Annotated in this window: 39 protein-coding genes (1 of these 39 only partly in view); 12 read left to right on the forward strand and 27 right to left on the reverse strand. The window is 68.0% G+C overall.

Annotated elements, in window-relative coordinates:
* Together rarD and MH112_RS04585 are read right to left on the reverse strand one after the other, a co-directional pair.
* A protein-coding gene (rarD, locus tag MH112_RS04580; protein WP_296564495.1) for an EamA family transporter RarD crosses the window boundary here: on the reverse strand, positions 1–443 show its 5' portion. 493 nt of this gene lie to the left of the window's left edge; 443 of the gene's 936 nt are visible here — the first part of the coding sequence; its start codon is at positions 441–443; its stop codon lies off the left edge, out of view.
* An 88-nt stretch (positions 444–531) separates the two neighbouring features.
* On the reverse strand, positions 532–1,563 hold the full coding sequence (locus MH112_RS04585; protein ID WP_296564498.1) for an aspartate-semialdehyde dehydrogenase: 1,032 nt from the start codon (positions 1,561–1,563) through the stop codon (positions 532–534).
* A 182-nt stretch (positions 1,564–1,745) separates the two neighbouring features.
* Here MH112_RS04585 and MH112_RS04590 point away from each other — a divergent pair, with 182 nt between their 5' ends.
* The 4 genes from MH112_RS04590 to MH112_RS04605 all read left to right on the forward strand — a co-directional run bounded on the left by MH112_RS04590 (position 1,746) and on the right by MH112_RS04605 (position 7,373).
* Entirely contained in the window at positions 1,746–2,153 is a 408-nt protein-coding gene (locus MH112_RS04590; protein ID WP_296564502.1) for a PaaI family thioesterase, read from the forward strand.
* Between the two features lie 191 nt (positions 2,154–2,344).
* Complete coding sequence (locus tag MH112_RS04595; RefSeq protein WP_296564504.1) at positions 2,345–2,626, forward strand: hypothetical protein; 282 nt, start codon at positions 2,345–2,347, stop codon at positions 2,624–2,626.
* A gap of 206 nt (positions 2,627–2,832) precedes the next feature.
* Positions 2,833–5,625 (forward strand): M16 family metallopeptidase, encoded by a 2,793-nt coding sequence (locus MH112_RS04600; protein ID WP_296564507.1) that lies wholly within the window; start codon positions 2,833–2,835, stop codon positions 5,623–5,625.
* Positions 5,622–7,373: a tetratricopeptide repeat protein gene (locus tag MH112_RS04605; RefSeq protein WP_296564510.1), complete on the forward strand. Its 1,752-nt coding sequence runs from the start codon at positions 5,622–5,624 to the stop codon at positions 7,371–7,373. Before MH112_RS04600 ends, MH112_RS04605 begins: the two co-directional genes overlap by 4 nt.
* Before the next feature lie 33 nt (positions 7,374–7,406).
* Here the strand turns inward: MH112_RS04605 and leuB are convergent, their stop codons facing one another.
* The 5 genes from leuB to leuC are packed head-to-tail and all read right to left on the reverse strand — an operon-like array spanning position 7,407 to position 11,709.
* Positions 7,407–8,462, reverse strand: coding sequence for a 3-isopropylmalate dehydrogenase (leuB, locus tag MH112_RS04610; RefSeq protein ID WP_296564513.1), 1,056 nt, complete (start codon positions 8,460–8,462; stop codon positions 7,407–7,409).
* 37 nt (positions 8,463–8,499) lie between these two features.
* On the reverse strand, positions 8,500–8,802 hold the full coding sequence (locus MH112_RS04615) for a putative quinol monooxygenase (RefSeq protein WP_296564515.1): 303 nt from the start codon (positions 8,800–8,802) through the stop codon (positions 8,500–8,502).
* Complete coding sequence (gene leuD, locus MH112_RS04620; RefSeq protein WP_296564518.1) at positions 8,799–9,410, reverse strand: 3-isopropylmalate dehydratase small subunit; 612 nt, start codon at positions 9,408–9,410, stop codon at positions 8,799–8,801. The genes MH112_RS04615 and leuD overlap by 4 nt, the downstream gene beginning before the upstream one ends.
* The gene (locus MH112_RS04625) at positions 9,410–10,285 is read right to left on the reverse strand and encodes a VOC family protein (protein WP_296564521.1); all 876 of its coding nucleotides are present in this window, start codon (positions 10,283–10,285) and stop codon (positions 9,410–9,412) included. The genes leuD and MH112_RS04625 overlap by 1 nt, the downstream gene beginning before the upstream one ends.
* Entirely contained in the window at positions 10,285–11,709 is a 1,425-nt protein-coding gene (leuC, locus tag MH112_RS04630; protein WP_296564524.1) for a 3-isopropylmalate dehydratase large subunit, read from the reverse strand. The genes MH112_RS04625 and leuC overlap by 1 nt, the downstream gene beginning before the upstream one ends.
* A 303-nt stretch (positions 11,710–12,012) precedes the next feature.
* Here leuC and MH112_RS04635 point away from each other — a divergent pair, with 303 nt between their 5' ends.
* Positions 12,013–12,915, forward strand: coding sequence for a LysR family transcriptional regulator (locus MH112_RS04635; RefSeq protein WP_296564527.1), 903 nt, complete (start codon positions 12,013–12,015; stop codon positions 12,913–12,915).
* 75 nt (positions 12,916–12,990) lie between these two features.
* On the opposite strand, the gene rplS is transcribed toward MH112_RS04635, so the two are convergent.
* Together rplS and trmD are read right to left on the reverse strand one after the other, a co-directional pair.
* Positions 12,991–13,446, reverse strand: coding sequence for a 50S ribosomal protein L19 (gene rplS / locus MH112_RS04640; protein WP_296564529.1), 456 nt, complete (start codon positions 13,444–13,446; stop codon positions 12,991–12,993).
* A gap of 26 nt (positions 13,447–13,472) precedes the next feature.
* Complete coding sequence (trmD, locus tag MH112_RS04645; RefSeq protein WP_296564532.1) at positions 13,473–14,183, reverse strand: tRNA (guanosine(37)-N1)-methyltransferase TrmD; 711 nt, start codon at positions 14,181–14,183, stop codon at positions 13,473–13,475.
* A 119-nt stretch (positions 14,184–14,302) separates the two neighbouring features.
* On the opposite strand from trmD, the gene MH112_RS04650 reads away from it, so the two are divergent.
* On the forward strand, positions 14,303–15,166 hold the full coding sequence (locus tag MH112_RS04650) for an acyl-CoA thioesterase II (protein WP_296564535.1): 864 nt from the start codon (positions 14,303–14,305) through the stop codon (positions 15,164–15,166).
* A 28-nt stretch (positions 15,167–15,194) separates the two neighbouring features.
* On the opposite strand, the gene rimM is transcribed toward MH112_RS04650, so the two are convergent.
* From rimM to pgl, 7 genes are all read right to left on the reverse strand, one after another.
* Positions 15,195–15,698: a ribosome maturation factor RimM gene (rimM, locus tag MH112_RS04655; protein ID WP_296564537.1), complete on the reverse strand. Its 504-nt coding sequence runs from the start codon at positions 15,696–15,698 to the stop codon at positions 15,195–15,197.
* Between the two features lie 101 nt (positions 15,699–15,799).
* Positions 15,800–16,294: a 30S ribosomal protein S16 gene (gene rpsP / locus MH112_RS04660; protein WP_296564538.1), complete on the reverse strand. Its 495-nt coding sequence runs from the start codon at positions 16,292–16,294 to the stop codon at positions 15,800–15,802.
* A gap of 18 nt (positions 16,295–16,312) precedes the next feature.
* Positions 16,313–17,857: a signal recognition particle protein gene (gene ffh / locus MH112_RS04665; protein WP_296564540.1), complete on the reverse strand. Its 1,545-nt coding sequence runs from the start codon at positions 17,855–17,857 to the stop codon at positions 16,313–16,315.
* Positions 17,858–18,079: 222 nt separating this feature from the next.
* Positions 18,080–18,721, reverse strand: a complete 642-nt coding sequence (gene eda, locus MH112_RS04670; protein ID WP_296564542.1) for a bifunctional 4-hydroxy-2-oxoglutarate aldolase/2-dehydro-3-deoxy-phosphogluconate aldolase — start codon at positions 18,719–18,721, stop codon at positions 18,080–18,082.
* On the reverse strand, positions 18,718–19,692 hold the full coding sequence (gene glk, locus MH112_RS04675; protein ID WP_296564544.1) for a glucokinase: 975 nt from the start codon (positions 19,690–19,692) through the stop codon (positions 18,718–18,720). The genes eda and glk overlap by 4 nt, the downstream gene beginning before the upstream one ends.
* Positions 19,692–21,506 carry a phosphogluconate dehydratase gene (edd, locus tag MH112_RS04680; RefSeq protein WP_365786205.1) on the reverse strand — a complete coding sequence of 605 codons (1,815 nt, stop codon included), beginning with the start codon at positions 21,504–21,506 and terminating at the stop codon, positions 19,692–19,694. The genes glk and edd overlap by 1 nt, the downstream gene beginning before the upstream one ends.
* 16 nt (positions 21,507–21,522) lie before the next feature.
* Positions 21,523–22,206 (reverse strand): 6-phosphogluconolactonase, encoded by a 684-nt coding sequence (gene pgl / locus MH112_RS04685; RefSeq protein ID WP_296564549.1) that lies wholly within the window; start codon positions 22,204–22,206, stop codon positions 21,523–21,525.
* Between the two features lie 161 nt (positions 22,207–22,367).
* On the opposite strand from pgl, the gene MH112_RS04690 reads away from it, so the two are divergent.
* Together MH112_RS04690 and MH112_RS04695 are read left to right on the forward strand one after the other, a co-directional pair.
* Positions 22,368–23,432 carry a glycosyltransferase family 4 protein gene (locus MH112_RS04690; RefSeq protein ID WP_296564552.1) on the forward strand — a complete coding sequence of 355 codons (1,065 nt, stop codon included), beginning with the start codon at positions 22,368–22,370 and terminating at the stop codon, positions 23,430–23,432.
* A 7-nt stretch (positions 23,433–23,439) separates the two neighbouring features.
* Positions 23,440–25,584, forward strand: coding sequence for an amylo-alpha-1,6-glucosidase (locus MH112_RS04695; protein ID WP_296564554.1), 2,145 nt, complete (start codon positions 23,440–23,442; stop codon positions 25,582–25,584).
* A 29-nt stretch (positions 25,585–25,613) separates the two neighbouring features.
* Here MH112_RS04695 and pyk read toward each other — a convergent pair whose 3' ends face one another.
* Positions 25,614–27,032, reverse strand: coding sequence for a pyruvate kinase (gene pyk, locus MH112_RS04700; RefSeq protein ID WP_296564556.1), 1,419 nt, complete (start codon positions 27,030–27,032; stop codon positions 25,614–25,616).
* Positions 27,033–27,181: 149 nt separating this feature from the next.
* Between pyk and MH112_RS04705 the strand changes: the two genes are divergently transcribed.
* Complete coding sequence (locus MH112_RS04705) at positions 27,182–28,978, forward strand: glycoside hydrolase family 15 protein (protein ID WP_296564558.1); 1,797 nt, start codon at positions 27,182–27,184, stop codon at positions 28,976–28,978.
* A 22-nt stretch (positions 28,979–29,000) separates the two neighbouring features.
* On the opposite strand, the gene MH112_RS04710 is transcribed toward MH112_RS04705, so the two are convergent.
* The 6 genes from MH112_RS04710 to MH112_RS04735 form a co-directional block, all read right to left on the reverse strand.
* The gene (locus MH112_RS04710; protein WP_296564560.1) at positions 29,001–30,449 is read right to left on the reverse strand and encodes an amidase family protein; all 1,449 of its coding nucleotides are present in this window, start codon (positions 30,447–30,449) and stop codon (positions 29,001–29,003) included.
* Positions 30,446–31,225: a 4-hydroxy-tetrahydrodipicolinate reductase gene (gene dapB / locus MH112_RS04715; RefSeq protein ID WP_296564614.1), complete on the reverse strand. Its 780-nt coding sequence runs from the start codon at positions 31,223–31,225 to the stop codon at positions 30,446–30,448. Before dapB ends, MH112_RS04710 begins: the two co-directional genes overlap by 4 nt.
* Before the next feature lie 132 nt (positions 31,226–31,357).
* The gene (locus MH112_RS04720) at positions 31,358–31,624 is read right to left on the reverse strand and encodes a Txe/YoeB family addiction module toxin (protein ID WP_296564562.1); all 267 of its coding nucleotides are present in this window, start codon (positions 31,622–31,624) and stop codon (positions 31,358–31,360) included.
* Positions 31,621–31,875, reverse strand: coding sequence for a type II toxin-antitoxin system prevent-host-death family antitoxin (locus MH112_RS04725; RefSeq protein WP_296564564.1), 255 nt, complete (start codon positions 31,873–31,875; stop codon positions 31,621–31,623). Before MH112_RS04725 ends, MH112_RS04720 begins: the two co-directional genes overlap by 4 nt.
* A 135-nt stretch (positions 31,876–32,010) precedes the next feature.
* Complete coding sequence (locus tag MH112_RS04730; RefSeq protein WP_296564566.1) at positions 32,011–32,313, reverse strand: CcdB family protein; 303 nt, start codon at positions 32,311–32,313, stop codon at positions 32,011–32,013.
* Positions 32,313–32,552, reverse strand: a complete 240-nt coding sequence (locus tag MH112_RS04735) for a type II toxin-antitoxin system CcdA family antitoxin (RefSeq protein WP_296564570.1) — start codon at positions 32,550–32,552, stop codon at positions 32,313–32,315. The genes MH112_RS04730 and MH112_RS04735 overlap by 1 nt, the downstream gene beginning before the upstream one ends.
* A gap of 149 nt (positions 32,553–32,701) precedes the next feature.
* Between MH112_RS04735 and MH112_RS04740 the strand changes: the two genes are divergently transcribed.
* Together MH112_RS04740 and MH112_RS04745 are read left to right on the forward strand one after the other, a co-directional pair.
* Positions 32,702–34,990, forward strand: coding sequence for an NADP-dependent malic enzyme (locus MH112_RS04740; protein WP_296564573.1), 2,289 nt, complete (start codon positions 32,702–32,704; stop codon positions 34,988–34,990).
* A gap of 92 nt (positions 34,991–35,082) precedes the next feature.
* Positions 35,083–36,414 (forward strand): Hsp70 family protein, encoded by a 1,332-nt coding sequence (locus tag MH112_RS04745; protein ID WP_296564576.1) that lies wholly within the window; start codon positions 35,083–35,085, stop codon positions 36,412–36,414.
* 139 nt (positions 36,415–36,553) lie between these two features.
* On the opposite strand, the gene MH112_RS04750 is transcribed toward MH112_RS04745, so the two are convergent.
* The 4 genes from MH112_RS04750 to MH112_RS04765 all read right to left on the reverse strand — a co-directional run bounded on the left by MH112_RS04750 (position 36,554) and on the right by MH112_RS04765 (position 43,506).
* Positions 36,554–38,170 carry an alkaline phosphatase D family protein gene (locus tag MH112_RS04750; protein WP_296564617.1) on the reverse strand — a complete coding sequence of 539 codons (1,617 nt, stop codon included), beginning with the start codon at positions 38,168–38,170 and terminating at the stop codon, positions 36,554–36,556.
* Positions 38,171–38,195: 25 nt separating this feature from the next.
* On the reverse strand, positions 38,196–39,443 hold the full coding sequence (locus tag MH112_RS04755) for an NAD(P)/FAD-dependent oxidoreductase (RefSeq protein WP_296564580.1): 1,248 nt from the start codon (positions 39,441–39,443) through the stop codon (positions 38,196–38,198).
* 53 nt (positions 39,444–39,496) lie between these two features.
* Entirely contained in the window at positions 39,497–42,295 is a 2,799-nt protein-coding gene (locus tag MH112_RS04760; protein ID WP_296564582.1) for a pitrilysin family protein, read from the reverse strand.
* A gap of 227 nt (positions 42,296–42,522) precedes the next feature.
* Positions 42,523–43,506, reverse strand: a complete 984-nt coding sequence (locus tag MH112_RS04765; protein WP_296564584.1) for an NADP-dependent oxidoreductase — start codon at positions 43,504–43,506, stop codon at positions 42,523–42,525.
* 112 nt (positions 43,507–43,618) lie between these two features.
* On the opposite strand from MH112_RS04765, the gene MH112_RS04770 reads away from it, so the two are divergent.
* Positions 43,619–44,219, forward strand: a 601-nt coding sequence (locus MH112_RS04770) for a phosphotransferase (RefSeq protein WP_296564587.1), incomplete at its 3' end; no start/stop codon positions are given.

A 44,219-nucleotide genomic window follows, 5' to 3' on the forward strand; every position in this document is an offset into this window, starting at 1 on the left:
CCGATGGCCGCCTGGGCGATACGGTCCAGCCGCTCTCGGAAGAAGATCGCCCCAGCCGCCATGCTGAGCAGGGGATTGATGAAATAGCCCAGGCTGGTCTGCAGCACCTTGCCGTTGTTCACCGCCCAGATGAACACCAGCCAGTTCACCGCGATCAGCAGGGCCGACAGGGCCAGCAGGGCCAGGACCTTGGGCCTGCGGAACACCGCCAGGGCCTGGGCGCTCTGACCGGCCATCCAGACAAACAGCCACGCCACCGGAATGGCCCAGAAGGTCCGGTGGGCGAGTGTCTCCCAGGGGCCGATCCCGTAGCTGCCGATTACCTGGAAGACCAGGGGGATGACGCCCCAGATCAGATAGGCGCTGAGGCCGGCGGCAAACGCGATCGGCGGCGGCGAGACCGAGGCGGACAGGATCGGCGGGGAGAGCGGCGTCTGGGCCACGGGTCGGGCTTTCAGCTTGCGGAGCCCCTACCTAGACCTTCGCGGGGGCTTCACAAGCACTGATCGCGGCAGACCGGGACCCGGTCGGTCAGGCGAGGGCCTTGGTCCCGATCAGGCCACGCTCGTCCAAGAGCTGGGCGATCTGGATGGCGTTGAGTGCCGCGCCCTTGCGCAGATTGTCAGCCACCACCCACAGGTTCAGGCCATGCTCGACGGTGGGGTCGTTGCGGATGCGGCTGACAAAGACCGGGAACTCGCCCTGGGCCTCCTTGGGCGTCATGTAGCCGGTGTCTTCGCGCTTATCGATGACCACCAGGCCGGGGCTTTCCCGCAGCAGGTCGCGGGCCTCGTCGGCGTCCAGGGGCTCGTGGAACTCGATGTTCACCGCTTCGGAATGGCCGACCATCACGGGGACCCGGACGCAGGTGACCGTCAGCTTGATGGCCGGGTCGATCATCTTGTGGGTCTCGTTCCACATCTTGGCCTCTTCGTCGGTGTAGCCGTCCTCGTTGAAGGCGCCGATGAAGGGGATGACGTTGAAGGCGATCTGCTTGGGGAACTTCTTGGGCGGCGGCGCGCCCAGGACAAAGACGCCCTTGGTCTGATCCCAGAGCTCGTCCATGCCCTCCTTGCCGGCGCCGGACACCGACTGATAGGTCGAGACCACCACCCGCTTGATCTTCGCCCGGTCATGCAGGGGCTTCAGCGCCACCACCAGCTGGGCCGTCGAGCAATTGGGATTGGCGATGATGTTCTTCTTGTGGGCGAAGGAAACGTCGTCCGGGTTCACCTCCGGCACGATCAGCGGCACATCCGGGTCCATCCGGAAGGCCGAGGAATTGTCGATGACGATGGGGCCGGCCGCGCCGATCTTCGGCGACCATTCCTTGGAGAAGGACCCCGACACGCTCATCAGCACCAGGTCGACGGTGGAGAAGTCAAACTGGGCGATATCCTCGCAGGCCACCGTCTGGTCGCCGAAGGACACCTTCACGCCGATGGATTTCCGCGAGGCGATCGCGTGAATCTTGTCCACGGGGAATTCCACTTCCTCGAGGATATTCAGCATCTCACGGCCCACATTGCCCGTGGCGCCGACGACGGCCACCCGGTAACCCATCGAACTCTCTCCTGAATGTCTTAAGGCGGAGCGTTCCGTTACGCCGCCGCTGGCATGGGCGCAAGCCGCCCGCCGCAGGGGCCTCGCGGCCACCGCTTCGTGACCCCTCACCTAGGGGCTAGGATCGGAAGGCGCAACCCGTCAGACTTGCGCCCTCAGCGCCCTGCAAGGAACCCGATCCCATGAGCCAGCCCCCCACCGGCATGCCCTTTGCGGACCTGATGGGCGTCCAGATCCTGGAACGGGCCAGGGACAAGGTGGTCGGCCAGCTTCAGGTGCGCGAGGACCTCTGCACCGCCGGCGGCATCCTGCACGGGGGTGCCTTCATGGCCTTTGCCGACGCGCTCGGCGCCATTGGCGGCTTCCTGAACCTGCCGGCCGGCACCCGCACCACCACCCTGGAAAGCAAGACCAACTTCCTGGGCTCGGCCAAGGTGGGGACCACGGTCACCGGCGAGGCGATCCCCTTGCACATCGGCCGCCGCTCCAGCGTCTGGCAGACCCGCATCACCGCTGAAGACGGCAAGCTCCTGGCCCTGGTCCTCCAGACCCAGATGACGGTGGAGTTGGGCCCGGCGCCTAAATCCTGATCACCGGCGCCCGATCCTCCCGCAGCGCAACACTGGTATGCTGCGTCGCAAAATTGTGGCTTGCGGCCCTGAGGAAAGCGCCGCTACACCTGTCCTCACGGCGGTCGACAACGACGCAAATTGACGACGAAGGCCGCCAGAGGAACGCCCCGAAAAGTGGTTGTCATCAACCCCTCTCCGGGATCGAAAAAATGATTGCTCGTATCGCTGTTCTCGCCGCCGTCGCGGCTGTGTCTCTCTCGGCGCCGGCCTTCGCAGGCGTCAAGGTCTCCCTCGCCGGCAAGTCCGCCGAGCAGGTCCACGCCGACATCGTCAGCGCCGCCCGTACGGTGTGCCTGCGCGAAACCACCACCGAAACCTTCCGCGCCTCAGCCCAGGCCCGTTGCGTGAAGTCCACCGTGGAAGCCACCCTGGAAAAGGTCGGCGACGCTGACCTGGCCGCCGTGGCCGGCATGGAGCTGGCCCAGCGCTAAGCTCACCCCATCCCGGGTCAGAACGGCCCGATCGGGACCAACGGGAGAGGCCGGCGGCGACGCCGGCCTTTCTTGCGTCTGGGGCTCTGAACAGCGGCACACCGCCCCCGGTCCGCGAAAACACGCGCATGCCGATTAGTGTTGGCGCCTGAACACAACCTATTATAGATATCCCCGGCTGTTGCTGTTTTGTTCGGGGGTGAACCTTGCGGTTTTGGTGGGCGGCGTCCGCGCTGGCGGCGATAGCGGTGCTTGGCGCTGGCGTGAAGACCGAGGCTGCGGAAGCCCTCCAGGAGGCTCACCCCGATCTGGTGACAGGGACCCTCTCCAATGGGCTCGACTATCTGATCCTGCCACAGCCCGGTCAGACGGGCGTGTCCTTCCGGCTGTTGGTCTGGGTGGGCAGCCAGGCTGAGACCCCACAGTCCCGCGGCATCGCCCACTTCGTCGAACACATGGCCTTCCGGTCGACCCGCAGCTTCGCCGATGGGGAGGTCGAGGCGGCCATGGCCGAGGCCGGCGCGGCGCTCGGGCAGGACCACAACGCCTATACCAGCCGCTGGTCCACCGCCTATCAGCTGGACTTGCCCACCGCAGACGCCGCGGCCCTCACCCGAGGGCTCACCTGGTTGCGGGACGTGGGCGACGGCATTCTTTTCCGTCCCGAAGAGGTCGCCGCCGAGCGGGGGGTGGTGCTGGCCGAGCGCCTGGAGCGCCAGCGATCAGGCGACGCCAATGACGACCTGGAGACCGCCTTCCATTTCCGGCCGGAGGACGCCCTCAGCCCCGGGGGCGAGGCCGCCACCTTGAGCGCCCTGACGCCGGACGACCTTAAGGCCTTCCACGCCAAATGGTACCGCCCCGACCGCAGCGAGCTGGTGGTCACCGGCAATGTGTCGCCAGACAAAATCGTCGCCCAGCTGGAGACCCACCTCGGCGGATGGGCCGGCGCCGGGGCACGACCCCGCATGGCCGAGACCCTGGCCCCGGACCCCCCGGGGGCGTCAACCGCCCTGATCCTGGCCCCGGCGCGCCTGCCGGCGCAGAGCATGGCCTGCCGCAACACCCCCACCCCCGTCGAGGGCCGCGATCCACCGGCCGGCACGCTGGATGAGGACGTGCTTTACGAGATCCTCAACCGACGGCTGGCATGGGCCGCCGCCCATTCCGCGGGGATTTATCAGCTGCAGTTTGCCGCGGCCGGCCAGTACGAAACCCGGCAGGTGAGCTGCGTGCGCGCCGTCCACGCCCCAGGTGCCGGACCCGTCGCCATCGGGATAGCCCAGGCGACCTTGCGCACCTTCGCCGCCCAGGGTCCGACCCAGACGGAGATCGATGCGGCGGTGGCCCGCGAAAGAGCCAAGGCCCGGGGCGCTCTCACCGAGCTTTCCAGCGCCACCCCCGCGGAGATCGCTGACGAGCTGCTTTACGCCACGACCTATGGCCGCCCCTTCCTGCACCCGCACCAGACCATGCGCCAGATCAGCCGGCGGGCACCGCAGCTTTCGCCCCAGGATCTGACCAGGGCTTTCCAGGCGATCTGGCCGGCGGAGAGCCCCCCCACCCTGTCCTTCGAAGACAGTGCGGTCTCTGCTGAGACGGCGCTGGCCCTGTGGCAGGCGGGAGAAGCCGCCCCCCTGGCAGAGCCCCTGCCGCCACCCAGGCCCCTCGCCTATGACTTTGGCCAGCCCGGACGGGTGCTGCGGCGCAAAGATCTGGGCGGCGGCGTCACGGCGCTGACCTTCGCCAACGGGCTGGTGCTCAAGCACAAGGCCAGCGACCTGGCGCCGGGCTGGGTGGAGATCATCATCCGCATGGGCCCGAGCGCCCGAAGCCTCCGTCAGCGGGGCGACGTCGCCGCCCCAGTCGCCGCCGCTGTCGCCGCCCAGATCCTGCCCATGGCCGGTCTGGAAACCCACACCTATGGGGCGCTGCAGGAGCTGTTCCCGGACTGGGACTGGGCCTTTACGGCCGTTCTGACCGACGATGGAGTGGTCATCCGCAATCAGAGCTTCGCCGTCCATGTGACGCCGCAGCTGGGCATGATCACGGCCCATCTGGCGACACCTGGTTTCAATGCGCAAATGGCCGACAATCTGGCGCTGGTGGCGGCCCATCTGGAGCAGGAAAACCGCCTGAATCCGGTGAGCGCCGTCGATTTCGCCGTCGGCCGGGCGATCTGGCCCGACACCCACGGGGCGGCCCTGGATCCCGACACCTATCGTCGCCTGACCCCAGAAGCCCTGCGCCAAGCCCTGTGGCCCTATCTGGTCACCGGCCCTGTCGAGCTCATCCTGGTGGGCGACATCACCGAGGCGCAGGCGATCGAGGCCGCCGCCCGAACCCTGGGCGCTAGACCCCCTCGTCCCCTGTCAAGTCAAGGGCTGGCCCAGGCCCCGGTCGAGCTTGCCCCAGCCCGTCCCGATCGGATCGAGGTCACCCATCAGGGTCCGGCCGAGCGGGGCGCTGCCCGGCTCTCCTGGGCCCATCCGCCCATGGGGGAGTTCAAGACCCAGGCTGCGGCCCTGGCCCTGAGCAGTCTCCTGGAGACGGCCGTGATCGATGAGACCCGCCGGCGTCGGGGGCACACCTATTCCCCCACCGCAGAGCTGTCGAACCCCTTGGATGGCCCCGATCCCGTCTGGCTCCACATGGCGCTGAGCCCAGAGGCCCGCAACCTCGATGAGGTCACCGAGGCCGTGCGCCTGACGGCCCATCAGCTGGCCGCCGCGCCCCCAACTCCGGAGGCCCTGGAGCATATCCGCCGCCCGCTCCTGGCGGAGCTGGAGGCCATGGCGCGGTCAGACGCCTACTGGGCCCACCTCCTGGCCAGCTCCGAGCCCTGGGAGACCAGGCGAACCGAGCTCGACGACCTTCGTCGAGCCGTTACCGCCCTGACCCCCGGTGACCTGCACGACCTCGCCCGGGCCTGGCTGTCGCAGCCGCCCTTCATTGTCCTGGCCCGCCCCGCGGCGGCGCCCATGGGAGACACCCCGTGACTGTGAAATCTTCAATCTCGCCCAAGGCCCCGGCCGCAGGGGTGCTGATGCTCTGCCTCTTGGCCGGGCCCCTTGGCGCCCAGACCCCCACCCCCCAGGAGCTCCCGCCGCAGCTGCAGGCCTGCCTGGAGTCCCCTGCCAACACCGACCCAGAGGCCGCGATTGCCCTCTGTCAGGCCGCCCTGATGGTGGCCGTGAACGATACTGACCGCGCCCTCAGCCACTTCGGCATCGCGCATGCGGCCATGGCGGCGGGGAGCTATGACCAGGCCATGACGGCCGCCGATCACGCGGCAGGCCTCCTGCCTGCCCCTGAGACCCTCGGCCTCCAAGCCAGTTTGCGCTTTCTGGTCAATCGCCATGACGAAGCCCTCGCCATCGCCGAGGCCGGTCTTGGCCAGTTCCCCGGAGACACAGGGCTGCAGCGCACCCGCCTGTTAAGCCACTCGGCCCTGGGGCGAGGCAGCGAGGTCATCCCGGACCTGGAGCGCCTGCACCGGGTCCTGCCTGAGGACCATGAGGTGACCTTAGCCCTGGTCGTCGCCCTGCAGGAGGTCGGCCAGACCCGGCGCCGCGACCAGATTCTCGACCGCGCCATCATCCGAAGCCCGGAGGCATCAGATCTCCGGCTGGCCCGGGCGGTCATTGAGCTTCCGAGCCGCCCTTCCCAAGCCCTCGGCGACCTGGACGTGGTGATCACCCAGACACCGACCCAGAACGCCTACGCCCTCCGGGGCTTTGCCCGGCTCGCCAGCGGCGACGTGGAAGGTGCCCGTGCGGACATGGCCGCCCTCACCGATCCCGCCGCGCTGGAAAGCACGGCCCTTGTCTATGCCTCCTCCGCCGCCGAGGCCCTGGGAGACCAGGCTGGAGCTCTGATCTTTGCCGAGCAATTGGTGGCGACCGCTTCCCCCGCTGATCTTCCGTACAGTCTGACGCGGCGGGGTGATCTAAGGCTCGCGAAGGGGGAGCGAGACCTGGCCAAGGCCGATTTCGAGCGCGCCGCCCTCCTGAATCCCGAGGAAGCGAGCGCCTGGGCCGGGCTGGGTGCCCTGACCCTGCAAACCGATCCGGCTGAGGCCTTGGTCTTCTATCGCCGGGCCCACAGCCTCGCACCGGACGACTCCGGCTACGAATTTGGCCTGGCCGAGGCCCTCTATTGGACGGGTGACTACGCCAATGCCGCAGACGCCTTTGCCCGCCTTGTGAAACGCTTTCCAGATGACGCCGAACTCCATGCGTCCCTGGCCGCCAGCTTGAGAGACCTCGACCAACTCGAGGCGGCGGAGACCCCCAGTCGCCGGGCCGTGGAACTGGCCCCGGACGAGCCCAGCTATAGGATCATCCGCGGCGAGGTGCTGTTTATGCTCGGCGACCTCGAGGGCGCCTTGGAACAGCTCGAGCGACTTCCCGCAGACGCCCACAGCGCCAACACCCGCTACATGGCCACCTTCATTCACCGGGTCCAGGAGAACTATGAGGCCGCCCTTCGGGAGGCGAACGCTGGCTTGGCCCTGGACCCTGAGAACACCGACCTGATGGAGGAGAAGGGCGGGGTCTACTACTTGCTCGACGATCCCCTCAGCGCCCGGGAATGGCTGGAGAAGGCCCTGGCGATCAATCCCCGATTGGGGAGCGCCCTCTTTTTGAGGGGCCTGGTCCGCGCTGAGCTGGGCGACGCCGATGGGGCCGCCGCTGATCAGGCCGCCGCCATCGCTATAGACCCCGCCTTGGCCAATGACCTCTAGAGGTGTGGTCTATCCCGTCGACGAAACCAGGCCTTAGGCCAGCGCGGCGAGAACCGCATCGCCCATCTGGACGGTGGTCAGGTTGCCGCCAAGATCACGGGTGCGCGCCCCGTCTTCCAGCGCCTTGATCACCGCGGCCTTCAGCTGATCGGCGGCCTCGGGGCGGTCCAGCGACCAGCGCAGCGCCATCTCGAAGGACAGGATGGCGGCCAGGGGATTGGCCACCCCCTGGCCCGCGATATCGGGGGCCGAGCCATGGATGGGTTCATAGAGGCCAGGCTTGCCCGGTGCCCCCAGGGCTGCCGAGGGCAGCATGCCCAGCGAGCCGGTCAGCTGGGCTGCAGCGTCCGACAGGATGTCCCCGAACAGGTTGTCGGTGACCATCACGTCGAACTGCTTGGGATTCTTGACGATCTGCATGGCCGCATTGTCGGCCAGGATATGCTCCAGCTCGACATCGGCAAATTCCCGGGCGTGCAAGTCGGTGACCACCTGACGCCAGAGCAGGCCGGAATCCATCACATTGGATTTTTCGGCCGAATGGACCTTGTTGCGCCGGCCCCGAGCCAGCTCGAAGGCCACCCGGGCCACCCGCTCGATCTCGGCGGTGGTATAGACCTGGGTGTCCACGGCGCGCTTGCCGCCGCCCGGCAGGTCCTCGATGAAGCGCGGCTCCCCGAAATAGATGCCCCCGGTCAGTTCGCGGACGATCATGAAGTCCAGCCCCTCCACCAGCTCACGCTTGAGGGACGAGGCATCGGCCAGGGGCCCAAAGCACAGCGCCGGGCGGAGGTTGGCGAACACCTCCATGCCCGCCCGCAGGCCGAGCAGACCGGCCTCAGGGCGCCTGTCCCTGGGCACATTAGCCCACTTCGGGCCGCCAACGGCACCCATCAGCACAGCCTTGGCGGCCTTGGCCAGGGCCAGGGTCTCATCGGTCAGGGGGACGCCGGTCTGGTCATAGCTGATCCCGCCGAAGGGCCGCTCCTCAACCACCAGGTCCGGGGTCAGGGCGGCGATCACCCGGCGGACCTGCGCAGTGACTTCCGGGCCGATGCCATCGCCGGGCAGGAGGAGAAGGTCGGTCATGGTGGTCGCCCCGTCACTGATCGTCTTCGGCGGAGATCTAGACCGCCCTTTGCGAGGCGACCTCGTAGGCGATGAGACGGCGATCGGAAACCCCGAATTCCGGCCAGGCCGCCCGCCAGGCCGCCAGGTGCGGCATCTGGAAATGGGCCTCCAGGGCGCCCTGATCGCGCCAGACCTCAAACACCCGGATCAGGCCAGCCTCCGCCACATCCTCAGCATAGCTGTAAACCAGACAGCCATCCTCGGCCCGGCTGGCCTCCAGCATGGCCCGCATATGCGGCCTGAAGGCCTCCAGCCGGTCGGGCGGGACGCAGATCGTCCCGGCGATGACCAGGGTCATGCCCGCTCCAGCCAGGGGGTATCCAGCGCCCGGGCACTTTCATAGACGTCGATATCGGGTGCCTTCTGCAGGGTCTCACCGATGGCGTCGAGGCCATGCAACATCTTGTGCTTGCGGCTGGGATCGATCTCGAAGCCATAGACGCGACCGTCGGGGGCCGTGACCGTCTGGGCGTCCAGATCGACGCTGATCACATGGTTGCCGCCCTTGGCCTGGCCCATCAGGTCCTCGACCGCCTGCGCCGGCAGCACCACCGGCAACAGGCCGTTCTGGAAGCAGTTATTGTAGAAGATGTCGGCGAAGCTGGTGGAGATCACGCAGCTGATCCCGAAATCCAGCAGGGCCCAGGGGGCGTGCTCGCGCGAGGAGCCGCAGCCGAAATTGTCCCCCGCGATCAGGACGCCAGCGTCCTTATAGGCCGCCTGGTTGAGCACGAAGTCCGGCTTTTCGACGCCGGCCTCATCGAAGCGGAAATCGTAGAACAGACCCTTGGACAGGCCGACCCGGTCCACGGTCTTCAGGAACTGCTTGGGGATGATCTGGTCAGTATCAATGTTGGAGAGCGCCAGGGGAGCGGCCTTGGCGTCGATGCGGGTAAAGGGCTTCATCAGGCGGTCTCTGGCGGTGTGGGTCGCTCGGTCTGCTGGATCATCAAGGTCGGAAGCCCCGGGGCACCCGACCGCACGGTGAAGACCTGGGTGCCCGGCTTGCGGCCCTGGCGCAGGTCAGACACGTCCCATCCGTCGGCGCTCAGGCGGGCATGTACCGCAGCGGGATCATCCACCCGCCAGGCGAGACCGCCGCAGGTGTCTGGCGCGTCAGATGCCGGCGCCTTGAGGCTCGCGCCAAATTCCACCAGGGCTTGCCCACAGCGGAAGAACAGCTGGCGGGCGCCCCAGTCGGGATTGGAGCGGTCCAGGCGCAGATCCAGGCCAAGCTTGGCCCCATAGATGGCCAGGGCCCGGTCGGGATTGGGGGTGCGAACCACCACATGATCCAGGGCACTGACCGCGGCGGCCTCCCCATGGGTGGCCTCCGAAAGCGGCCAGGGCTTTCCGTCCCGGGGCGGGGCAGCCAGCAGAATATTGAGCCCCCCGGTGGTGGCCGCATCCAGGGTCGAGGTGGTCCAGTAGCGCTTGCGTCCGTCCGCATGGATGGTGCGCACCGTGCCGGGATCAGTGGCCGCGATCCCCCGCCGACGCAGCAGGCCGATGGCGGCCTCAAGGTCGGGGGTCGTGAAGGCCAGGGCCCAGACCCCTTCCCCGTGGGCATCAATATGGGCCTTGATCAGGTCGCCAAAGCCCCCCTCGCCGTCCGGGGCAATGACATCCAGGGCCATGTTGGGCAGCTGGAACCAGGCCTGGCGGATGCCGCCCTCGGCTCCGATCCAGTTGGGGGTGCGGCCCAGCAGCCGGGTATAGGCCTCGATTGCCTGATCGAGGTCGCTGACCACCAGGGCCACATGGTCAAGACCGCTGATCATCAGATATAGGCCCGCACGTCGGTGAGATGGCCCGCAATGGCCGCAGCTGCTGCCATGGCCGGGCTAAGCAGGTGGGTGCGACCGCCCCGGCCCTGCCGGCCCTCGAAATTGCGGTTGGAGGTCGAGGCGCAGCGTTCGCCCGGCGCCAGGCGGTCGGGGTTCATGCCCAGGCACATGGAACAGCCCGGCTCCCGCCAGTCGAAGCCAGAGGCCTTGAAGATGGCGTCCAGGCCCTCGGCCTCAGCCTGTTCTTTCACCAGGCCTGAGCCTGGCACCACCATGGCCCGCACATGGGGTGCCACCAGCCGGCCCTCCAGGAAGGCCTGCTGGACGACGGCGGCGGCGGCGCGAAGGTCCTCGATCCGGCTGTTGGTGCAGGACCCGATGAACACCCGGTCGATCTTCGCCTCGGTGATCAACTGACCGGCGGCAAGGCCCATATAGTCCAGGGCCCGCTCGGCCGAGGCCCGCTTGTCAGGGGTCGCAAAGCTGGCCGGATCGGGCACCCGCCCATCGATGGGCATCACGTCTTCGGGGCTGGTGCCCCAGGTGACCAGCGGCGCGATCTGGGCCGCATCAAGAACGATCTCCCGGTCGAAAACCGCGTCCTCGTCGGTGAAGAAGGTTTTCCAGTGGGCCAGGGCCATGTCCCAGGCTGCACCCTTGGGGGCTGCGGGCCGACCACAGATATAGTCGAAGGTGGTCTGGTCCGGGGCCACCAGACCCGCCCGGGCTCCCGCCTCGATGGTCAGGTTGCACAGGGTCATACGCCCTTCCATCGACAGGGCGCGGATGGCGTCGCCGGCATATTCGATCACATGGCCGGTGCCCCCGGCCGTGCCGATGGCGCCGATCACGGCCAGGGCGAAATCCTTGGCGCCAACGCCGGGTGCCGGCGTCCCCTTGATGGTGACGCGCATGTTTTTCGACTTGGCCTGGCGCAGGGTCTGGGTGGCCAGGACATGCTCGACCTCAGAGGTACCGATTCCCTGGGCCAGGGCCCCGAAGGCGCCATGGGTCGAGGTGTGGGAGTCGCCGCACACGATGGTCATGCCCGGCTGGGTGCGGCCCTGCTCGGGGCCCACCACATGGACGATGCCGTTCCGCAGATCCCCCATGGGGAAGTATTCGATGCCGTTCTCGGCCACATTGCGCTCCAGGGTCAGGAGCTGCAGGCGGGCCTCCTCATCTGCCACGGCGCCGGCGCCCAGGGCCTGACCCTCGGTGGGCACATTGTGGTCGGCCACCGCCAGGGTGCGGTCAGGCCGGCGAACCGGGCGCCCGGCCGCCCGCAAGCCCGCAAAGGCCTGGGGTGTGGTCACCTCATGGATCAGGTGCAGGTCGATATAGAGGATCGACTCCCCGTCGCCTTGCGCAACGAGGTGAGCGTCCCAGATTTTGTCATAGAGCGTCTTGGCGGCCATGGGCGGCTATGTAGGTGCGCAAAGGCCATCACGTAAAGGTCGCAAGCGGCCTGGCAAGCCCGTTCAATGCGACGACATCTTGGAATTGCGCCTCGGCGAAGTCCCTTTGCAGAGCGATGATCCCCAAGGGTCCCAGGCCGATCTGGTCGGTCAGAATGGGGTTCTGGGGGCTGCAGCGGCCGGTACGTGGGGCCGCAGGTTAGGCCGTCTCCAGGGGGCAAAGCCTTCTCCCGACGCTCCGAGACAGACCCTCGCGGCGCGTCGAACATTGTGTGGCGCCCCGTCAGCCCCCATCATCGACCCATGCCCGCCAATGCCGCGACCGACTGGGACCTGTTCCAAAGCCTGCACGCCGTGCTGGAGACCGGAAGCCTGTCGGCGGCCGCCCGGACCCGTGGCGTCTCCCAGCCCACCATCGGGCGCCATATCGAGGCCCTGGAGTCCCGACTGGGGGCGCCACTTTTTTTGCGCTCCCCCCGAGGCCTGCAGCCTACGGAACTGGCGCTGGAGCTTCGGCCACGGCTGGAGGATATGGCCGCGGCGGCGGCGGCTGCCTTACGCGATGTGGCCGGGGCCGCAGCCCAGACGGGCGGCACGGTGCGCGTGACCGCCAGCGAGTTGGTCGGCTGCGAAATCCTGCCACCGATCCTGGCCACCTTTCATGCCGCCCACCCGATGATCGAGGTCGAGCTCACCCTCTCCAACGAACAGGCCGATCTCAGCCGCCGGGACGCTGACATCGCGCTCCGCATGACCAGGCCCACCCAGAACACCCTGGTCGGACGGCGCGTCGGGGTGGTTCAGATGGGTCTCTTCGCCGCGCCGTCCTATGTGGCCCGGCGGGGACTTCCCACCGATGTCGAGGCCCTGGAGCGCCACGCGATGATCGGCTTTGACCGAAAGACCCCCAAGCGCGCCGTCGATGTCGACATTGGCCGGCCAGTGACCCGCGAGGTGTTCGCCTTTCGTAGCGACAGCGACATGGCCCAACTGTCGACCTTGAGGGCGGGGCTGGGGATCGGCATTTGCCCCCTGCCGATTGGCCTGCGCGATGGTCTCGTGCCCATCCTGCCAGACCGGGTGTCGCTGGATCTGGAAATGTGGGTCTGCATGCCGGAGGGCCTGCGTACCACCCGGCGGATGCGGCTGATGTTCGACCATCTGGTCGCCGCCCTGACGGAAGATCTTCGGCCACCACGGGCCTGAACGACGGTCCGAAGTGAAAAGGGCGGCTGCAGGAGTCTGCAGCCGCCCTTCATGTCAGGGTCCGCGAAAGACGATCTAGTCTTCAGCGTCCTTTTTCTTGGGGGCGTTGGCGGCGGCTGAGGCCTCCGCACGGGCGGTGCGTTCAGCCTTGTCGGCCTCGCGCTCGGCCGGGGTCATCTGGCGTTCGGCGATCCGCGCCGACTTTCCGCGACGATCACGCAGGTAATAGAGCTTGGCGCGGCGCACGACACCGCGGCGCTTGACCTCGACGGACTCGATCATCGGCGACAGCAGCGGGAAGACCCGCTCCACACCCTCGCCGAAGGAAATCTTGCGGACCGTGAAGTTCTCGTCCACGCCCTCGCCCGACCGGGCGATGCAGACGCCTTCATAGGCCTGGACGCGCTCGCGCTCGCCTTCCTTGATCTTGACGTTGACGCGGACGGTGTCGCCCGGACGGAAGTCGGGGAAGTTGCGGGCGGTCTTGAGGCGGTCGGCCTCTTCCTTGCGCAGCTGCTGGATCACGTTCATCGGTTCAGTTCCTGTGTCACTGGGCTTTAAGCGCCCTTTGCCTGTTGATTGGCGAGATGCTGCGCCCAGAGGTCTGGCCGCCGCGCCCGCGTGGTCTCTTCCCGCTGCTCTGCCCGCCATTTGGCGACCTCAGCGTGGTGCCCTGAAAGCAGCACCGGCGGGATATCGCGCCCCTCGAACGTCCGCGGTCTCGTATACTGCGGATGCTCCAGGAGCCCGTCTTCAAAGCTCTCTTCACTCAAACTCAGCGCCTGACCCAATACGCCGGGCACCAGACGTACACACGCCTCGATGGTCAGCATGGCCGCTACCTCGCCACCGGCGAGAACAGCGTCACCCACGGCGACCTCCTCGAACCCCCGGGCGTCGAGCACCCGCTGGTCCACCCCCTCGAACCGACCGGCCAGGACGATGACGCCCGGACCGCTGGCCCATGTCTTGACCCGCGCCTGGGTCAGGGGCTGACCCCGGGCGCTCATATACAAAAGCGGCCGCCCTCGCCGCTCCACGCTGTCCAGCGCTGAAGCGATGACGTCCGCTCGCATCACCTGTCCCGGACCGCCCCCCGCAGGGGTGTCGTCGAGGAAGCCGCGCTTATCCTTGGAAAAGCTGCGAATGTCCACTGTTTCCAACGTCCATAGCCCCTGCTCGCGCCAGGCGGTTCCGATCAGGGAAACCCCCAGCGGGCCGGGAAAAGCCTCGGGAAACATGGTCAGGACGGTGGCGTCGAAGGACATGGCCCCATCTGCACCAGCCGGCAGGCAAAAGCCAAGACCCTGGCGGCGGCTTGCCCCTGTGCGCGGCAGGGGTTAAGCCCTGGCGCTTTCGCACCTGCAACATACGATAAGTCATTCCCATGGACAGCCCCGAGATCCTGCCTGACACCCTGGCGCTGGAACGCATCGAACAGAATCTGTTCCGCGGCGTGAGTCCGCAGGGGGGACCCCCGCGCATCTTTGGCGGCCAGGTCATCGCCCAGTCGCTGCTGGCAGCCTATGAAACCGTCGAAGAGCGCATGTGCCATTCCCTGCACTGCTACTTCATTCGCCCTGGTGACCCGCGCATCCCGATCCTGTTCGAGGTCGACCGCTCCCGGGACGGGGGCACCTTCACCACCCGGCGGGTGGTGGCGATCCAGAACGGCAAGCAGATCTTCAACCTCGCCGCCTCCTTCCAGGTGGTGGAAGAGGGCTTTGAGCACCAGTCGCCCATGCCCAGCGTCCCGGGCCCCGACGACCTGCCCTCAGATGCAGAGTCCATGAAGAAGGCCATGGAAAAGGCCCCGCCGGAGGTGCGCAAGATGATGTCGCGGCCCCGGCCCATCGAGATGCGCGGCCGCGATGCCTTTGGCTTCGCCGGCTACAGCACCCCGCGGGAGGGCAAGTCCGATGTCTGGATCCGCGCCACCGGTGCCATTGGCGATGACCCGCGTATGCACCAGGTCATCCTGGCCTATGCCTCGGACATGAACCTGCTGTCTACCGCCATGCGGCCCCATGGGGTGGTCTGGCAGACGCCGGGCCTGCAGTCGGCGAGCCTGGACCACGCCATGTGGTTCCATAAGCCGTCCAACTTCAACGACTGGCACCTCTATACCCAGGACAGCCCCTCGGCGTCCGGCGGACGTGGCTTTGTGCGTGGTGCCCTCTATGCCCAGGACGGAACCCTGGTGGCCTCAGTGGCCCAGGAAGGTCTGATGCGGCTGCGCCAGGGGGACTGAGGGGCCGGGCGGCGGCAGGGCTGTCGCCCTACTCCGTCTCTTCCGGCGGGATAGCGATCAGTCGGCCCTCGGCGAGCTTCACCTCGGGCACCGCCTCGCGGGTAAAGGGCAGCCACCAGGAGGGGCCGCTTGTGGGCTGAACCTCAAGCAGATCCCCAGCCCCGAAATCCTGCACGGACTTCACCTCCCCCAGGCGTTCGCCACCGGGCGTCTCCACGACGGCCCCGATCAGGTCGGTGAGATAGAACTCGTCCTCCTCCGGGGGCGGCAGGGCCTCACGGGGAATGAACAGGCTTAGCCCCCGGGCGGCCTCAGCCTGCTCGCGGGTCTCAATTTCCTTGGCACGCGCCACCACCCCACCCTTGACCGGCCGGGCGCCGCTCAAGGTCAGTCCGACAGACCCGTCCTTACGCAGCAGGGCCTTGAACGCCGCCACGGACATGGGGTCTTCGGTGAAGGTGGTGATGCGGAGTTCGCCGCGGACGCCAAAGGCCCCCGCCACCCGGGCCACCTGAATCAGCTTATCGGGCATCGCAACCTTCGCGGCAGGAGGTCTTGTCACCAAACGCGCTCATCGTCTGCCCCCCTCGGGCGCGGCCCAAGGGTGACAGACGAGACGTCAGGCGCAGGCTCTTAGCCTTCCTTGGTGTCTTCCGCAGCAGGTTCAGCCGCGGCCTCTTCAGCAACGGGGGCGGCCTCGGCGGCTTCGGCGGCGGGCTCTTCAGCAACGGGGGCCTCGGGCTCGGGCTCAGGGGCGGGCTGGGCGGCAGCCTCGGCCTCGGCGGCGACGCGGTCGGCCTCGCGCTGGGCGCGCTCTTCAGCCCGCTCCTTGGCCTTGCGGCCCGGCTCGGCCTTCTGCGGGTTGTTGCCGTGCTCCCACTTCACCAGCCCCTGCTGGGACAGGAAACGGGCCACGCGGTCGGTGGGCTGGGCGCCCTTCTTGACCCACTCCTCGATGCGCTCGATCTTCAGGACGACGCGGTTGGGGTCATCCTTCTTGAGCAGCGGGTTGTAGGCGCCAACCTTCTCAATGAAGCGGCCATCGCGGGGCGCGCGGCTGTCAGCGACGACGATCGAGTAGTAGGGGCGCTTCTTGGCGCCACCGCGGGACAGGCGAATCTTGAGCATGAATGTTCCTTGTGAGCTCTAGGATTTCTTGAAGGGATTGATTCCTGGGGGCAGACCGCCACCCAGACCGGGAAGTTTGGGGAGACCGCCCATGCCCGGACCACCAAGACCGGGACCACCAAGACCGGCAAGGCGCGCCTTGGCCTCCTCGATCTCCTGTGGGGTAGGGGCCTTGCCGCCCCCCATGGCCTTCAGGCGCGCCATATCGGCCCCGCCTGCGCCACCAGTGAGCATGCCCGCCATCTTGGCAAAGCCCTTGCCCCCGTCGCGGCTCATCATCTTGAAGGCGTCGGCCATCTGGCGATGCTGCTTCAGCAGCCGGTTGACTTCGGCCACCTCGACGCCGGCGCCCTTGGCGATGCGGCGCTTGCGCGAGGCCTGAAGAATATCGGGCTTCTTGCGCTCGGCCTTGGTCATGGACGAGATGATCGCGGCCTGTCGGTCCAGGGACTTGTCCGAAACATTGGCCTCGGCCATCTGCTTCTTGACCTTCTGGACCCCGGGCAGGAAGCCCATCAGCCCTTCCATGCCCCCCATCTTCTTCATCTGGGCAAACTGGTCGGCCATCATGTCCAGGTCGAACTGACCCTTGGCCAGCTTCTTGGCCATGACCTCGGCCTTGGCCTGGTCAAAATCCTGCGCGGCCTTTTCCACCAGGGCGACCACGTCGCCTTGGCCGAGAATACGGCCCGCCACTCGGCGGGCGTCGAACACGTCCAGGCCGTCGATCTTCTCCGAAATGCCCAGGAACTTGATGGGCAGGCCGGTGACCGCGCGCATGGAGAGCGCCGCCCCGCCGCGGCCGTCGCCGTCCGAACGGGTCAGCACCAGGCCGGTGAGCGGCAGGCGCTCGTGGAAGGCTGTGGCCGTGCGCACGGCGTCCTGGCCGGTGAGCGCATCGGCCACCAGCAGGGTTTCAGAAGGATTGGCGATCCTGGCGATCTCGGCCGCCTCGGCCATCATCGCCTCGTCCAGGGTCGTGCGACCGGCGGTGTCGAGGATCAGGACGTCATAGCCCTGCAGCTTGGCGGCTGAGAGCGCGCGCCGGGCGATATCGGGCGCCGACTGGCCTGCGACGATGGGCAGGCTGTCGACCCCGGCCTGGGTGGCCAGGGTGGCCAGCTGTTCCATGGCGGCCGGCCGCCGGGTGTCGAGGGAGGCCAGCAGGACCTTCTTGCGCTCCCGGACCAGGCGATGGGCGAGACGTCCGGCGGTGGTGGTCTTACCCGAGCCCTGCAGACCGGCCATCATCATGACCGTCGGGGGATTGAGCGAGAGGTTGAGCCCCTCGACGTTTTCGCCGCCGAGCATCTCCACCAGGCCGTCATAGGTGATCTTGATCACCTGATCGGTGGGGCGAACCGAACGCAGCACCTCTTCGCCGGAGGCCCGCTCCTTGGCCTTGGCGATGAACTCGCGGACCACCGGCAGGGCCACATCGGCCTCCAGCAGGGCGATTCGGACCTCGCGCAGGGCCTCGTCGATGTGCTTTTCAGACAGCACACCGTGGCCCGACAGACGGTCGAATACCCCAGACAGCCGTTCAGAAAGTGCGTCGAACATCGGTTCTCCCATGACGTGACCGCGTCACGCCCGCTGCCTTCCGTTGGTCTTGGCCCCCCGCGAACAGGGAAGCCAGGAGCCCAAACGCGATCGACCCCCGTGGACGATCACGTCGACGGGGGGCCTCGCCGCCCTCGTCCCATATGGTGATGGGGGTCGTGGCGGAGGAGGGCGCTGACCGAGGTTGCGCCGGAAGGGCGGGCTTATGCGCCTGTGGATGCTTTAGGTCAAGGTCAGCGGCGCGGCGCGGCGGCGCGGCAGGTCAGCCGCAGCCCTGGCCAGCCCGGTGATCGTCGCCCAGTCTCCAGCGGCCACTGCAGCCTTAGGCGCTACCCAGGAGCCCCCGATACAGGCCACATTGGGCTCGTTCAGATATTCCGCCGCCCGGGCCGCATCGATGCCGCCTGTGGGGCAGAACACCGCCTGGGGGAAGGGGCTGGCGAAGGCCCGCAGCAGGGGCACGCCCCCCACCACGCTGGCCGGGAACAGCTTGAACGCGGTGAAGCCCCGCTCCAGCCCAGCCATCAGCTCGCTGGCCGTGGCGACCCCAGGCAGCAGGGGGATCGGCCCCTCCAGCCCTTCACCGGGGATCAGGCCTGGACTGACGGCAAACCGGGCGCCGGCCCGGGCCGCGGCCTGACGGGCGGCGGCTGAGGTAATGGTGCCGGCCCCGACCACGGCGTCCTCGACCTCGCCGGCGATGGCGGCGATGGCCTCCAGGGCGGCGGGGGTGCGCAGGGTGACCTCCAGGGCCCGCAGGCCGCCCTGGGTGAGCGCCCGGGCCAGGGGGACCGCGTCGGCCACATCATCGATGATCAGCACCGGCACCACCGGGGCCAGGGCCATGATGTCGTCCAGGGTCACAGGCGTACGCCTTCCAACTGGGCCAGTTCCCGGGCGCAGCCCACCAGGGCCGGGAACGGATGGGTAATGAGAAAGGTGGGAATGTCCCGGACATAGGGTGCCAGCCGCCCCTTGGCCTCGAACCGGGCGCGGAACCCCCCGGACATGAGCCGCTCAACCAGGCGGGGGGGAATGCCGCCCCCCACATAGACCCCGCCCCGGGCGCCATAGGTGAGGGCCAGGTCCCCGGCCACGCCCCCCAGGATGGCACAGAACCGGTCCAGGGCCGCCCCGGCTCCGACATCACCCGCCGCGCCGGCCTCGATCAGCCGCCGCTCATCGGCCAGGCTTGGCGTCCGGCCAGCCATGTCCTCCAGGGCCACATAGAGATCATACAAGCCCTGACCTGACAGGACCCGCTCCACCGACACCCGCCCATGGACAGCCTGCAGTCGCCGCCAGACCTCGGCCTCGACCGCGTCATGGGGGGCAAAGCCCGTGTGGCCGGCCTCGGTGGCCACGGCAATGTCCACATGGGCCGAGCGCGCCACGGCCGCCACGCCAAAGCCTGTGCCTGGCCCCAGCACCACGATGGGACAGGTGGGGGAACCGGGCAGGTCCGGGCCGATCCGGCGCAGGTCGGCGGGATCAAGCACCGGCGCGGCCATGGCCTGGCCGGCGAAGTCATTGACCAGCTTGATGGCGTCGAAGCCAAAAGCGGCGATCAGCTCGGTCTCCGAAACCTGCCAGTCGAGATTGGTGAACTCGATCTCGCCGTCGACCACCGGGCCTGCCACCGCGATCACCGCCTTGGCCGGGCGCTTTCGGCCCGTGGTCTCGGTCAGATAGGCCGCAATGATCTCATCTAGGGCACCATAGTCGGCACAGGCATAGGTCTTGGCATGGCGCAGATGGCCCTCGCCATCCACCAGGGCGAACCGCGCATGGGTGCCCCCCACATCGCCCACCAGACCCGCATAGACCATGGCCATCAGACTACGTCCTCAAACAGCACCGAGGCGCCTGCCTCGGCCGGGCCGGTCGCGCGACGCATCCAGCCAAACAGCTCCCGGCCATAGCCCCGGACGGGACCGGGCGCTACAGCCGCAGGCCGGGCGTCCAACACGGCGGGATCCACCTTGATCTCCAGCCGACCGGCCAGGGCGTCCACCAGGATCAGGTCACCGTCCCGGACCCGGGCCAGGACCCCGCCATCGGCCGCCTCTGGCGTCACATGGATGGCGGCCGGTGCCTTGCCTGAGGCCCCTGACATACGCCCATCGGTGACCAGGGCCACCTTCAGACCCCGCTCCAGCAACACCACCAGGGTGGGGGTCAGGCTGTGCAGCTCGGGCATGCCATTGGCCTTCGGCCCCTGGAAACGCACCACGGCGACGAAGTCCTCGGTCAACTCGCCGCGTCGAAAGGCGGCCAGGAGGTCCTCCTGATCGTCGAACACCTTGGCCGGGGCCTCGATCACCAGATGCTCAGGCTTCACCGCCGAGGTCTTCATCACCGCCCGGCCCAGGCCACCCCGCATCAGGCGCAGCCCCCCCTCCGGCTGGAAGGGATCGGCCACCGGCCGCAGGATGTCGAGGTTGAGGCTTTCGGTAGGCCCTTCCCGCCACACCAGCCGACCCTCCTCAAGGAAAGGTTCGCGCTGATAGGCCCGCAGGCCGCCCCCGGCCACGGTCACCACGTCCTCATGGGCAAGACCCGCGTCCAGCAACTGGCGGATGACAAAGGCCATGCCCCCGGCGGCCTGGAAGGCGTTCACGTCCTCCGACCCGTTGGGGTAGACCTTGACGATCAGCGGCGTGACCCGGGACAGGTCGTCGAAATCGGCCCAGGTCAGCTGAATGCCCGCCGCCCGGGCAATAGCCACCATATGCAGGGTGTGATTGGTCGACCCGCCGGTGGCCATCAGCCCGACGATGGCATTAACCATGGCCTTCTCATCCACCACCGCGGCCATGGGCGTGTAGGCCTCACCGGCCGCGATAATCTCCACCGCCCGCTGGGCCGCAGCCGCCGTGAGGGCCTCACGCAGGGGCGTGTTGGGATGGACAAAGGCCGCCCCGGGCAGGTGCAGGCCGGTCATCTCCATCATCATCTGGTTGGTGTTGGCCGTCCCATAGAAGGTGCAGGTGCCCGGGCCGTGATAGGACTTCATCTCGGAGTCCAGCAGCACCTCACGGCTGACCTTGCCCTCGGCGTAAAGCCCGCGCACCCGGGCTTTCTCAGCGTTGGAGAGCCCAGAAGTCATGGGGCCGCCAGGCACGAAGATCACCGGCAGGTGGCCAAAGGCCAGGGCGCCCATGGTCAGGCCCGGCACAATCTTGTCACAGACCCCCAGCATCAGCGCCCCGTCGAAGGCGTCGTGGGTCAGGGCGATGCCGGTCGACATGGCGATCACGTCCCGGGAGAACAGGGACAGCTCCATCCCCGGACGGCCCTGGGTCACCCCATCACACATGGCCGGCACCCCGCCGGCCACCTGGGCTGTGGCCCCCACCGCCTCGGCGGCGGCGCGGATCACATCGGGAAACCGCTCAAAGGGCTGATGGGCCGAGAGCATGTCGTTATAGGCCGTGACAATGGCCAGGTTCGGGGCGTTGGGATTGCGCATCTTGGCCTTGCCGTCCTCCGGCAGGGCAGCGAAGGCATGGGCAAAGTTGGCGCAGGACAGTTTGGCCCGGCCAGGACCAGAGGCCTGAGCCGCCGCCATCTGGGCCAGATAGGCCGCACGGCTGTCCCTGCTGCGGGCGATGATCCTGTCAGTCACCTCGGCGACTACCGGATGGATAGGCATGGGGGCTCCTTCAGGGGGTCCAGAATACCCGGACCGGAACGCGGGTCTGGGTCAAGAGGGCACCGACCGGCAGGTCCGCCCCGGCCAGGGCCTGGTTGAACACGTGCCGCTTCTCCGCGCCGGAGATCAGGATCAGGATGGCTTTCGACTGTAACAACGCCGCCAGGGTCAATGTGATCCGCGGCAGGGGCGGATCGCCGATCGCCTCATTCAGGCCCCGGCAGAAGCGCCCACTGTCGGCTGCCATGGCCGCCGCGAGACCATCGGCACCCGGGATCAGTGAGGCCACATGGCCATCGAGGCCCATCCCCAGAAGGGTCATGTCGAAGGGGGCCAGGGCGGCGACCTCGGCCTCGGCCAGATCGGCGCAGGCCATCGCATCCGACGCCGGGTGCCACAGGGGGATGAAGTGGGCGGCAGCGGCCGCGCCCCGCAGCAGGCGCGTTCTCACCAGGCCCGCGTTGGAAGCCGGGTGGTCAAGGGGGACGAAGCGCTCATCGGACAGGGTGACATCGACCAGGCCCCAGTCCAGGTCAGCCGACGGCAGCAGGTCATAGACGGGACCCGGTGCGCGACCTCCGGTGGCCACAAGGCGGCCTCGGCCCCGGGCGGCGATCCCGGCCTGAAGGGCCTGGACGGTCGCGCCCGCAGCGGCCTGCGCCAGGGCGGCGGGGGTCTCGAAGGGCTCGATCATGTCCTCTCTTAGTCCCTTCCCGCCCAGGCGGGCAGTCCCTCCGGACCCATGGACGGGAACTTTCCAGGCCGCGAAGGGGTTTGCAGGGGGCGTGTCGATGGGCGTCGGTGCGCCGCCGGCACCGTCTGCGTCTCTGGCGCTCCGCCCCGAGGACCAAAATCATGCGCATCGCACAGGTGTCTCCCTTGTACGAGGCCGTGCCGCCCCGCTTCTACGGGGGCACCGAGCGGGTCGTCGCCCACCTGACCGACGCCCTGGTGGACCTGGGCCATGAGGTGACCCTGTTCGCCAGCGCCGAGGCCCGAACCAAAGGCCAGCTGGCGGCTGTGCGCAGCGAGGCCATCCGCCTGGACCCGGCGCCGCTGAAGTCCGACTTGGCCGCCCATATGAACGCCCTGGCCCAGGTCCGCGCCCGGTCCGACGAGTTCGACCTGATCCACTTTCACACCGACATGATCCACTTCCCGTTCTTCAGCCACATGGCGGAACGGACCTTGACCACCCTGCACGGGCGGCTGGACATGAAGGACGTCTCCGAAGTCTATGCCCACTGGCGGGACTATCCGCTGGTCTCCATCAGCGACCATCAGCGCCTGCCGATGCTAGGCGCCAACTGGGCCGGGACCGTGCATCACGGCATGGATGCCGACCTCTACCGGTTTCACCCTGAACCCGGGGAATATCTGGCCTTTCTCGGTCGAATCTCCCCGGAAAAACGCCCTGACCGGGCCATCCAGATCGCCATTGGGGCCGGGGTTCCCCTGCAGATGGCCGCCAAGATCGACCCCGCCGACCGGGACTATTATGAGGGCAGGATCCGCCCTCTGATGGAGCACCCCTTGGTGACGTTCGTTGGCGAGATCGGGGACGCCGAGAAGTCACACTTTCTGGGCCGGGCGCGGGCCCTGTTGTTCCCCATTGACTGGCCCGAACCCTTTGGACTGGTGATGATCGAGGCCATGGCCTGTGGGACGCCGGTCATCGCCTATGACTGCGGTTCGGTGCCCGAAGTGGTCGAGCCGGGGCTGACCGGCCTGATCGTGCGCAGCCTCGATCAGGCGATCGCAGCCGTGGATGCGGTTGGACGCTACGACCGCCGCGCCATTCGCGACCGGTTCGAAGCCCGGTTCTCCGCCCGGGCCATGGCGCGACGCTACGTCGCCCTGCACGAGACCCGTAGCGCCCAGTCGACGCCCCAGGACCTGTCCTACGTCCTTGGCGCCTGAACAGCCCATGCATGATCTTGCCCCCGAGGCCCCTGCCGGCACCGGTCAAACCGGTGAGGCCCGATCCCCCAACCGTCTGTTCGCGCTTAAGGACAAGGACACCTTCATCGTCGCTGACGCCTGCGGCGACATCACCGGCGACGGGGATGGCCTGTTCCACAACGACACCCGCATCCTGTCACGGTTCCGGCTGCTGCTGGGGAGCAGCCAGCCGTCCCTGCTGTCGGCGGCCATCGGCCAGGAGAATGTGTTCTTCACCTCCAATGGCACCAACCAGGCCCTTCCCTTTCCCGGCGGTCCCATGGGGCCACCAGGGGTGCTGCATGTGGAGCGCCGACGCTTCCTGTGGGGCGAGCGGCTCTATGAGCGGGTGCGGGTGGTCAACTACAGCCGCGACGTGGTCCAGACGCCCCTCTCCCTGGAATATGCCGCCGACTTCCGTGACATGTTCGAGGTTCGCGGCGCCAAGCGCCGCCGGCGCGGCGTCACCCAGCCGCCGGTCTGTGACGGGCGTTCGGTCCATTTTCGCTATGAGGGGCTCGACTATGTGGAGCGGGCCAGCGTCATCGCCTTTTCCGACGCCCCCTGGCGCATCAGTCCGCAGCGGGCGGACTTCATGTGCAGCCTGAACCCGGAGAGCCGCTACGAGATCTATGTGGAAATCGGTGCCCACGGGGGACCACCGCCCACCAAGGAGCGCTATGAGGCCGCCGCCACCCATGCCCGCTGGGACATGCGCCGACGGCGCAGGCACGGCGCCCGCCTGCGCACCACAGGAAGGCTCTTCAACGACTGGCTGGCCCGGTCGCGCTCGGACATCGCGCTCCTGACCACACGGCTGGAGACCGGACCCTACCCCTATGCTGGCATTCCCTGGTTCTCCACCGCCTTTGGCCGGGATGCGATCATCACCAGTCTGCAACTGCTCTGGTTCGAGCCCGGCCTGGCCAAGGGGGTGCTGACCTATCTGGCCGCCCATCAGGCCGAGGAGGTGTCGAGCTTCCGGGACGCCGCCCCGGGCAAGATCATGCATGAGACCCGCAAGGGCGAAATGCCCGCGGTCGGCGAGGTGCCCTTCGCCCGCTATTATGGGGGGGTCGACACGACACCCTTGTTCATTGTCCTGGCTGGCGCCTATGCCGAGCGGACCGGCGACTATGAGCTGGTGGACGCCCTATGGCCGGCCCTGAGACGGGCCATGGCCTGGATCGAGCGGTTCGGGGACTCCACCGGCGATGGGCTGATTGACTATGCCCGGGGCGAGGCGTCGGGTCTGTCCAACCAGGGCTGGAAGGATAGCGAAGACTCCATCTTTCACGCCGACGGCCGGTTCCCCAAGGGGCCGATCGCCCTGGTGGAGGTGCAGGGCTACGCCTATGGCGCCTTTCAGACCATGGCGGCATTCGCCCAGCGGCGGGGCGACATGGGCGCGGCCGACCATTGGCGAGGCCGGGCCGAGCACCTCCGCGAGGTGGTGGAACGCCGCTTCTGGATGCCGGACAAGGGTTTCTACGGCATGGCCATCGATGGCGACGGCGAGCTCTGCGCGGTGATGGGCTCCAATCCCGGTCACCTGCTGTTTGTCGGCCTGCCGGCACCCGACCGGGGCAAGGCGGTGGCCCAGCGCCTGTTATCCAGCGCGTTTGCCACCGGCTGGGGCGTGCGCACCCTGGCGGCCGGAGAGGCGCGGTTCAATCCCATGTCCTACCACAATGGCTCGGTCTGGCCCCACGACACCGCCCTCTGCGTTCAAGGCCTGGCCAACTATGGCGAGCGGGACGGGGTGGTGCTGATGACCTCGCATCTGTTCGAGACCGCCTCCCACTACGAGATGCGTCTGCCCGAGCTGTTCTGCGGCTTTCCCCGGGCGGCCGGGGAGCCTCCCGTGGCCTATCCCGTGGCCTGCCTGCCCCAGGCCTGGGCCGCCGGGGCGGTGTTCATGATGTTGCAGGCCTGCCTGGGGCTGAGGATCAAGGGCGCGGAGCGTCGGGTGGAAATCTGCGACCCCCGTCTGCCCATCGGCATCGACCGCCTATGGGTGGAGGATCTGCGGGTCGGCCCGCACAGGATCAGCCTTGGCTTTGAGACGATCGAGGGCCAGGTGCAGGTCCGCTTCAACCCCGTCGAGGGGGTTGAGGTGGTGATCAGCTGATCGACGCGCCAGGACCAGAGCAGCGGACTTCAGCGGCGGGGCACATGGGCCAGGCGCAAGATATTGGCCGCACCGGGCGAACCCATGGGCAGGCCAGCCAGGATCAGGATGCGCCGACCCGGTGCCGCCAGGGCGAGATCCCGGGCGATCTCGGTGGCGATCTTGGCCAGGGATTCAGAATCGGACGGCTGCGGCACCACGCGGGCCTCCACCCCCCAGCTCAAGGCCAGCCGACGGGCCACCGCCACATGCGGTGTAAGGGCCAGAGCCGGCTGAAGGGGCCGCTCACGGGCCAGACGCAGGGCCGTTTGGCCCGTGGTGGTGAAGCTCGCCAGACAAACAATGGAGGGGCCTTGAGCCGCCCGGCTGGCGGCCGCCACAAGGGCGTCGGCCTCAGCGTCCTCGATGGGATATTCCGCCGCCATCAGCTCGGGCCAGCGGGGATCGCGCTCCACCCGACAGATGATGCGATCCATGATCGACACCGCTTCCAGGGGGAAGTCTCCGGCTGCCGTCTCGGCCGAGAGCATCAGGGCATCAGCGCCCTCATAGACCGCGCCGGCCACATCGGAGGCCTCGGCCCGGGTGGGGGTCGGCGCACTGGTCATGGATTCCAGCATCTGGGTGGCCACGATCACCGGCAGCCCTCGGGTGCGGCAGGCGCGGATCAGCGCCTTCTGCACCACCGGCACGTCTTCGGGCGCCAGTTCCACACCCAGGTCGCCCCGGGCCACCATCACCCCGTCGCAGAGGTCGAGGATCTCATCCAGCGCATCGAGGGCGGCGGGCTTTTCGATCTTGGCCAAGACAGCGGCCCGACCCTGGACCAGCTGGCGCAGCTCCGCCATGTCAGCGGCCCGCTGGACAAAGGAGAGCGCCACCCAGTCGACTCCCTGATCCAGGGCAAAGGCCAGGTCTTTGCGGTCCTTCGGGGTCAGGGCGGGAATCGGGATCGGGTGACCGGGCAGGTTCAGCCCCTTGTGGTTGGACAGGCTGTCGCCCACCACCACCTCGGTATCGGCAAAGTCCTTGCCATGGCGCACCACCCGCAGGCGCACCCGACCATCGTCGATCAGGATGTCGGCGCCGACCTTGACCGCCGCCAGGATCTCCGGATGCGGCGCACAGACCCGCGTCGCATCGCCCAAAGTCGGATCAAGGTCGAGGCGGAAGGCCTGACCCGGCTTGATCTGGACTGGACCCTCCGCAAAGCGACCCAGGCGCAGCTTGGGGCCCTGCAGATCGGCCAGGACCGCCAGGGGGCGACCGACCGCAGCTTCGGCCGCGCGCACCGTGGCGATGGCCCGGGCGTGGTCCTCATGGGTTCCATGACTGAAATTGACCCGGAACACGTCGGCACCCGCCCTGGCCAGGGCCTCTACCTGGTCTGGCGTGCGGCTGGCGGGCCCCAGGGTGGCGACGATGCGGGCGCGGCGGGCTCGGATCATGGGATCCCCGTTTTTGGCGGTGTGGCCCGGGTGGGGCTGAGAAGGGCGGCGAGTCGCTTCGCGCGGCCAGGACCAGAGCTTAGCAAACGGCGCACGCACGCCATCGAGAAAAAGGACGCAGTCATGCGACAGATCCGCTGCGAGGCCCCGTGACCCAGACCCTCGACCTCTTTCCCATCGGCAACTGCGCCGCCAGCGCGCTGATTGACCGGGACGGCCGCTTCGTCTGGGCCTGCGTCCCCCGGGTGGATGGCGATCCGGCCTTCAGCGCCCTGCTCAGTGACCGCGATCTGAGTGACCCCGAAGGGCATGGCCTGTGGGACATCCAGGCCGAGGGGATGACCCAGATCCATCAGGCCTATCTGCGCAATACCCCGATCCTTCGCACCGAGGTGACCACAGGTGACGGGAGCCGACTGGAGATCCTCGACTTTGCCCCGCGCTACCGGCAGTTCGGGCGGATCTACCGGCCCATGGCCCTGATCCGGCTGGTCCGGCCCCTGTCGGGCGCGCCGCGTATCCGCATCCGCCTGCGCCCGAGCATCAACTGGGGTGAGGCACCGGCCCGACAGACCACCGGCTCCAACCACATCCGCTATGTGGGCGGGCCGACGACCCTGCGCCTGACCACCAACGCGCCGGTGAGCCACATCACCGAAGAGCGGCTGTTTCGCCTGGAGGAGCCGATCGCCATGTTCCTTGGCCCCGACGAGGGGTTCGACGCCGACATCATGGCCACCACCGCCCGCATGCTCACCGAAACCACCCAATACTGGCGCGAATGGGTGCGGACCCTGTCGGTGCCCCTGGAATGGCAGGAGGCGGTGATCCGCTCGGCCATCACCCTGAAGCTCTGCGCCTATGAGGAGACCGGGGCCATCGTCGCGGCCCTGACCACCTCGATCCCCGAACATGCGCAGTCGGGCCGCAATTGGGACTACCGCTACTGCTGGCTGAGGGACGCCTATTATGTGGTTCAGGCCCTTAACCGGCTGGGCGCCGCTGACATGCTGGAAAACTATCTGGGCTATCTGCGCAACCTGGTGGCCCAGGCCGGCGGGGGGCCTGTGCAGCCGGTATACGGGGTGGGGCTGGAGCCTGGCCTGGTCGAGAAGATCGCAGACGCCCTGCCCGGCTATCGCGGCATGGGGCCGGTGCGGATCGGCAATCAGGCCCACGAACACACCCAGCACGATGTCTATGGTCAGATCATCCTGTCCACCGTGCAGGCCTTCTTCGACGCGCGCCTGCTGCGGCCGGCCACGGTGGAAGATTTCTGCGCCCTGGAGCCAGTGGGCGAGCGGGCCTACCGCGTCTATGCGAGCCCCGACGCCAGCCTGTGGGAGTTCCGAGGCCGGGCGGCGATCCACACCTATTCGGCGGTGATGTGCTGGGCCGCCTGCGACCGCCTGGGCAATGCCGCCCACCAGCTGGGCCTTTCAGACCGCGCCGCCCACTGGAACGCCCGGGCCGATGAAATGCGCGCGGTGATCGAAGACCGGGCCTTCAATGAAACGCTCGGGCGGTTCGCCGCGACCTTCGACGGGGACGAGCTGGACGCCAGCCTGCTGCAGCTGGTGGACGTCCGCTTTGTCCCGGCCAGCGACCCGCGCATGGCCGCCACGATCGAAGCCGTTGAAAAAGGCCTGCGCCGGGGGCCCTACATGCTGCGCTATGCCCTGGCCGACGACTTCGGCGAGCCCAAGACCGCCTTCAACATCTGTACCTTCTGGCTCATCGAGGCGCTGCACATGTCCGGCCGCAGCGCAGAGGCCCGGGCTCTGTTCGAGGAAATGCTCACCCGGCGCACGGCGGCTGGCCTGCTGTCGGAGGACATCTCCTTCGACGACGATGAGCTATGGGGCAACTATCCCCAGACCTATTCCCTGGTCGGGCTGATCAACTGCGCGACGCTGCTCTCCAAGCCCTGGGCGGCGGGGCGCTGAGGCCGCGCGGATCCATGGAACCTTAGGCCGGCGGCGGCGGGGTGAACCCTCGGACGTTCTCGTCAATGGCCTGGGCCAGGGACAGGAGCCGCGCATCACCTCCATGCGGGCCAATCAGCTGGGCCCCCACCGGCAGGCCATCTGCGGCGATCCCGGCCGGCAGGGTGGTGGCCGGCAGCAGACAGGCCGTGGCCAAGGCGATCCAGCCCAGCATGGTGATATAGGGCGCGCCCTGCCCATCGGAGAACTTCAGCCGTCGGGAGAGGAAGGATCCGTGGCTGTGGGGGAAGGCGGTCCCTGGGGATACTGGTGCCAGGATGGCGTCATAGCCCTCGAAGACGGCCTCCATCTCCCGGCGCAGGCGGGCGCGGATGGCGTCGGCGGCCAGCCAGTCCCGATGCCGGGCGGTATAGGCCATCACCGTCCCGGCCCAGGAGAACGGGCCAGCCCCCCTGCCCCGGGCGATCCTGGCAAGGGGCCGCATCATCTCCATCCGCCGGATCTGGCTGGCCGGCATGTCCGCGCCGATGATGGAGCCCAGTAGCAGCAGGTAGGACTCCAGCAGGGTCTCCACATCCACTGGCGGGGAGATCACCTCCACCGTCGCCCCGGCGGCGGCGAGCTCGCCGGCATAGGCGGTGAGCACGGCGGCCACCTGCGGGTCGAGGGGCAGGCCCGGTGCCTCCAGCCAAAGACCGATCCGCGCCTTATGGAGATCAGCCGGCGGCGCCTTGGGGGAGACCCCGCCATCGGCGATCACCGACAGCAGCAGTCGCAGGTCCCGGGCCGAGCGGGCCAGGGGGCCAATGACATTAAGGTCCGGCTCCTGCCAGGACCCAGGGCTGGGGGGGACATGGCCGTGCTGGGGGGCCAGGCCCCAGGTGGGCTTGTGTGAAAACACCCCGCAGAAATGAGCCGGCACCCGCAAGGACCCGCCGATGTCCGAGCCAATCTCCAGGGCTGTGACGCCTGCCGCCAGGGCCGCCGCCGCGCCGCCCGACGAGCCCCCCGGTGTGCGGCTCCCATCCCAGGGATTGTTGGTGGTCCCATAGAGGCGGTTGAAGCTCTGCCAGTCCCCGGCCATCACCGGCACATTGGTCTTGCCCCAGATCACCGCCCCCGCTCGCCTGGCCTGGGCGACCACGACGGAGTCCTCGGCCTGACGGCGGCGCAGGGCCTCCAGCCCCGCAGACGCCGGCATGCCGGCCACGTCCAGGGTGTCCTTGATGGTCATGGGCAGGCCCGCCAGGGGACCTAGCGCCCCGCCCCGGGCCCGGATGTCGTCTATGGCCTTGGCCCGTTCCAGGGCCCGTTCCAGATCAGCCGTCACCACGGCGTTCAGCCGGCGATGGGTCTGTTCGTGGCGGGCAAGCGTCAGCTTCAGAAGCTCCACCGCCGTAACCCGGCCAGAGGCCAAAAGAGCCAGCTGGCCCGAGGCGTCCAGGGCCAGGATATCCAGATCTGGGTTCACAGGCGCCCCCTCAGGCCCAGCACGTCCTGCATGTCATAGGCGCCGGGCGGCTGGCGCACAGCCCAGAGGCCGGCCTCCACCGCGCCCCTGGCAAACAGGCTGCGGTCCCTTGCCGAATGGGAAAGCGTCAGAATCTCGTCATCCGCGGCGAAGACCACCGCGTGCTCGCCGATGATCCCGCCGCCGCGCATCACCGAATAGCCGATCTCGCCCGTGGGCCGCGCGCCGGTGATCCCGTCCCGGGCGGCCCGGGCCACGGTCTCCAGGGCCACGCCGCGTCCTTCGGCGGCGGCCTGGGCCAGCATGATCGCCGTGCCGGATGGCGCGTCGACCTTGCGCCGGTGGTGAGCCTCGAACACCTCGATGTCGTAGTCCGACGCCGCCAGGGCCCGCGCGGCCTGCTCCACCAGCCCTAGCAGCATGTTCACGCCCAGGGAGAAGTTGCCGGCCCGAACGATGGGGATGGACCTCGCCGCCTGGTCGATCACCGCGACCTGCGCCGCGTCAAAGCCGGTGGAGCCGATCACGAGCGCAATATCGCCCCTCGCCGCGCACACCTGGGCGAGCTCCATCGAGGCCTGGGGGGTCGAAAAGTCCACCACCACCTGGGCAGCGGCCAAGGCGCTGGCTCGATCCACCAGCCGGGGATCGTCGGCGCCCGGCCGATCGAAACAGGCGAAGACGCCGGCGTCGGACCGCGCCTCCAGCACCGACACCACGGCCTGGCCCATCCGGCCAAGGGCGCCTGAGACAGCGAAACGAACAGGTGCGGTCAGGACGGTCTCTCCGGGGCTCACGCGACGCAAGGCAGCGAATGTCGCCCCTGGGCGTGTGGGGTCAAGGGCGGAGCTTGCGCGGGGGCTGTTCTCGGCGCCGTCACCGGCGGAGGCCCGACTGACGCCCCGGGCTCAATAGTGATAGCGGCATTGGGCGATTTCGAGCTGCTGGGCGGCGCCTGCACCGCTCACCCGGTAGACGAGCCGGTCCTCCAGGGTGATCCGGCGGGACCACCAGCCTTTCAATTCCCCGCGAAGGGGCTCGGGCTTGCCGGTGCCCTGGAACGGCGTGCGCAGGCACTCCTTGATCAGGCCGTTCAGTCGCGCCAGCACATTGGCGTCGGTCTCCTGCCAGTGGAGATAGTCGTCCCAGGCCTGGTCGGCGAAGACCAGCCTCACGGTTCAATAAGCTGCCGCTCCGAGCCAGCGCCCGCATCGAGCTGGGCGATCGCATCGGTAAGGCGCTGGGCGTTGGCCGGCCGGGAGACCAGATGCAGGGTCTCCTCCATGGCGTTCCAGTCGGCCAGCGACACCATCACCACGGCCTCGCCACGGGTGCGGGTCACCACCACCGGCGCCCGATCGGCGACGACCTTGTCCATCACCTTCTTCAGGTTCGCGCGGGTGTCAGAATAGGTGATCACATCCATCGGTCGTCTCCTGCCCTTCAATATGTACGAAGTATCGTACAATACAAGGTGGTGGAGGGCGCAAAGAGAGGGTTGAGGCGGCGCCGGCATTGCACCCGAAATAGCTATTGGACCGCCCCCAGACGACAGGATTTGCTAGACGCCCTCGAACAGGACGCCAAGGGCACCCCTCACGGCATAGGCTTCATCCTCGGTGAGCATGCGCAGGGGGTGATGGCCTAGCTCGGAAAGAGGAATGGCGGCCATCTGCAGCGGCAGCAGCATGACCTTCTGCCCCTCAACCTCAAAGATGGGCGTCAGTCGCCTCGGCTGGGAGCCCTTGGGGTCAATCGACGGGATCAGCGGCACAACCACGCGTGTGTTTGTAGGGCTGAGCAGGTCCGACTGGACGTCGACAACCAAAACGCCACTGGGAAGCCGGTAAACTCCGTGCTTCATCAGAACTGCCGGTACTCGGCCAACAACAGGCCATCCTGCTCCACCTTGGCGTTGTACCAGTCAAAGAATGGGCGATTTTCGGCCTGCCAGCGTCGCGCCCGTTCTGCTGCGACAGCCGCCTCCAAACCACTCTCACAGGCCCGCGACAGGTTCAGGCCAAGGGCCTTGGCTTCCTCGACCAAGGCGCCTGGAAGCGTAAGGTTCAGTCGCTGACGACCCGGTGAATGCGCGTTTTCCATGCGCATAATCTACGCGCACGCTACAGCCTTTCCTAGCCCCCCCGCAATTCCTATCGCCCCGCAGGAGTCTTGCGGTTGTGGCGGGGGGGCGGGGTATGTAGGTTGCGCCCCTCTTCCATCACCAGTGTCTGCAAGGACCGTCCGCGCTCATGAGCGACGCCGAGAAACGCACCTTCACCGACGAGGAAGCCCTGAGCTTCCACCGTCTGCCCACCCCTGGGAAAATCGCCATCGTGCCGACCAAGCCGATGGCCACGCAGCGGGACCTCTCGCTGGCCTATTCCCCTGGCGTGGCCGTACCGGTGCTGGCGATCGCCGAGGATCCGGACAAGGCCTATGACTACACCTCCAAGGGCAACCTGGTGGCGGTCATCTCCAATGGCACCGCCATCCTGGGGCTGGGCAATCTGGGCGCGCTGGCGTCCAAGCCGGTGATGGAGGGCAAGAGCGTGCTCTTCAAGCGCTTTGCCGACGTGGACTCCATCGATGTGGAGGTGTCGGCCACCGACGCCGACGAGATCATCACGGTGATCAAGAACATCGGTGTCACCTATGGCGGCATCAATCTGGAGGACATCAAGTCCCCCGAGTGCTTCCGCATTGAGACCGAGCTTCAGGAGCTGCTCGACATCCCGGTGTTCCATGACGACCAGCATGGCACGGCGATCATCTCGGCGGCGGGGCTGATCAACGCCTGCAAGATCACCGGCCGGTCGCTCGCCGATGTGAAGGTGGTGCTGTGCGGCGCGGGTGCTGCGGGCATCGCCTCCCTGGAACTCATGAAGGCCATGGGGGTGCAGCATCAGAACTGCATCGCCGTGGACAATACCGGCGTCATCTATCGCGGCCGGTCGGAGGGCATGAACCAGTGGAAGTCCGCCCATGCGGTGGACACCGACAAGCGCACCCTGGCCGAGGCCCTGGTGGGCGCCGACTGCTTCCTCGGCCTGTCGGTCAAGGGGGCGGTGACCCCGGAGATGGTGGCCTCCATGGCGCCCAATCCGATCATCTTCGCCATGGCCAATCCCGATCCGGAGATTACGCCCGAGGAGGTCCATGCGGTGCGCAAGGACGCCATCATGGCGACGGGCCGCAGTGACTATCCCAACCAGGTCAATAACGTCCTGGGCTTCCCCTACATCTTCCGCGGCGCCCTGGACGTGCGGGCGCGCCGGGTGAACATGGAGATGAAGATCGCCTGCGCCAAAGCCCTGGCGGCCCTGGCCGAGGAGGACGTCCCCGACGAGGTGGCTGCGGCCTATCACGGGGCCCAGCTGAAGTTTGGCCCGCAATACATCATCCCCAGCCCCTTCGATCCCCGGCTGATCTCCTACATCCCGCCCTTCGTGGCCCAGGCGGCCATGGACTCCGGCGTGGCCCGCAAGCCCATCGAGGACATGGACGCCTATCGCGCCCAGCTGGCCCAGCGCCTCGACCCCACCGCGGCCTTCCTGCAGAAGCTGCAAGGATCGGTCATGGCCGGGCCGAAGAAGAAGGTGGTGTTCGCCGAGGGCGAGGAGCCCAGCGTGATCCGCGCGGCCTACGCCTTCCAGACCGCCGGTCTTGGGGAAGCGATCCTGGTGGGCCGCGAGGAGCTGGTGGCCGAGAACATGCTCGCCGTGGGCCTCAACCCCGACGATGCGGGCCTGAAGGTGATCAACGCCCGGGTGTCGGAGCACAATCCGGAATTCGCCGACTTCCTCTATGCCCGTCTGCAGCGCCAGGGCTATCTGATGCGCGACGTGCAGCGGCTGGTGAATCAGGACCGCAACACCTTTGCCGCCTGCATGGTGGCGCTGGGCCACGCCGACGGCATGGTGACCGGGGTGACCCGCTCCTACGACCAGGTGCTGGACGAGGTCCTGCGGGTCATTGATCCGGCCCCGGCCGGCCGGGTGATGGGCATGTCGGTGCTGCTGGGCAAGGGCCACACCCTGTTCATCGCCGACAGCAATGTCACCGAAATGCCCGAGGCCGAGGACCTAGTGGAGATCGCGCTGGAGGCCGCCCAGGCTGTGAAGGCGCTGGGCTACACCCCGCGCCTGGCCTTCATGTCCTACTCCACCTTCGGCAACCCCATGGGCGACCGCTCAGAGAAGGTGCGCGACGCCGTGTCCATGCTCGACGAGATGGAGCTGGACTTCGAGTATGAGGGCGAGATGCCCCCGTCCCTGGCCCTGGAGCCCGAGCGTCGGGGCAATTTCCCGTTCATGCGGCTGACCGGCCCGGCCAATGTGCTGATCATGCCGGCCATCCACTCGGCCTATATCTCCACCCAGCTGGTGCAGGCCTTTGGCGGCGCCACGCTCGTGGGCCCCATTCTGCTGGGCCTCGAAAAGTCGGTGCAGATTGCGCCCCTGTCCTCCTCGGTGACCCGCATCCTGCAGCTGGCCACCCTGGCCGCCTACGACCTGCGCCAGACCGAGGCCCCGCGCTGATGAACACCGGCGCCCGCCAGCACACCTGACGGATCGCGCGCCTTCGGGGCGGCGGGCGATCCGCCGTCCGCCCCCCCGAAGGAGTCCGCGCCATGAGCGCCCTGCCTATTGCCCCGGCCGGACTGAGCCTGGGGATCGATTTTGGCACCACCAATACGGTGCTGGCCCTGGCCGCGCCTGGCGCACCGGCCAGCCTCGTGCGGTTTCCGGCGCCAGAGGGGGAGGTGTTCGCCTTCCGCTCGGCGCTCGCCTTCCACGCACCCCCCGACCAGCCCGCCGAGCGCACGGTGGAGGCCGGCCCCTGGGCCATCGAGGCCTATGTGGAAGACCCGCTGGAGACCCGCTTCATCCAGTCCTTCAAGACCTTCGCCGCCTCGTCGAGCTTCACCGAGACCCAGATCCTGGGGCGCCGCTACGGGTTCGAGGACCTGCTCTCGGCCTTCCTCCTCAAGCTCCGCGAGCATGGGGGCGGCAGCCTTGCCCACCTGCCTGCCCGGGTAATTGTCGGTCGCCCGGTGACCTTTGCCGGTGCAGCTCCCGATCCGCGCCTGGCGCTCTCCCGCTACGAGACGGCGTTCGCCCGGCTAGGATTCTCGGAAATCGTCTATGTCTATGAGCCGGTGGGGGCGGCCTTCTTCTTTGCCCGTACGCTCAAGGCCGACGCCACGGTGCTGGTGGGGGACTTCGGCGGCGGCACCAGCGACTTCTCCATCATCCGTTTCCGGCGGGATGGGTCAGGCGCCTTCCGGGCCGAGCCCCTGGGGCGCTCTGGGGTTGGCGTGGCCGGCGACGCCTTTGACTATCGGATCATCGACCAGCTGGTCTCGCCGGCGCTCGGCAAGGGCTCCAGCTACAGGACCTTCGGCAAGACCCTGCCAATTCCCAACCGCTACTATTCGGCCTTCGCCCGCTGGGACCAGCTGGCGCTCCTGCGGGCGTCCCGGGACATGCGCGAGATCCGCAGGCTCGAGCGCGAGGCCGTGGAACCCGACAAGATCGCCCGGCTGATCGAGATCCTCGACGACAACCACGCCTACCCCCTCTACCGGGCGGTCTCCCGCCTGAAGGAGACCCTGTCGGTCCAGGATGAGGCGACCTTCGCCTTCGAGGCCGGCGGGGTCTCCATCGTCCGCGAGGTGGTCCGGACCGAATTCGAATCCTGGATCGCGCCGGAGCTGAACAAGATCGAGGTCGCGGTGGACGAGGCCCTGGCCGAGGCCGGCCTGACCCCGGACGGGATCGACCGGGTGTTCCTCACCGGCGGCTCCTCCCTGGTGCCGGCGGTCCGCGCCATCTTCGCCCGCCGCTTTGCCCCAGAAACCATCGAGACCGGTGGGGAGCTGGAGTCCATCGCCTCAGGCCTGGCGCTCATGGGCCACGAACCGGACCTTGCCCGCTGGGGCGAGCGGGCGAACCTGGGCTAGAGGCGTTTTCGATCTGGTCGCGCTCCAGAGCATTTTCCGATAAGTGTGAAACGGTTATCGGGCCAAAAAATGCTCTGACCTTTTTGTTTTGGAGCCCTTTTTGTCCGATTTGATTGAACCAATCAGATCGGAAAGGGCTCTAGGCCGGAACCACCACGGTTTCACCGGCTGGCACAACCATCTTGGCCCGGGTGCTGATCGTCCCGCCCGGGACGCTGACCTTATCCAACACCCGGAAGGCGGTCTGCCAGCGCTCCGGGGTCACCTCGCACAGCAGGTAGCCGCGCTGGGAGTTGTTGAACTTCAGCTGCGGATTGGCCGCCTGGATCTGGACCATCCGTGGCTGCTGATCCATGCCGTCGCCCCCTGAGGTGATGGAGGTGGCGACAAATTCCGTGGCTATGGCCCGAGGCTCAGGATTGCGCCCGTCCAGATGCAGTTCGCCGGCATAGTTCTGGTGCTCGTCCCCGGTCAGGACCACCGGATTGGCCACCCGCCGGTCGCGGATCTGGCGCAGAAGCCTCGCCCTGGGCGTGCGATAGCCCCCCCAGGAGTCAGGATTGGCCAGATAGGCCGGGCCTGGATCACGGTCCAGGTCCATCATCATGATCTGTTGGGCGATGGCGTTCCACCGGGCCGGGGAGGACGACAGGCTGTCGAGCAGGAACTGCTCCTGCGCCGCCCCCAGCACCTCGGCCCGGGCCCGCTCCAGCTCATCACAGACCCCCCAGCGGTCGCCGCAGGGCTGGTCAGTCCGGTACTGGCGGGTGTCCAGGAGGTTCAGCCGCAGCAGGGTCCCGTAGTCGGCCCGCCGATAGAGACGCATGGCTGACCCGGCCGGGAAGGCCGACCGGCGCAGGGGCATGTGCTCGTAAAAGGCCTGCATGGCGGCCTGCTGGCGCAGGCGGAAGATCGCCGGATCCGTCCCGTCCTGATCGAGGTCGGAGACCCAGTTGTTGTCGATCTCATGGTCGTCCCAGGTGACGAACCAGGCCGCCGCTGCATGGCTGGCCTGGAGGTCGGCGTCCATCTTGTACTGGGCGTAGCGGCGGCGATAGTCGTCCAGGCTGTAGATTTCCTGGCCCACATGCTGGCGCTGATTGGCCTGGGGCCCGGCGGCGGAGTTCCACACCCGGGCGGCGCGGCCCTCATAGAGGTAGTCCCCGTAGCAGAATACGAAGTCGAGCTCGTCCTCCTCCGCCAGACGCCGGTGAGCGGTGTAGAGCCCCTGTTCATAGTGCTGGCAGCCGACCACCCCGAAGCGAACCTGGGCCGCTGAGGCACCGAGGGCCGGCGTCGTCCGGGCCCTGCCGGCCAGGCTGCGCTCGGCGCCCGAGGTAAAGCGATAGTGATAGGTCCGGGCCGGGGACAGGCCGCCCACCTCCACATGGACCGCATGACCAAGCTCAGGCCGGGCCACGGTCTCGCCCTTAGCGGCGATGCGGGTAAAGCCCGTGTCCTCGGCCACCTCCCAGCTGACCGCCACGGGGCGGGCGGGCATGCCATAGCCCATCTCCAGCGGTCGGGGTGCCAGTCGCGTCCAGATCACAAAGCCGTCCGGAGCGGGATCGCCCGCCGCCACCCCCAGCTGGAACGGATAATCGGCATAGACCGGCTGGGCCAGGGCCTGCCGGGGATCAAGGGCCGGGGCCAGAAAGGCACCGAGGCCCGCCGCCATCAGGCGGCGCCGCGAAAGGCTCAAGGCCCGGGTGATGTGGTCGTCCATGCCGCGCCCCCGCAGTTTGGAGACCATCATAATCGGCATGTGTGACGCCTGCGAGTCAGGGCTCCCGGAGACCCAGGGCGGCCAAGGCCTCATCGGCGGCCCGCAGGCCACTCTCCCAGGCCCCGTGGGCGGTGCCATAGGAATGGGATGAGGTGGCCTCGCCCGCAAAGAACAGCCGGCCATCCACAGGTTCGGCCAGGGCGCGGCGGGCGGGCGCGCAGCCGGGCAGGGCGTGGGAATAGGCCCCCATAGCCCAGGGATCGGCACCCCAGCGGGTCTCGGCCACCGGCTGAAGCTGGCTGCGCACATCGGCGCCATAATGGTCGGCCAGTTCGTCAATGGCGTAGGCTGTGGCGGCGCCGGGACCGGCCTCGGCCAGGGCGCGGGCATGGTCGCCACCGAAGTAGCATTCGATCACCGGGCGCCCCATGGGCCGCATGTAATAGCTGCCGGTGGCCGCCCGGTCCTGGCAGCCCCAGAGGTGGCTTTCCCGGGGAAAGAGCTCCGGCGCGGACGGCCGCAGGAAGACCTTTTCCGCCTGGCCCAGGGGCAGGCCGGTGGCGGCATCGACCTTGGCCGGCAGCCGGGGATGAATCCGGATGGCCTCCTGAGCGATCAGGGCGCTGGACAGGGTCAGCACAGCGGCCTTGGCGGTGATCTTGCCCCGGGCGGTCTCCAGCCGCAGCCTTGGGCCTTCATGGTCGATGGACAGCACCGCACAGTGGGGAACGATCAGCGACCGCGGGGCGAGGCCGCAGATCGCCGCCCCATAGCCGTCCGGCGCCCGCCAGGCGACGCCCGTGTCCTGGCGCGCCGCATGGTCCTGGATGGAGATCTGTGACAGGCCAGCCCCGTGATAACAGGCGCTGTTGGCCTCCAGCAGCGCCGCCCAACGGCTGGCCCCCGGGGTTAGAAGGGTCAGGGCGCGGCCTTCCTGGCCGGTCCGGGCGGCCTCTTCCAGGGCCGCTTCAAAGTCCCGCAGGACGGCGGCGAAGGCCACCTGATCTTCCGGGGTCAGGTTCAGATGGGCGGCACCTCTGCCCCAGGCCGGCGGCGTCCGGTCCAGGGCCACCCCGGCCCGGGCGAACAGGGTCGCCAGGGGGTTGCGATCGGCGCTGTGCAACCAGCCGCAGCCCAGGTCCAGGGGCAGGTCCATGCGCGCCGCCAGGGTGTGGGCCCGACCGCCGATCCGCCCCTGCCCCTCCAGCACCACAACCGAAAGGGCGGCCCTGGACAAACGCGCGGCGGCGGCCAGACCGGCGGCACCTGCACCGACCACCACAACATCGAACTCATCCTGCATGGGCTATCTAGGCAGGTTCTAGCGCCAAGGTTCAACCCCTGCCTTCCGGCCGCTCACAGGCCAGGCGCTTCCAGGTCCAGGGTCTCGGCGGGAACGCGGCGCAGGCCTGGCGCCTGCGTCTCCAGGGCCTCAATAAACAGCGCGGCGTCCCCAGCGATGATGACGGCGGCGTCGGCGGGGGACAGGTGCGCGGCGGCGAACGCCTGGACCTCTTGGGGCGTGACCGCCTCGACCTTGGCCGTATAGGCGCCGACCTCGGCCAGGGGCACATCCTGCAGGGCCAGTTCACCGAGCACCCCGCCCAGGCCCCCGGCCGTTCCCAGGGACCGGCCAAAGGCACCGATCAGCACCGACTTGCGGGCGGTCAGTTCCTCAGGCGTCACCGGGGCCGCAGCCAGTCGGGTCATTTCCGTGGCGATCAGGTCCATGACCTCAGGTGCCGATTCGTTCTTGGTCTGGGCCTGGGCCTGGAAGGCGCCGGTGGTCCGCCGGGTGGTGAGCCCAGACCCGGCACCATAGGACAAGCCACGCTTGATGCGGATTTCCTGATTCAGCCGGGCCGAATAGCCGCCGCCAAGCACCGAATTGGCGACAATACCGGGGTAATAGGCCTCATTCTGACGGGAAATGGCCGGCTTAACGAGGCGAACAGCGGCCTGTCCCGCCCCTGGCAGATCGATCACCAGCACCTGTCGGCGAGAGGTGGGGGAGACCTGCGGCTGGGCTGCCAAAGGCTCGGCAGGGCGGACCCAGTCCCCAAAGGCCTGCTGGGCCAGGGCCAGGCCGGCCTCCTGTGAGATGTCGCCGCTCAGCACCAGGATGGCGTTGTCGGGCCGGAAATGGCGGCTGTGCAAAGCCTTCAGGCCTTCAACCGTCAGACGCGGCAGGGAGGCTGGCGTGCCATCGACCGGATGGCCGAAGGGGGTGCCCGCAAAGATCACCGGCCCCACGGCCATGCCCGAGATCTGGCCGGGGTCTTCATAGGCCACCGCCATGCCGTCCAGGGCCTGGGCGGTCTGGCGGGCCAGTTCCGCCGGGGCGAAGGCCGGATTGCGCGCCACATCGGACAGGATCGCAAAGGCCGGGGCGACCTTGTCCGACATCACCGTCAGGCTCAGGCTGGCGGACTCCAGGCCGGCCGATGACGACAGGCTGGCGCCGAGGGCCTCGATCTGCTGGGCGATCTCCGGGGCCGTGCGGGTGGTGGTGCCCTCTGTCAGCATGGCCGCGGTCATGGACATGGCCCCGGCCTCACCGACGGGATCGGCCCAGGCACCGGCCCTGACGATCAGATTGGCGGAGACCAGAGGCAGGTCGCTGGACCGGGCGATGATGACCCGCAGGCCATTGTCGAGCACTGCCTCCGAGGGGGTTGGCAGCACCGGATCAACGGCAGCGCCAACCGGCGGCGGGGCCTGACGCTCGGCCTCCGGGGCCAGGGTGACGATCTCACCGTCAAAGACCACCGCCTGGGTGGGGGGGATGGGGGGCTCCGCTGGCACCGTCCCCGCCGGGCGCTCAGCTTCCGGACGATAGCGGATGCTCATCCGCCGGTCCTCGGCCAGATAGGTCTGGGCCACCCGCTGCACGTCGGCGGCGGTGACGGCGGCCAGTTCGGCCAGCTCGCTGTTGGCCTTGGCCGGATCGCCCTGGGTCGCCCAGGCATAGCCCAGGGCAAAGGCCCGACCATCGACGGTCTCGCGCTCGCGCAGGGCCGCGGCGATCAGTTCATTGCGCGCTTCGTCCAGCTCAGACTGAGTCGGTGCCGCCGCCCGAAGGCGGGCGACCTCTCCCAGCAAAGCGGCCTCGCCGGCGTCCACCGTCTGACCGCTGGCCAGGATGGCACCCACCGCAAACAGGCCCGGCTGCTGCGGCAGCTCGGCCAGGGAGAAGGCCTCCACGGCGATCTGCTGCTCATAGACCAGGCTGTTATAGAGCCGTGAGGACTTGCCCCCGGACAGGATGGCGTCCAGCACCTTCAGCGCCGGGGCATCCGGACTGGCGGCCGAGGCGCCCAGCCAGGTGAGCACCACGGCCGGCAGGGGCACATTGGGACCATAGCCGTCAAAGACACCCGGACCGGCGCGCGGCGGCTCGATTGCATCCACCCGCTTCAAGGGGGCCTCAGGGGTCTTCAGGGGGCCGAAATAGCGGTCGACGCAGGCGTCCAGCTGCGCCTCGTCAAAGTTGCCGATAACGATCAGCACGGCATTGTCGGGGCGGTAATAGTCCCGGTGGAAGGCCCGGACATCATCGATGGTGGCCGCGTCCAGCTCAGCGATCGAGCCAATGCCGGGACGTTTGTAGGGATGTTCCTGGTAGCTCGCCTGCGGGATCATCAGGCCAAACAGCCGGCCATAGGGGGCGGCCAGAATGCGCTGGCGCAACTCCTCCTTCACCACATCCCGCTCGGAATTGAAGATCTCGGCGTCCACCACCAGGGACCCCATGCGCTCGGCCTCGGCCCAGAGCAGGCGCTCCAGATGGTTGGCGGGCACCACCTCGAAATAGTTGGTGAAGTCGTCCCAGGTGGAGGCGTTGTTGAAGCCCCCCACATCCTCGGTCATCCGGTCCAGGGTCTCGGACGGCATGTTGCGGGTGGCCTTGAACATCATGTGCTCAAAGAGGTGGGCAAAGCCCGACCGCCCCTGCGGATCGTCCTTGGAGCCGACCCCGTACCAGACCTGGATCGTCACATTGGGGGTCGTGGCATCCACCCCGCTCAACACCCGCAGGCCATTGTCCAGCACCCGCTCGCGGTATTCGATCGGCGGGATGCCTTCGGCCTGTACGGCGACCGGGGTGCCCAGCAGGACGGCGGCGAAGGCGAGGCGGGCGAAGGCGCGGAACATGGCGGGCTCCAGGAATACGAAAGGCCAAAGCCATAGCATCCTGAGCGCCCCGCGAAAGCCGGCGCGTCGGGAGTGATGTGGGCAGGCCACGCCCCACGGGCCGCAGGCGACGGCAAACAGGGGACACGAGGGACACGAAGATAGCGAAGGACACGAAGGGGTCAGCCGCTCGTCTTTGTGTCCTTCACGCCCCTTCGTGTCCCAGATCCTCTCTGGCGCTGCGCGCCCTAGTCGGCCAGCTTGACCAGCATCTTGCCGGCGTTGGCGCCTTCCATGAGACCGATCAGGGCCCGGGGCGCGGAGGCGATGCCGTCCATCACCGTCTCCTGGTACTTGATCTTGCCCTCCCGCAGCCAGGTGGCCATGTCGCGCTGGAAGTCGGGCTGCAGGTGCATGAAATCCGTGCCCACAAAGCCCCGCAACATCACTCGAGAGTAGATGATGTTGGAGAGGTTGCGCACGGGGGACTGGCCCTCGTTATAGCCCGAGATCATGCCGCAGACGGCGATGCGGCCCAGGGTGTTCATGCGGCGCAGGGCGGCTTCCAGGTGTTCACCGCCCACATTGTCGAAATAGACGTCGAGGCCCTTAGGGGTGGCTTCCTCCACGGCCTTGCGGATGGCTTGGGTCTTATAGTTGATCACCGCGTCCAGACCGACCTCGTCCCGCAGCCAGGCGGCCTTGTCATCGGACCCGGTGGAGCCAACCACATAGCCGCCCTTGATCTTGGCGATCTGGGCCGCGACCGAGCCCACGGCCCCGCCGGCGGTGGAGACGAACACCTGCTCGCCCTCCTTCATGGCGCCGATGAACAGCAGTCCGCCATAGGCGGTGAAGCCGGTCATGCCGAGCGCATGCATATGGACCGTCAGCGGCAGGCCCTCGGCGGGCGTCAGTTTGGACAGGGCCTTGGGGTCGGAAACGAAATACTCGCGGAAGCCCATCCGGTTGTTCACCAGGTCGCCGACCGCAAAGTCAGGGCTCTTGGACTGCACCACCCGGCCGAGCGCCCCGCCCATCATGGCCTCGTTCAGGGCCTGGCCGGCGGTCAGCCGCGGGCGCATGGCCGGGTCCACCGACATGTAGAGGTTCTGGACCAGCACCTGGCCGTCGGCGGCGTCGGGGACCGTCGTCTCGATGATCTCGAACTCGCCCTCCTGCGGCATGCCATTGGGGCGGGAAATGAGGTGGACTTCGCGGCTGATGGGCATATGGCCCTCCCTAAGTGCGCTTGAATGGGCGAAAACTATGGTGCGGACCATGGACCGCACCGATCGGGGGCTTCAACCCCTGACATAGGGGAAGGTCGTTGGGGGCGGGCCGATGGTCGAGCGGATCAAGGTGGACGAGGCGACCGTGGCCGCTCTGGTGGCCGAACAGTTTCCCCAGTGGGCGGCCCTGTCGGTCACCCGGGTCAGGCCCGGTGGCTGGGACAATCGCACCTTCCGCCTGGGCGACGACCTGCTGGTCCGCATGCCGGCCGCCTCCCACTACCTCGCCCAGGTGGAAAAAGAGCAGGCCTGGCTGCCCAGACTGGCGTCAAACCTGCCCCTGCCGATCCCGGCGCCCGTAGGCGTGGGCGCGCCCGGCCGTGGCTATCCCTTCCCCTGGTCGATCTGCGCCTGGATCGAGGGTGAGACGGTGGCCGCCGCCGACGGCCTCGACCACGAGACCCTCGCCGAAGACCTAGCCGATTTCCTGCTGGCCCTGCAGGCCATCGACGCCGGCGACGGCCCAGTGGCCGGGGCGCACAACTTCCACCGGGGCGGTGACCCGGCGGTCTATGACGGGGAGACCCGCGCAGCGGTGGCGGCCCTCGGCGACCAGATCAGGGGCGCTGAGGCCCTGGCCCTCTGGGAGGCCGCCCTCTCCACCCACTGGAACCGCCCGCCGGTCTGGATCCACGGGGACGTGGCGCCGGGCA

The sequence above is a fragment of the Phenylobacterium sp. genome (assembly GCF_022402485.1).
Lineage (GTDB): Bacteria > Pseudomonadota > Alphaproteobacteria > Caulobacterales > Caulobacteraceae > Phenylobacterium.

Coding starts and splice junctions, on each gene's coding strand:
- MH112_RS04585 (WP_296564498.1), bottom strand. CDS start 1,563: ATGGGTTACCGGGTGGCCGTCGTCGGCGCCACGGGCAATGTGGGCCGT.
- MH112_RS04590 (WP_296564502.1), top strand. CDS start 1,746: ATGAGCCAGCCCCCCACCGGCATGCCCTTTGCGGACCTGATGGGCGTC.
- MH112_RS04595 (WP_296564504.1), top strand. CDS start 2,345: ATGATTGCTCGTATCGCTGTTCTCGCCGCCGTCGCGGCTGTGTCTCTC.
- leuB (WP_296564513.1), bottom strand. CDS start 8,462: ATGACCGACCTTCTCCTCCTGCCCGGCGATGGCATCGGCCCGGAAGTC.
- MH112_RS04615 (WP_296564515.1), bottom strand. CDS start 8,802: ATGACCCTGGTCATCGCCGGGACGATCTGCGTCCCGCCCGACCGGCTG.
- leuD (WP_296564518.1), bottom strand. CDS start 9,410: ATGAAGCCCTTTACCCGCATCGACGCCAAGGCCGCTCCCCTGGCGCTC.
- MH112_RS04625 (WP_296564521.1), bottom strand. CDS start 10,285: ATGATCAGCGGTCTTGACCATGTGGCCCTGGTGGTCAGCGACCTCGAT.
- leuC (WP_296564524.1), bottom strand. CDS start 11,709: ATGGCCGCCAAGACGCTCTATGACAAAATCTGGGACGCTCACCTCGTT.
- MH112_RS04635 (WP_296564527.1), top strand. CDS start 12,013: ATGCCCGCCAATGCCGCGACCGACTGGGACCTGTTCCAAAGCCTGCAC.
- rplS (WP_296564529.1), bottom strand. CDS start 13,446: ATGAACGTGATCCAGCAGCTGCGCAAGGAAGAGGCCGACCGCCTCAAG.
- trmD (WP_296564532.1), bottom strand. CDS start 14,183: ATGTCCTTCGACGCCACCGTCCTGACCATGTTTCCCGAGGCTTTTCCC.
- MH112_RS04650 (WP_296564535.1), top strand. CDS start 14,303: ATGGACAGCCCCGAGATCCTGCCTGACACCCTGGCGCTGGAACGCATC.
- rimM (WP_296564537.1), bottom strand. CDS start 15,698: ATGCCCGATAAGCTGATTCAGGTGGCCCGGGTGGCGGGGGCCTTTGGC.
- rpsP (WP_296564538.1), bottom strand. CDS start 16,294: ATGCTCAAGATTCGCCTGTCCCGCGGTGGCGCCAAGAAGCGCCCCTAC.
- ffh (WP_296564540.1), bottom strand. CDS start 17,857: ATGTTCGACGCACTTTCTGAACGGCTGTCTGGGGTATTCGACCGTCTG.
- glk (WP_296564544.1), bottom strand. CDS start 19,692: ATGGCCATGGTCTATGCGGGTCTGGTGGGCGATGTGGGGGGCACCCAT.
- pgl (WP_296564549.1), bottom strand. CDS start 22,206: ATGATCGAGCCCTTCGAGACCCCCGCCGCCCTGGCGCAGGCCGCTGCG.
- MH112_RS04690 (WP_296564552.1), top strand. CDS start 22,368: ATGCGCATCGCACAGGTGTCTCCCTTGTACGAGGCCGTGCCGCCCCGC.
- MH112_RS04695 (WP_296564554.1), top strand. CDS start 23,440: ATGCATGATCTTGCCCCCGAGGCCCCTGCCGGCACCGGTCAAACCGGT.
- pyk (WP_296564556.1), bottom strand. CDS start 27,032: ATGATCCGAGCCCGCCGCGCCCGCATCGTCGCCACCCTGGGGCCCGCC.
- MH112_RS04725 (WP_296564564.1), bottom strand. CDS start 31,875: ATGGATGTGATCACCTATTCTGACACCCGCGCGAACCTGAAGAAGGTG.
- MH112_RS04730 (WP_296564566.1), bottom strand. CDS start 32,313: ATGAAGCACGGAGTTTACCGGCTTCCCAGTGGCGTTTTGGTTGTCGAC.
- MH112_RS04735 (WP_296564570.1), bottom strand. CDS start 32,552: ATGGAAAACGCGCATTCACCGGGTCGTCAGCGACTGAACCTTACGCTT.
- MH112_RS04740 (WP_296564573.1), top strand. CDS start 32,702: ATGAGCGACGCCGAGAAACGCACCTTCACCGACGAGGAAGCCCTGAGC.
- MH112_RS04745 (WP_296564576.1), top strand. CDS start 35,083: ATGAGCGCCCTGCCTATTGCCCCGGCCGGACTGAGCCTGGGGATCGAT.
- MH112_RS04750 (WP_296564617.1), bottom strand. CDS start 38,170: ATGATGGTCTCCAAACTGCGGGGGCGCGGCATGGACGACCACATCACC.
- MH112_RS04755 (WP_296564580.1), bottom strand. CDS start 39,443: ATGCAGGATGAGTTCGATGTTGTGGTGGTCGGTGCAGGTGCCGCCGGT.
- MH112_RS04760 (WP_296564582.1), bottom strand. CDS start 42,295: ATGTTCCGCGCCTTCGCCCGCCTCGCCTTCGCCGCCGTCCTGCTGGGC.
- MH112_RS04765 (WP_296564584.1), bottom strand. CDS start 43,506: ATGCCCATCAGCCGCGAAGTCCACCTCATTTCCCGCCCCAATGGCATG.